We start from the raw sequence: 53,808 nt of genomic DNA, 5'->3' as shown, positions 1-53,808 counted from the left end.
TCCGCAGAAGCAGCAACAAAACCCGTGTAGATTTCACCGTTTGGCTGCAGGTAGCGCAAAGCAAACTCGTAGAAGCAGCTTGGTACCGCGAACTCACCATCGCTGAATTTTACTCTTGCGTCATCGGCCAAAGTCGATGATTGCTCAAGTAGCACTTCCGGAGAGCCTTTGATCTCGCCACCTGAGGTGTTAAGCGCAAAGCCAGCATCTTTTAGTTTCTGGTTTACCTGTTCAATGGTGTCGAACTGAGCCAGGTGATTAACGAATTATCGAGGACACCCACTCTAACCCTTCATATTCTGAGATGGGTGTCTTGGTAATTTTTAAGGTGGGTGTCTTGGTAATTTTACCGCGATGAACCAAAAAAAAGCCCCTAATGGGGCTTTCTGTCATGCTCTATATCACAGCATAAATTAACGAGCGTTGGTGCTCTCAAAGATCTTATCCGCAGAAGCAGCAACAAAACCCGTGTAGATTTCACCGTTTGGCTGCAGGTAGCGCAAAGCAAACTCGTAGAAGCAGCTTGGTACCGCGAACTCACCATCGCTGAATTTTACTCTTGCGTCATCGGCCAAAGTCGATGATTGCTCAAGTAGCACTTCCGGAGAGCCTTTGATCTCGCCACCTGAGGTGTTAAGCGCAAAGCCAGCATCTTTTAGTTTCTGGTTTACCTGTTCAATGGTGTCGAACTGAGCCAGGTGATTAATGCTCACGGTGAAGTGATTAGCACGGTAGCCCCAGGCCGCCATCCAGGCTGCATACTCGCTCTCGGCAAGCAGTGCCTTGTAGGTTTCATGGCTTACCTGCCAGTGAGTGCCCGAGTACAAGAAGTTATCTGCGGTCACGGCATTTTCGTCGATTTGCTCGACCATCTCATGAACGACTTTTTGTAGCTCTGGTGAACACTGTTCAACTAATAGCTCAGAGATAAACACCTTAGGTTGAGTTGGATCTTCATGTTCGAAGTGCTTAGCGTACAGCTTTTTCGCTTCGAAGTGATACTCACCACACTCTTTGTAACCCACGGCTAAAAAATGGGCGGCTAGTTTCTCTAAACCTACTTTAGGCAGGTTGAAGGTACGCAGGGCAATATGATCGTTGATCACATCATCTTGCTGCGTTGAACCTAATAGCTCGTGAACCTTTACCGCTGAAGGCGTTACTTCAAGGTAGTTGTCCCACAGCTTTTCAAATAATGTATTTACATCGTTATGCATGTTTTTTCCTTAACGCATGTGCGCGTGAATTATTCTCAATTAAAGCATTAAGCCCGGCGCTAATTTTTCTGGTAACGTGCTTTTCGGTGCTTCCACAGAAGCCACAGGGTAAGCACAGTAATCTGCTGCATAGTAGGCACTCGCACGGTGGTTACCACTGGCGCCGATACCACCAAATGGAGCGGCACTTGAGGCCCCTGTGATTGGACGGTTCCAGTTAACAATACCGGCGCGAATGCGCTTTAAGAAATAGTCATAGTCGGTTTGTGAGTCGCCAAGCAGACCCGCAGACAGACCGAATGAGGTGTTGTTGGCCTCATCAATGGCCGCATCGAAATCACTGTAGCGATACACTTTTAACAGTGGGCCAAAGTGCTCTTCATCGGCCATAGTGATGTTAGATACATCAACAATACCTGGGCTGACAAAGCCGGTGTTCTCATCAAGGTGCTTCATTTCCAGCAATGAAGTTGCACCTTGGGCTACCAGCTGCTCGTAGGCAGAGCGCATGCCCGCCGCCGCTTTTTTGCTGATCATGGCGCCCATAAATGGTTGCTCTTCGGCAAAGCTGTCGCCAATTTGGATGTTTTTAGTCACGGCAATTAAGCGCTCAAGAATGGCATCGCCTTGTTCACCTTGCTCGATAAACAGACGACGAGCACAGGTACAGCGCTGGCCAGAGGTAATAAAGGCAGACTGCACAATATCATGCACCGTGGCGTCAATGTCGCTTACGCCTTTAATAATAAGCGGGTTATTGCCGCCCATTTCCAGCGCTAAAATCTTGCCCGGATGACCGCCAAACTGCTGATGTAGCAAGTGGCCGGTTTGCGAGCTGCCAGTGAAAAACAGGCCGTCGATATCCTGATGTGACGCCAACGCCTTACCCGTTTCTATCTCACCTTGAACCAGGTTAATCACACCCGCAGGCAGGCCGGCTTTCAGCCATAATTCAAGCGTGTGCTGTGCAACCTTAGGAGTCAGTTCAGAAGGTTTAAACACCACTGTATTGCCCGCAAGAATAGCCGGTACAATATGGCCATTTGGCAGGTGGCCCGGGAAGTTATAAGGGCCGAATACCGCAACCACACCATGAGGCTTGTGGCGGATAAAGGCCTGAGCGCCAGGCATGGGGTTTTCAACCGTACCGGTACGCTCGTTATAAGCCTTAATTGAGATAGCAATCTTGCCTGCCATAGCACCCACTTCGGTGCGTGTTTCCCACAGTGGCTTGCCGGTTTCTTCGGCTATGGTGGTCGCTAACTCTTCGCTGTTTGCTTTAAGCTGCTCGACAAAACGCTCTAATAGCGCGATACGCTCACTAAGCTCGGTTTGTGCCCAGTCGAATTGCGCCGCACGGGCGCTTTTTACCGCTGCGTCTACCTGCTCGGCACTGGCGCCTTGGCCTTGCCAGATCTCGGTATTGTTACTTGGGTTGATGGATGAAAACGCCGGGCCTTGGCCCGCAACCCATTGGTTATTAATTAATTGCACTTGCATAGCCATTCCTTAACGACTAGAGAGCGCGAAAAAGCGCACTGAATCACCCTGGGACACCCCAAGTGCTTGTGCGGTTTGCGCATTTAAATAAAGTTGATGTTTGATATCGCAATACTGTACGGCATCGCTAAATATAGCCCTGAACTCGCTGACCTTGTCATTACATATTGCCCAGGTGATCCCTTGCGGTCGCAAGTCTTCTTTGATCAATACCGGACACACCTTGGATTGGCGCACCGTGGCTATATTGCCTAGCTTGGCTTCTACCGTTGGGCCCGCATCGAACAGATCAACATAGCCGCGGTGCTCAAAGCCTTCGCGCTGCAATAAGCGCAGGGCAGGGGCTGTGTTTTCATGCACTTCACCGATCACGGCTTGTGCTTGCGGGCTTAACAGGCTGACATAAATCGGATACTTCGGCATCAGCTCACTGATAAAGGTTTTATCCCCTAAGCCCACCAGGTGATCCGCCTGAGGAAACTCAATGGAGAAAAAGTGCTGCTGTAGCCATTGCCAAAACGGCGAATGCCCTTGCTCGTCGCTCACCCCGCGCATCTCGGCGATTATGGTGTCGCTAAAGCGGTCACTGTGCTCGGCCATAAATAAGAAGCGAATTCGCGATAGAAAACGCCCAGTTAAGCCTTTGCGGTGTTCTTCGCGCAAAAACAGCGTACAAATTTCCGAGCAACCAGTGTAATCGTTACACATAGACAGGATTTCAACCGAGTTGTAAACACCTAGGTTGGGGCTGTGATGCACCGAGGTTGACAGCCGATAGTGGTATAAGGGTACAGACATGCCCACCGCAGCTTCAATGCCCGTGGTGCCAACTATCTGGCCGCTGTAGGTATCTTCTAACACGAACAAATAGCCTTCATCCCCAGGGCCATTGACCTGCTTGTTGAAGCTGGCCTCGGCACGGGCGATTTTAGCCTGTAACTGCTCATCATCCACGGGCAGGGAGGTAAAGCCGTGTCCTGACTCGGTGGCAATTTGTTTTAAGGCGGCGAAATCATCGCCGCGTATAGGTCGTAAAACTAGCATAAAATTAGTCGTCGCCAGTTACTGTTATTTAGCAGCAACAACCTGAGCAACCGCTTGTTCAAAGCGCGCCAGACCTTCTTTGATATCCGCTTCTGGAATAACAAGAGAAGGAGTAAAGCGCACCACATCCATGCCAGCGACTAGGCTCATTAGGCCGTTGTCCATAGCGGCATTAAGGAAATCACGGGCGCGACCCTTGTACTCTTCGTTCAGTACTGCACCTAGCAATAGGCCCTGACCGCGTACTTCACTGAATACCTTGTATTTGTCGTTGATGGCAGCCAAGCCGTCGCGGAACAATTGCTCACGTACTTTAACGCCTTCGAGCACTTCTGGGGTGTTTACTGTATCGAATGCGGCTTCAGCAACGGCACAAGCCAGCGGGTTACCGCCGTAGGTAGAGCCGTGTGTACCTGGCTTTAGGTGCTCTGCGATATCGGTAGTGGTCAGCATGGCGCCGATAGGGAAACCACCGCCCAAGGCTTTTGCAGTGCTTAGGATATCAGGTGTTACCCCCAGACCCTGGTATGCGTACAGGTGACCTAAGCGGCCAACACCGGTTTGTACTTCATCGAAAATAAGCAGGGCATTGTGCTTATCGCACAACTCACGCACGCCTTTTACGAAATCTGCTTCAGGGGCAATGATGCCGCCTTCACCTTGTAGCGGTTCCATCATCACTGCGCAGGTGTTGTCATCGATAAGTGATTTGAATGCTTCCAGGTCGTTGTAATCACAGTGCACGATATCGGCTGGTTTAGGACCGAAGCCGTCAGAGTAAGCAGCTTGGCCACCTACGGTTACGGTGAAGAAGGTACGGCCGTGGAAGCCCTTGTTAAAGGCGATGATCTTAGATTTTTGTGCGCCGAATTTATCCAGTGCCCAGCGACGAGCCAGTTTTAGCGCCGCTTCGTTCGCTTCGGCACCTGAGTTGGCGAAATACACTTTTTCGGCAAAGGTGGCATCGGTTAGCTTTTTAGCCAGGCGCAGAGCCGGCTCATTGGTCATCACATTAGCCAGGTGCCAGATTTTCTCGCCTTGCTCTTTTAAGGCGCTAACTAGAGCTGGATGACAGTGGCCTAAACAGTTAACGGCGATACCACCGGCAAAGTCGATAAACTCGTTACCTTGCTGATCCCATACGCGAGAGCCTTCGCCTTTAACCGGGATAACCTCAGACGGGTTGTAGTTAGGTACCATTACTTCATTAAATAGTTCGCGGTTTACTTGCATGACACACCTTTAAAATGAGAGAGCGGCTCGAAAATAGATGGCCGCTAATTATAGTCAATTATTATGGTCCTTATATTGACTAGTTAAGCATTAAATTTGCAGTGTCATATTGATAAATTTGCGTATAATCTCTATCAAAATGACGAAACAGGCAGCCATAATGATAAATCAACAAGATGAAAAACTCCTGGCCATGCTTAGAACCAATGCCCGTGCCAGCATCTCAGATCTCGCCCGCGCCTTGGATTTATCGCGCTCTACGGTGCAAAGCAGGATGCAAAAACTTGAGGAAAATGGGGTAATTAAGGGGTATAGCGTGGAGTATGGCGATGCCTATTTGTCGTCCATGGTGTCCGCCCATGTGTCTATCAAGGTCAAACAAAAGCTCACCACTAAAACCAATATCGAGCTCAAATATATTGATGCTATTACCGAGCTTTATGCCATCAGTGGTGAATACGACCTTATCGCCCTGGTGCAGGCGCAAAGTTTGGAAAAACTGAGTCACCTGCTTGATGATATCGGCAATCTTGATGGGGTAGAGCGCACCACCTCCTCGGTGATTTTAGAGACCAAGTTCAAGCGTTAATGGCGCTTGAGAGTTAGCTCACCGTCAATATGCAGATCCCTTTGTGGGAAGGCGATCACCACATTATGGGCGGCAAACTTAGCGCAAATAGCAAAACGAATATCGCTTTTTACCTTGCGTACACTGGCCTCGGCCTCGGCGTTAACCCAGAACACCGCATCGAATATCAAGGCGCTGTCACCAAAGTCGGCAAAAATCACCGAGGGTGCCGGGGTTTGCAGCACCGCTTCTGTTTCACTTAGTATTTCATTGAGCAATTTGGCGACTAGAACGACATCGCTGCCATAGGCCACACCGAGCCGTACATGGGTTCTGGCCATGGTGTCTATCAGGGTCCAGTTGGTCACCGTATTTTCAAGTAGCTGGCTGTTGGGCACCAGCATGTGCACGCCGTCGCTGCGGCGAATGCGGGTAGAGCGGGTATTAATGGTTTCCACCACGCCCTTGGCATCACCCACCTCCAAAAAGTCGCCGATGCGTATGGGGCGCTCCCAAATCAGAATCCAGCCGCTGATAAAGTTATTAATGATATTCTGGGCGCCAAAACCCACGCCAATGGCCACCGCACCTGAGACAAAGGCGAAGGCGGTCAGGGGAATATTGAGCACTTCCAAGGTGGTAAAGACGATGATAACAATGCACAGCACCAGGTAGATGCGTTTAAACAGCAGTGCCGCATCCGGGCCTATGCGCTTATTGATGATCTTCTTATGCAGCAGCTTGCCGATATAACGCACCAAAACCCACACCACCAGGATAATAAGCGGAATTTGGATCAGCTTGGCCAAGGTAAAGTCCGAGCCACCGTAACTAAAGACTACGGTCTCTAGCGCTTGTGTAAGTTTTTCGAAAAAAGGGCTATTTAACAAAGTCGTCTCCTTTTATTCTGTCTGTTCCATAGGCTCGAGCTTTTGCTCATCGAGCTTAAATATATAAATGTTGCGGCCTATGCCTTTAAACTCTTCGTCGGCTATTACCACAGTGTTGTTATCATAAAAGGTCACTGCCTCTTTTTGCGTCACTATGCCAAGGTTTACTTTTTGTACCTCGCCGGAGAAAAAATTATCTCCCTGCCAGTTTTTAAACAGCCAAAGATCCGTGGAGTCGAGCAGCGCCAGCGTGGTGCGATCCGGGCTCATGGCCGCCGAGGTCACCCAGCAGAGTTTTTCCGCCGTGGTGCAGGTTTTAAAGGAGCCAATAAATTCCGCCTCGTAATTGTCGGCATGATTGCCGATGCGATAGAGATTGGTTTTACCATCGAAAGGCTGGGTACGGTTTTTGGTAAATAAGTAAAGCTTATGCTTGTACTCGACAAAAGCCTCTAAATCGAAGTTTTTCCGATCTGGCGTCAGCGGCTCTTCCCACAGTTCTTTGTAGGTGAATTTAATGATCTCCGCAAAGGCTTCACCGGATTTGATATCTATGGGGTTTTCAATTTTATAAATGGTCAACCAGCGACGGTTATGTTCGTTATTGCCAAAATCCCCTAAAAAGAAGTGACCAAATTCGTTTTGCGTCATATCTTCCCAGTCGATGTTTTTGGCATTGGTGACTTCGATACGCTGTTGCACCTGACCCTGCTCATCGACCTGATATAAATACGGGCCGTCGCCGCCGTCGTTTATGGCCCACAAGCGTCCACGCTTATCGAATTCGATGCCGGAGACTTCTCTTAATTGCGGATCCAGGGTCACAAACTTGTGCTGATAAAGATAATAAATCAGGTACGAGGCAATCACCCCCGTAACCAGAACGGAGATAATGCTGAGAAAAACGAACGACTTTTTAAGCATAACAACACCAGAAGAATCAACGCCCTATAGTATAACAACAGGGGGATGGATATGCTTGTGGGTAAATACAAAAAAAACGCGACCGGGTGGCCGCGTTTTGTAAATTTAGCTGTTTAGCCCAGGAGCTAGACGTTATTTGACGTTGCCATCAACTAGGCCACGACGCTTAAGTAGTGCGTCTGTGGTTGGTTGTTGACCACGGAACTCAATGTAGCTTTGCATCAAGTCGCGGCTGTTACCACGAGATAGCACTTCTTTACGGTAGTGATCGCCATTTTTACGGTTTAGACCACCTTCGTTTTGCATATGGGCGAAGGAGTCGGCCGCAAATACTTCGGTCCACAGGTAGGCGTAGTAACCCGCGCTGTAACCACCGGCGAAGATATGGCTGAAGTAACAGCTCTTATAACGCGGAGGAGCCGGGTAGTAATCGATGCCGTGACGGGCTAGAGCATTTTTCTCAAAAGCGGCCACATCATCAATTTTGGTACCTGGGGCGATTGAGTGCCATTCCATATCAAGCAGGGCGGCTGCAAGATATTCTGTGGTATCGAAACCTTGGTTAAAGGTATGTGATTCCAATAGCTTATTTAACAGCTTTTGAGGAATTGGCTCACCTGTTTGGTAATGCTTGGCATAGTTGGCCAACACGCTAGGCTCGATATTCCAGTCTTCGTTCGCCTGTGATGGGAACTCAACGAAGTCGCGCGCCGTTGCTGTACCTGCCAATGACGGGTATTTCACGTCAGAGAACAGGCCGTGAATTGCGTGACCGAATTCATGGAACATGGTGGTTACTTCAGAGAAGGTCATTAGCGTAGGCTGGCCTTCGGCAGGCTTAGGAATATTCTGCGCATTGTAAATAACCGGCTTGGTGCCTTGCAGGTGGTTTTGACTTACATAAGCACTCATCCAAGCACCGCCACGCTTGCCTTCACGAGCATAAGGGTCAAGGTAGAATAGACCGATAGAGCTGCCGTCTTCGTTGAATACTTCCCATACGAACACGTCTTCATGATAGGTAGGTAAGTCGTTACGCTCTTTCATGGTGATGCCGTATAGCTTGTTCATGGCGAAGAACAAACCATCGTTGATCACTGTATTCATTTCAAAATACGGTTTAACCAGGCTGGCATCGATATCGTACAGTTCGGCACGTACCTTAGCGCCATAGTAAGCCCAATCCCACGGCTGTAGTTCAAAGTCTTTACCGTCTTTCTTAATCGCTGCTTGAATTAGCTCAGCTTCTTGCTTGGCCTTGGCCACGGCTTTTGGTGCCAGGTCGTCAAGCATGGTGAACACGGCTTCAGGTGTTTTTGCCATGCGGTCGTCAAGCTGATAATGCGCCCAAGATTCAAAGCCAAGTAGCTGCGCCTTTTCAGAGCGTAGTTGTGCTTCTTCGATGGCGATTGGGCCATTGGTTTTTTGCGCACGCTCAGACGATGTACGCCATACTTTTTCACGTAGCTCACGGTTTTCAAGGCTGGAAAGGATAGGCTGGCGCGTGGTGTTCACTAGGGTGATCATATAGCCTTCTTTGCCGGCTTTTTCCGCTGCAGATTTAAGGCTGGCGATCTCATCTTCGCTTAGGCCCGCAAGTTCAGCCTTGTCGCTCACCAAAATGGTGTCTTCTTTAAAGGACTTCATGATGTTTTGCGAGAACTGAGTGCTTAGCTTAGAAAGCTCACCGTTGATTTCACGCATGCGCTGCTTTTGCTCTTCGTTTAGCTTGGCACCGGCGCGTACAAATTGCTTGTAATAGTAATCAACCAGACGCTGATCTTCTTTTGATAGTGCGTCTTTAGCGTCGTACACAGCGGCAACGCGATCAAACAGGGCCTTGTTTAGGAAAATATTATCGCGGTGCTCGGCGAAAATAGGTGCCATCTTGGTGTTGATACGCTGATATTCGTCATCAGAGATTAGGCCAGACAGGTTAGAAAACGCCGCGCGGGTGCGCTTTAAAATAGTGCCCGATTGCTCCATGGCTACTAGGGTGTTTTCAAATGTAGGCGCATCTGGGTTGTTGGCAATGGCATCGATTTCAATGCGCTGCTCTTTAATACCGGCATCGAAAGCCGGCTCGTATAACTCGGTGCCAATTTTATCAAATTCCGGCGCCATATAAGGCAATGGGCTTTTACTTAGGAACAGGTTTTCTTGAGCTACTTGCTGTGTTACCGGAGCTTTAGCCGCGGCTTGAGTTTGGTTGTTGCTAGGTTGCTCGCTACAGGCGGCCAATAATGTTGTCGCGCTCAGGGCGGCAGCAATAACGGATAAACGCATTGTTTACTCCAAATGTTGTTAAGGTTGTATTGTTATGGTGCGCTGGTACAGCAGTGCATGGCGTTAGGCGATAAATCGCGATTATGGCCAGGTTATGCCCGCAGTAATGCCAGTGTCAGCGGCGTGAGGAAACAGCTAAGGGAGCATAGTTTCAGAAGCATAGCTTCAAAGGCGCCGACATCCATGCACTAAAACATCCACATTACTGCGGATAAGGTCCAACAACAAGTAACTTGGCCGCATTTACGGGCATTTTATCGTAAATACCTTGGCTCTATGTCACTTTTTAGTTCTTTTAAAGGCAACTTTGCGCAAGGTTAGGCATGAGTTGAGGTTAAATTGGTGGTTTTATGCACGGCAAGACGCCACTTAATTTAACTACTGAATAGGCATAAGCCTATGTTAGCCTTAGTTATATTAGATAATGGCATCGGAGTTAGCCGTGTTTGCATCGAGTTTATTTCAATCCTCCGGGCCCTATCATGCCCTGGTGGGCGAGGGACGCCGCCCTGATTTGGATATCCTCAGGGGGATTGCCATTTTGGGGATCTTCTTTCTTAATGCCCCGTATTTTATCGACTTTGCCAATGGCTATGTGCCACCGCTGCCGCTCTCTGAGGGCGATGCAATACTGACCCGATTTGCAGATATCGCGCTGGAAGGGCGTTTTCGTGGTCTGTTCCTGGTGTTATTCGCTTTAGGATTAGTGATCCAATGGCAGCGCTGTTATGAGCATGAAGCGCCCATCCCTAAATTACAGCGCCGCTTAACGGTGCTGCTGGGTTTTGGCTTTGTCCATTGCCTGTTGTTTTGGGCCGGCGATATTCTTATTGGTTATGCCATTGCCGGTTTGCTGGCCTTGCCCATGCTGGCTAATCCTAGTTCTAAACTCACTCTAAAGGGCATTGCATTTTTGGCCTTTGGCAGTACCCTGCTGTTGGTGCTGGGCGCTTTGACAAATGAACCGCAAGTGCAGTTTAACGATCCTCACTATCAGGCTTTTTTAGCCCAGTTCGATGGCAACTTCTGGCGCACTCGTGAAGCTAACGCCAGTAATGGTGCCTTGATGCTGTTGGCATTAATGCTGGGGATTCTTTGGCAGCAACTGGGTATGGTGCTGTTAACCGTCGCCGCTTGGCGCAGCGGCGCTTTGGTAAGACCTTGGCCGCTGACACATAGCTTGGCGCTCATTGCAGCTCTACTTGGCTGCGCCTATTTAAGTTCGCGGCAATGGTATGACGCCAGCGCTTTTAACGATTTACTGGCCCTGGTTGCCAGCTCTTTTAGTGGTTTTTGCACCGCGCTGATTGTGGTGCACCTCTTGTATCGTTGGTCATTTACCGAGAATGTTTTTACTCGGGCGCTGGCCAGTGTTGGGAAAATGTCCTTGAGCTGTTATTTAAGCCAGTCGCTGTTTATGCTGGTGTTGATCCACTTTTTTGGAAGCGAAATAGTGAGTGAGTTTCAGTTGCAGGATTATTTGCTGTTGTCCGCCTTAGTGAGCGTGATCAGTCTGGTAATTTGCCCCCTGTATCTGCGCGTTTTCAAGCTAGGTCCTGCGGAGTGGCTGTGGCGGCACTGGTATAGCGACAAGAATAAAAATACTAGGGTCTGTTGACCTTTGTTGTTTGTTTCTGCAGCAGTTTGTAGCGGATTTATACAAGGCGGCACATGTGTAGTGTAGTTATTCTACATAAACATGTAACAACACAGTAGAAATGCGCTGTAAGCGCTGCCCTATGGGTTCATCTAAACGCATCCTGCTCTGTGTTGCTCGCTATGTACATAGGCGAGCAAGACCGAAGCAATGCTTCGCAGCTTAGCGAGGTGAGTGCATGGATGCACGATGTAACCAAGCTTCATGGATGAATTATGCCTTATAGGTTCGTGCTAAATTCATCAGAATGCGTTTAGATTGAACATAAAGTAAACCGCAAAGATAAACAGACCCTAATTAATATGGCAAGGAAGGCCAGCCATACGGTGTAATACCAATTCACTTAAATAGCTAATCATTCTAGCGGGCTAAATATCATGCTAACTGTGTTGGAATTTTTCTATGTAGAATAACTACATAAGAAAAATTCCGCCTTGTTATCACATTACCTGAGGCTATAGAGCGCATTGATACCGAGCAATTAAGCGCTTCGGTAGGTGGTCACTTCTTAATGAAGCCCTGGGCTATGGTGGTGATTTACGACCATGAACATCTGGCTGAGTCACAGCAGCTTGAGCGTCATATACGCTTTAAATTGGCCATAGCTGATAAAACCAATGTGGCGCAAATTAAACCCCTGGTCGAGGCGAGCAATTGGCAGCATGTAAATTTTGAGGATTTTAGCCGCAGCGAGCATAAGGAACTAAAAAGCTACCCCTTTGCCGTACAAAGCCTGCTTGAGCGCTACTTTAAAGCGGATTTTTAGCGGTGAGTCGATTACAATAGGGGCAATAACAGCTAGATTGAAGTAAACATGAGCCAAGCTACCCGCCTTAATAAATACATTAGTGAAACCGGTTTTTGCTCGCGCCGTGAGGCCGATGCGCTGATCGCCGCAGGACGTGTAACCGTTAACGGCCGCCAGCCGCAAATGGGCGATAAGGTCAGTGATGCCGATGATATCTTGGTGGATGGCAAAGTGCTTAAAGCCAAGCCCAAGCTGGTTTATCTTGCCTACCATAAACCCGTGGGAGTGACCTGCACCACAGAGCGTAAGATCAAAAGTAATATTATCAGCGCCATTAATTATCCCGAGCGTATTTTCCCCATTGGCCGCTTGGACAGACCCTCGGAAGGCTTGATCTTTTTGACTAACGAGGGCGACATAGTCAATAAGATTTTGCGCTCGGGCAACAATCATGAAAAAGAATATGAGGTAGTGGTCGACAAGCCGCTGAATAAGCGTTTTGTTGAGCGTATGGGGCAGGGCATTCCCATTCTTGGCACTGTCACTAAAAAGTGTAAGGTGGAGCAAACCGGCACTCAGAGTTTTCGTATTATCCTCACCCAGGGCCTGAACAGACAAATTCGCCGTATGTGCGAGTACCTGGGTTATGAGGTAACCAAGCTTAAGCGCACCCGCATAATGAATGTCACCCTTAAGGGCCTTAAGCCCGGCCAATGGCGTCACCTAAGCGAAAGCGAAATGGCCACAATCAATGCCATGATCGCCGACTCGGGTAAAACCGCTGAGCATTCACAGCCAGCTGCAAGTGTTCAACAACAGCCAAAGCAGGACGTAAGAGCCGAGTCAGAGCAAAGACCAGCACGACAACGTCAAACACAACCAAGACAAGAGCAATCACGACAAGATCAGCGTCGAGAGGGAGAAAAAGCCCCGCGAGCTAATTCGCCAAGAAGCCATAAGCCCTATGGCAAATCGCCCAGCAAACCTAATGGTAAGCCATCTGGCAAGCCTGTAAATGGCGGCAAAGCCAATCAAGGCGGTGCGGGCTCGGCGCCGAAAAAGCGCCGTGTGGGCGGCACGCTCAGTTTAAAGAAATAAGATCACTGAGGAGATAAGCATGAAATCTTGGCTCGTTCCCTTATTTTTATTATTGCTTAGCGCCTGCTCCGAGCCGGCGCGACTCGAGCTAAACAGCGATGCCAAGGTGTTGGCCTTTGGTGACAGTCTCACCGTGTCGGTGGGGGCTAAACACAGCAGCTATCCTGAGCAATTGGCGCAGCTTACCGGTTTAGAAGTGATAGCCAGTGGCGTCTCCGGTGAGCAAACTCATCAGGGCCTGGCTCGCCTTGGTGATACCCTGGCCACACATCAACCTAGGGTGTTGGTTTTGCTCGAAGGCGGCAATGATTTTCTGCGTAATAAACAGCCGCATTCGGTTAAAAGTAACCTGGCGGCCATGATTGAACTGGCACATCAGCAGGGGATAGAGGTGATCTTGGTGGCGGTGCCGCAAAAGTCGCTCTTCCTGAGTGATGCGCCCCTGTACCAGGAATTGGCCGAGCAGTACCAGGTAGCCCTGGTTGCCGATACCCTCAGTGACTTACTCGGTGACAGCCAGTATAAGTCGGACCAAATTCACCTTAATGATAAAGGGTATCGGCTGTTGGCCGAGGCCGTTGCTGAGCAAATCAAAGTTGTTAATTAGGTTGTCGCCCACCTAATTTGCCAATAGGTTTCGATAAATCTCCAGTGTCTTATCAACACCTTGCTGTACATTAAACTTTTCAATAACGCGCTTTTTCGCCTCAACACCAAATTTGCTACACAGAGCGCGATCTTTATACAGGGTCATAATGGCATCGGCCAAGGCTTGCGGCTCCGACGGCGGTACAACGATCCCGGTAATGCCATCAGCTACCAGTTCGGCATTGCCGCCGGTATCCGAAACTATCGCTGGCACGCCATAGGAATTGGCTTCTAACACGGCGCGGCATAGGCCTTCGCGCTTGGTTGTTGGCAATACCACAGCATCACAGGTTGCCGCCACTTCGGGTGCATCCTCACGATAGCCTAGAGCATGGACTCTTTGCGGTTTACCACTTCGTTTTATCATCTCTTGAATCGCTTGCGATTCAGGGTCGGCACCCACTAGTAGTACATCTAGGTTGCAATCTTCGGGCAGTAATTGAACTGCATCCATTAAAACATGCAATCCTTTTCTTGGTCTTAGGTTGGCGACCAGAGATATCTTAAAACTGCCGTCATGCAATGGCAGGCCGCTGAGATCCGCAGGAGCATTTTGGTACCAAGACTGGTCATGGCCCTTATAAACCGTGATCGCTTTGTCTTTATTTCCCCATATATGCTGCTGTAAATCTTCGGTCACCGCATTGGCAACACAGATAATTTTATCCAGTCGCGGGTGAAGCATGGTGAGGTAAACAGTCGGATCCCAACGTGAGACGTTGCCCGTTTGACCGCGATAGGCAATTACCTTGGCCTTAGTGCCAATGGCTGCTGTGGCGCCATTACTACAGGCAATATTGTTAAACAAATGCAATATATCAATATCGTTAGCCTTGATATATTCCCTGATCAACTTGATGGTCTGTAAAGATACTTTTTTATCTAAAGCGTTGGTTATGACCTTGATCCCGTGCTGTTCAAAGTAAGGGATCAAGGTTGAGCCAGGGTTGCACAAAACCGTTACATCAACTGCGCCACTGTGGTGCAGGCCTATTATTTGTGACGCTTCAGGGCGAATAGGATTAATGTTTTTTCGATTGTGGTGTGTAACCGCTAACAGTTTTATTTTTTTCATATAAATAAAAGTAATTTATTTAATTTAGGTTTAAATCTTATAACGTCAATTAAACAAATAAAATTAATTGGCTTAATGTCTGAATTATATAGCTCTTATGGAACAAGAACACCTGTTTACTACAAGAATATTTTGTATTTTTTGTACAGATGCTGGCCGGGAAAGGCCATTGTCGCAGGGCTGAGCCAGCCCGAAGACTGGCTCTTTTGTGTTTAGCGCTTATGGCTATGGATGCCAAAGAACTTGCAATACAACACGGGGATCACTATCAGTGTGAGTATGGTGGCAAAACCAAGGCCGAACATTATGGTCACCGCCATGGACTTGAAGAACACATCAAATAGTAAAGGTATCATGCCCAAAATGGTGGTGATCGCCGCCATGGCTACAGGGCGCACCCTGGAAACGCCGGAGTCAAACACCGCCTGATAAGGGTCTTTGCCCGAGGCCAACTCTAAATTTATCTGATCGAGCAGCACTATACCGTTTTTAATCAGCATGCCAGACAGGCTTAATAACCCCAGCAGAGCCATAAAACCGAAAGAGGCGTTCATGCTCAGCAATCCGGCACTGACCCCAACTATGGCAAGTGGCACAGTGGCCCAAATAACCAGGGGTTTGCGCACCGAGTTAAATAATAAAACTGTGATCACAAACATGGCTAAATAGCCCAGCGGCAAGGAGCCGAACACGGCGCTGCGGGCGTCGTTGGCGGACTCAAATTCGCCGCCCCATTGCAGCTCATAACCTTTTGGCAGGTGGATGCCTTCTATCTCACCACGAATACGGGTAAAGAGTTTGGCTGGTGTTTCATCGCCAAGGAGATCATGATCCGCCATTACCGTCAGGGTGCGTTTGCGATCGCGGCGCATGATTAACGGGTCTTCCCAGTGCACCACAAAGTCGTCCACCACCTGAGTCACGGGCACAAATACCCGCAGCACTGGGCTGTATATTTGCAAATCGTGCAGGCTTTCCACATTAAGGCGTTCCTCCGCTGGGCTGCGGGCAATAATTGGCAATAGTTGAGTGCCATCGCGATACAGGCCCACGGTTTTACCGCTGACACTGGTCAGCAGCAATTGGTCGAGATCGCTTTTACTAATGCCCAGGCGTCGCGCCTTTTGCTCGTTCAGGATAGGGCGGATCAACTTGGAGCGCTGGCGCCAGTCATCACGAATATGGAAGGCACCGCCATCCGCCGCCAGTATCTTCTTGGCTTGCTCGCCAAGTTGGCGCAGCACCACGGGGTCGGGCCCAGAAAAGCGCGCCTCGATTTTAGCATCGGTGGAGGGGCCTATTTCCATGCGTTTAAGCTTGAGCTTGGCATCGGTAATATGCGCCTGCTCATAAGCACGTACCTTGTCTATCATGGTGAGTACCGCATCACGGTCACGCACCCGCACGATTAACTGAGCAAACGCCGGGTATTGTTTTTCCGGCGCATAGGTAAGCATAAAGCGCGGCGCGCCCTGACCTATGGTGCTGGTCACCTCACTTACCAATTCATCGCTGCGCAGGAAATGCTCAAGCTTGGCCACCCCTTCGCTTGTGGTGCGAATATCGGCGCCCTGATAGTGCCAGTAATCGATATAAAACATGGGTGTATTCGAGGCTGGGAAGAAGGACTGCTTAACCGATTTAAAGCCCACCAGCGCCGCCACTAGCATCAGTAACATCAAGATAATAGTGGTTTTGCCGTAATGCATGGCGCGGCTAAGCACAAACTTATAGGCGCTAAAGAGCGCACCTTGATAAGGATCATCGGTGCTCTTAGCAGCACTCGTATCGTCACTAGGTTTTTGCTTAAACATCATATCGGCGAAAAACGGCGTTAGGGTAATGGCGGTCACCCAGCTAAGCAGCAAGGAGATAAACAAGACCCAAAACAGGCTGCCGGCAAACTCGCCGCTGGCATCCGAGCTCAGACCGATAGGCGCAAAGGCGGTAATGGCGATTATGGTGGCGCCAAGCAGGGGCCACTTGGTTTGATCGACTATGTTAACCGCCGCCTGCAACTTGGTCTGTCCGCGTTTAAGGTTAATCAGAATGCCTTCGGTGATCACTATGGCGTTGTCGACCAGCATCCCCAGGGCAATGATCAAGGCGCCAAGGGAAATACGTTGCAGGTTAATGTCGAACAGGGCCATAAAAATAAAGGTGCCGAGTACGGTAAGCAGCAAGATGCCACCGATCAGCAGGCCGCTTTTTACGCCCATAAACACCAGCAGCACCACTATGACTATGGCCACAGCTTCAAACAGGCTGAGAATAAAGCTTGATACTGAGCTTTCAACCTCTGCTGGTTGATTGTATATGGCATCGATTTCCATGCCGTGTGGACGCTGGTATTCCAGGGTTTGCAGATGTTGGTCAATACGCGTACCCACATCGACCACATTGACACCACTGGTAAAAGAAAGGCCAATAAGCAGCGCCTGTTTCTCGTTGTAACGCACTATATGGCTGGGCACTTCGGCATATTCGCGGTACACCCGGGCGACATCGCCAAGATAAATAAGCTCACTGGCGCCTGGGCTGGAGATAAGCAGGTGCTCAAGCTCGGCCACATCATCGAATTCGCCGGTGGGGTGCAGACGAATAGACTCACCATCAACCATAACGCGGCCAGCATTGGAAACGGTATTTTGCGCTTGTAATAGGGAGTAAATATGATTGGGGCTAAGTCCAAGCTGGGCCAGTTTATGGGTCGACATCTCGACTATTACCTGGCTTTGCTGCTCGCCGGCAACCGTTACCTTGCCCACGCCTTCCACCAACACCAGCTCACGCTTTAAGAAGTCGACATAGTCTTTAAGCTCGTCATAGGAATAGCCATCGCCAGTTAAGGCCAAGGTTACGCCGTAGACATCGCCAAAATCATCTATCACCTTGCTGGGATACACACCCGGTGGCATGGATGAGGATAAGTCATTGATCTTTCTGCGTAGCTCATCCCAAATCTGTTTAAGGTCTTTTTTGCGGTAGGTGCTTTTCATCTCCACAGTGATCTGGCTTTTGCCATTGGAGGAAATGGAGGTCACATAATCCACATAGGGCAGCTCTTGAATCGCATTCTCTATGGGGTAGGTGACCTCTTCTTCCACCTGACGCGGAGAAGCGCCGGGGTAAGCGGTGATCACCATGGCTTTTTTCAGGGTGAATTCCGGGTCTTCCAATTGCCCCAGAGATAAATAGGAAAAGATGCCGCCAAGCAGCAAAAACAGCGCAAACATCCAACTGATAACTTTGCGCTCGATGGCTAGTGCAACCAGGTTCATTTACAGCCCTCGCTCTTTTTGCCAAGGGCGTACCTGCATGCCTTCTTGCAGATAGTGCACGCCTGCAGCGACTACCTGCTCACCGGATGCAATGCCAGAGCGAATTTCTATGCCGTCGCGGTGCAATTGTCCGACCACCACCGCGCGTTTATGCACCTGTGCGGTTTCGCTGTTGTAAACCCAGACATAACTGTTGTCCTCGGCTTCCTGCTCAGGGTCTGAGAACACCGCCTCAACGGGCAGTTTATGCCAGGCTTTCACTTCTTTGGTTACCTTGCTGACATCGATATACACTTGCCCCGTCATGCCCGCCAGCAGGTTAAAGTCTGTTGGCACCGGCAAGGAGAACACCACCTTGTAGGTAAGGGTGGCAGGATCGGCTTGAGTATTGTATTCCTTGATGCTCAGTTGATAGGATTTATCGGGGAAGCCATCAAAAATCACCGTTGGCTGATAGAGAGTGTCTTTATTGACCCGGGCAACCAGCTTTTCCGGCACCTGAATTTCCACATCCATCAGATCCCGAGTTTCCAGGCGTAAAATATTCTGTTTAGCCTGAATGTTTTCAAAGTTTTTTACGAACACCTTGGCCACTGTGCCGGCAAAGGGCGCCCTTAACTCGGAATTCTCTAAATTGGTTTTGGCAATATTAAAGGCCGACTCGGCCACACGGGCATTGGCCACGGCCTGATCCAGCTCGGCGCGGCTGGTAATATTTTTGTCGAACAAGGCCTGCACCCGCTCTAATTGCGAGGTCGCCAGGTCGTAGCGGGCCTTGCGCTCATCGTATTGCAGTTGGAAGTCTTGCGGGTCCAGCTTGGCCAGCAACTCACCTTTTTGCACCTGTTGACCAGCCAATACAGGAAACTCTAACAGCTCGCCATTGACGCGAAAAGCCAGATAAGAGCCCTGGTGTGCCACTACCTCAGCGGGGAAACTGCGCATCATGCTTTCATCGCTGTGACCTACAGTAAGTAGTTTAACTGGACGCACAGGCGCGGGTTGCTTGCTTTGCTCGGCCGGCTCGCTACAGCCAACAAGTGCTGCGCTAAGGGCAAGCAGGGTGAAAGAAAGGATACGCCGCATAAATTTTAGACTCCCATTATGATCTTAATGATTGAAATTGTGGCCATTATTGCTACATAGATTACTGCAGGATAAGATAAAATTAAAATTATAAATATCTTTGAACAAGATTAGATTTATTTATGAAGTTAGCATGGCTCCAGGTTTTAGACGTACTCTCACGCAGTCGCTCATTAAGCGAGGCGGCACAGCAATTACATAAAACCCAACCGGCATTGACCATGACGGTTAAAAAAATTGAAGAAGCGGTGGGATTTGCCGTGGTTGACAGAAGCGGTTACAGGTTTTCCCTGACCGAGCAGGGGCAGGCTTATTGTCGCCGCGCCCAATACCTGTTGCGGGATTTACAGGAGCTCGGCGCATTTGGCAGTGAGCTGGCCAATGGCAATGAACCCTTGCTTCGTTTGAGCTACGATCAGGTCTGTGTTGGTAAGGAGCTCAGCGCCATACTTAAAGCCTGTTACCATGAGTTTCCCCATACAGATTTTGCCATAGACAGTGGTAAGCGTTTCAGTGCCCTGGAGCAGGTCAACAGCGGTCAATCGGACTTAGGTATTGGCCCCTGGTATGATATTTTCCATGCCACCGGCGATTTGGAAAGTATCCAAGTGGGAGAAATTCAGGTGGGACTGGTGGCCTCGCCACAGCTTATCGGCGAGCCGTGTCTGAGCTATAAAGAATTACAGCAATACCCTTGCGTCGCCATGTATGAAAGCGGTATGCCCTTTGAACATGGGCGCATGCCGTTTTTAAATCAGGTTGCCAAACTTAAGGTTGATGATATTTTTGCGCTGCGCTCGCTCTTGCTTAACGGTGCAGGGTGGGCGCTAATGTGCTTGGATTTATGCCGTCAGGAAATTGATTCAGGGCAATTACAGGTGCTGACGCTCAGTGACAGGGAGCACTCCTTTAGGGCGCAAATTCGCGCCTTTCGACGTCACTCGGCGCATCATGGCCCAGTGGCACGCAGCCTGTGGCAAGGTTTGGAGGCCATAGCCCGTGGATAAAAAAACCATGATCTATCAGGTGGTGGCTGCTATTCCCAAGGGTAAAGTATGCAGCTATGGTGAGGTAGCGAAAATGGCTGGCTTGCCCGGTTATGCCCGCTTTGTGGGTCATACGCTAAAGACGCTGCCGCCGGGTTCAAGCATTCCCTGGCACCGTGTGCTCAATAGTCAGGGTAAAATTTCCTTCCCCGAAGGCAGCGATGGTTTAGTGCGCCAACAACAAGCGCTGTTGGCCGAAGGTGTACTGGTTACTAATGGCAAGGTGAGTATGACCAAGTTCGCTTGGAAGCTATAATCCCTAGGGTCTGTTTATCTTTGCGGTTTACTTTATGTTCAATCTAAACGCATTCTGATGAATATAATCACTGATTTATGTCGTCAAATTCATCCATGAAGCTTGGTTACATCGCGCATCCATGCGCTCACCTCGCTAAGCTGCGAAGCATTGCTTCGGTCTTGCTCGCCTATGTTCATAGCGAGTAACACAGAGCAGGATGCGTTTAGATGAACCCGTAGGGCAGCGCTTGTAGCGCATTTCTACTGTGTTGTTACATGTTTATGTAGAAAAACTACACCACACATGTGCCGCCTTGTATAAATACACTACAAACGGCTGCAGAAACAAACAACAAAGGTCAACAGACCCTAAATCACATACAAGTAAATAGCGAGAAAATGGCACAGGCAGGCGGCAAGTACAAAAATATGCCAAATCGCGTGGCTGTATTGGCGATGCTTGGCGCTATAAAATACCGTGCCCAGACTAAAAATTACCCCGCCCAGTACCAGCAACCAAAGCGCCGGTCCTGGTAAGGCCAGATACAGCGGGTAGACAAAGGCCAGCGCTATCCAGCCCATGATCAAGTAAGTGGCCAGTGACACCCGAGGGCGCGGCACCTTGGCGCAGAGCTTAAAGATCACTCCAAATAATGCCAAACCCCAAATACACAACATTCCCGCCCAGGCCCAATAGCCACCCAGCGCCACCAGTAAAAAAGGCGTATAGGTTCCGGCAATTAATAGGTAAATGGCGCTGTGATCCAGCTTTTTTAAAATTGCCTTAATGCTGCTGCGACTGATGGCGTGATAGCAGGTGGAACTGACAAACATCAACAATAAGCTAGCGCCGTAAATGGCCGAGGAGATGGTTGCCGTGGTGCTTTCACTGATCATCAACATGGCCACCAGTGCGCCCAAGGCTAATAGGGCGCCAAGTCCATGACTAAGCCAGTTAATTTTTTCTTCTGCCGCTGAGTAGCTGCTTATTTGCATAGGGCTCACTTTGTTTTTGTTTGCTGGACTCGATGGGTGCAAGCCAGACTATAACTATTGAGCGTACACTTGTACACCGAAAATTTATTGCAAATTCGCTGTGGTTAAAAACACAAATTCACCTGTTAAAAAAGCTATTTTTTAGTCAAACCTTTTTATTTAAATTTTAAGCAAATTAAGGTGTGTAAATTTAAATCCAGTAAAAACAATAAGATAAAAAATATTTTTACCTTGGCACAACCTTTGAAATAGATATTGCGACTAACTTAATGACACGTTAACAGGCACACAACAGGACAACCATTATGAACACATTTACTAAAGCAGCAATCCTAGCAGCAAGTTTAACCCTAAGTATGGGCGCTCATGCCAACAGCTTAACCGACGATATCGAGCGTGCGGTTAAAGAGGCGGCTAACGAGGCATTTTCAACCTTGGTTAGCTCTCAAAAAGCGGCGCTGCGCGAAGCCACTAAAGCCTTGTTTGAAAGCAATGTACAAGAGCAGCAAAGCCAAGGCGATGATAAAGCTCAAGCGCAATCTGAAGCGACAAAAAAAGGTGGTGACCATGACGCTTAATTTGGCACTGTTAGGCTTGATGTTATTGCCCGTCGCCAGCTTATTTGGCACTTACCAGGGCTTAAGCTTCTGTCGTCATCTCGGTTGGTGGGCTAAGTAGTACCTACCACCGAGCCCTTTTTGGTAACTCCTTTGTGTCTTCTATAGGCCAGCCCCTTTGCATCTTGGCCGAGCACAATTATAGTCAAACCAAGCCTTACTTATCTCCTTTCTAAACTTCCTACTTATTGATTATCAACAATAAATATGGACATTTTTGTCTATAGTCTTTGCTCAATCTGGGCTTCTCCCCCATACTGATAAGTATCTAAAAATAAAGTGATCCATTGCTCGTCGGTGGGCGTATTGGTCGCTATCAAGAGTTTTATTGAGATAGCAGATGGCCTTGCAAATTGCGTCCAATGTCCCGAATCGGCGGCAATACTCACTGCTTTCCCACAAGGTGGAAGAAAGCCATGGTGAAGGACAAAACATGATGTCGTCAACCGAGCATCTTAGCGATGCCTTGGTCAAGGTAGCTGTTGAGCGTGACAAAGCCGCGTTTGCCAGCTTGTTTAAGTATTTTGCACCCAAGATTAAGCGCTTCGGCTTAAAACAGTTTAATAATGAGGCGTCGGCCATGGAATTGGTGCAAGACACCATGACCGCGGTGTGGCGTAAGGCGCACTTGTACCATCCAGAAAAGGGCGCGGCGACCACCTGGGTCTATACCGTTATGCGTAATGCGTCGTTCGATGCTTTGCGTAAGATGCGCAGTAACAAGGAAGATAACCTCAGTGAAGACATTTGGCCGACTTTGCAAAGCCCCGAGCCAGCTGAATTCGATGATCACCTCGAAACTCAGCTGTTGCTTAAACATGTGGACAAACTGCCGCTGGCGCAGCGCGAAGTGGTAAAGGGGATTTATTTTCAAGAGCTCTCTCAAGAGCAAATGGCACAGCAGCTAGGCGTCCCCTTGGGTACTGTGAAATCACGGTTACGATTGGCTTTAGCTAAGCTTAGAACTTTCCTTGGAGCGGAGCATGATTAAGTATCATCCCAACTCAGAATTACTCCTGCAATATGTGCAAGGAGCACTGCCGGCTTCCATTAGCGTGGCGATTGCTTCGCACCTGGAGCTCTGTACTCACTGCGCCGAATACACTGCCACTGTTGAGGGGCAATGTGCTCACAGTGCCTTTGCCGAAGAAGCTATGGAAGACATGTCGCTGGTGGAGGTTAAAGAGTGCGATGAGGAGCTCGGAGATGAGTTCGCTAACATGATGGCCGACATCACCGCCGACGACCTGCGCGATGATTTTAGTATCGCCAGCTCCAAGGAGCTACGCTTTGGCGACAAAACCATCACCTTGCCGCGGGCCTTAAGCCATATCGGCATGGGTCGCTTTATGCAAGCGGGCAAACTGGCGCGCTCGCGCCTGGAACTGGACGAGGGCAGCATGCGCACCAGCCTGTTGTACATCGCTCCAGGCGGCACCATTCCTGAGCATACCCACACCGGGTTTGAGCTGACCTTGCTGCTAGATGGCAGTTTTAGCGACGAGCTGGGCACCTATGAGGCCGGCGATTTTATGTGGCTTGATCACCGACATCAGCACACTCCGTACACAGAGGAGGGTTGTTTGTGTCTGGCGGTGGTGAACAGTGCGCTGCACTTCAATAAGGGCCTGAGTAAATTATTGAATCCTATTGGTGAGCTGATCTACTAATGAACCAAGACATTAAAATTGGCATCAGTGCCTGTTTAAGCGGCGAAAAGGTACGCTTCGATAGCGGCCACAAACGTTCTAACTTTTGTATGGATGAGCTGGCCAGGCATGTTCAATACGTGCCTTTTTGTCCCGAGGTTGCCATCGGACTGCCCATCCCCAGACCCACGATCAGGCAGGTGCGTAAAGGAGACGTCATCACAGTGTGTCGTCCCGATGGTACGGGTGATGTGGGCGATAAACTGACCGAGTACGGTCAGCGTATCGGCGAGAAATATGGCTCTGAGCTCGACGGTTTTATCTTTTGTGCCAAAAGTCCGAGCTGCGGCATGGAGCGCATTAAGGTGTTTAACGAAGAGGGAACCGGCAATACCGCCGAGGGCGTAGGCTTTTTTGCTGCCCAAATAATGGAAGCAAACCCCTTACTGCCCTGTGAGGAAAATGGCCGCCTTAATGATATGCACCTGCGTGAAAATTTCGTTATGCGCGTTTATGTGTATCACAGCTGGCGTCAATTGTGCCGCGAGCCCTTGAGCGTGCACCGGCTCACCCGCTTTCACGGCATGCACAAGTATTTATTGATGAGTCACAATTACCAGGCCTATCGGGATTTGGGCCGACTGCTTGGGCATCATCAAGGTGAAGGGCTGGAGTCCATCGCCGAGCAATACATCAGTGGATTGATGGCGGCGTTGAAAAAGCCGGCCAGTCGCAAGGCGCACACCAACACCCTGATGCACTTGCAGGGTTACTTTAAGCGTCATCTCAGTAAGGGAGAAAAAGAAGAGCTGCGTGCTGCCATCGAGGATTATCGCCAAGGCTTGGTTCCCTTGTATGTGCCACTGACGCTATTGAAACACCAGCTTAACGTGCATCCCAACCCCTATTTGGCGCAGCAGGTGTACTTCAACCCTCACCCCAACGATTTAAAACTAAGATACGGGATCTAATGACACCTCTTTTTTGGTTTAGGCGCGATTTGCGCCTATTTAGTAACGAAGCACTGATAGCCGCTCTCGAACAAGGTGCCGAGCATGCGGTTTTTTTTGTCACCGAACAGCAATGGCAAGCGCACGATATGGCACCCATACAGCGTGATTTATTGCTGCGTCGGGTCGATTACCTGGGGCAGCAACTGAGCGACTATGGCGTGCAACTGCATGTATTGGCCGTCCCCACGTTTGCCGAGGTGCCATCGGCGTTAATGGGTTTATGTAACAAGCTCGGCTGCAATAGCGTGTATGTCAATCGCGAGTATGAAGTGAATGAGCGCGCAAGAGACAAGGCTTGTGTTGAAGTCGCGGCGCAGGCGAAAGTGGCATTTCACTTGTTTGATGGCGATGTGATTGCCCCGCCGGGCACGGTCACGACGCAAAATAATGAGATGTTTAAGGTGTTCACGCCCTTTAAACGCCAATGGTTACGGCAGTACGAATGCACTCAGTTTAGCTTACCCCCTTGGCCTCGCGCTAAGACTCAAGGCCAATGGCAGCGACCCGAGTGCTTAACCGGGGATGGCAGCTCGCACAAGTGGCCGGTGGACGATGAGGCGCTTGGTGGAGTCGTCGAACGTTTTATCGCTGAGAAGTTACCACACTATGGCGAGGACAGGGATTTCCCCGCCATCAAAGGCACCTCCGGACTGAGTCCCTATTTAGCCCTGGGCATAGTGGGCATCAAGCAAATGTTGGTGCAACTGCAATCACGGCATCCGGATATTCTGCAAAGCGCCAAAAGTAATTTGTTTAGCTGGGTGAACGAGCTAATTTGGCGTGAGTTTTACCGTCATTTATTGGTCGCCTTCCCACAGCTCTGTAAGCATAAAAATTTCAACACCAAGTATGACGCACTGCAATGGCAGGATGATGACGCCGGCTTCAAGGCCTGGTGTGAGGGCCGAACAGGTTATCCCCTGGTTGATGCGGCGATGCGCCAGTTGCTGCGTACCGGCTGGATGCACAATCGCTTGCGCATGGTGGTGGCCAGCTTTTTAACCAAGCATTTGTTAGTCGACTGGCGTCGCGGTGAGGCCTTTTTTATGCGTCATCTCATCGATGGCGACTTGGCGTCCAACAACGGCGGCTGGCAATGGGCGGCAAGCACCGGCTGCGACGCGCAGCCTTACTTTCGTATTTTTAACCCCATAACCCAAAGCAAACGCTTTGATCCGGACGGCGAGTTTATTCGTAACTATCTACCAGAGCTAGAAAAGGTGCCGACTAAGGAGATCCATTTCCCGCACCAGTATATGGCAAAAGTGGGAGGGATTGATTACTGGCCGGCAATCGTCGATCACCAAAGTGCACGTGCGCGTGCGCTAGCAAGGTTTAAGGTTGAGCATGAGTAAGCGCATTGCCGATTTCATCGCCATGTACCAGCGTCTGGATAAAGATAACCTGGCGTTACTCGATACGATTTATCATCAGGATATTCATTTTATCGACCCGCTCCATGAGCTGCATGGCCGCGACCAATTACATCAATACTTCGCCAATCTGTACGCCAATATCAAGGACTGCAGCTTTAGTATCAGCGACAGCTTTGAATGCGAAGAGCAGGCTTTTTTGTATTGGACCATGGCCTTTAGCCATCCCCGTATAAACGGTGGGCGCGAGGTGTTGGTAAATGGTCATAGCCTGCTGCGATTTGAAGGTGTGCAAGTGATTATGCATCGCGACTACTTTGATGTCGGCCAGTTGCTTTATCGCAACCTGCCGGTGATAGGTGGGTTGATTAAGTTTATCGAAAAGCGAGCGAGCGGCGTATGAAGATATTGATCACCGGCGCTACCTCGGGAATTGGCGAAAGGCTAGCGCTTTTGTATGCCAAGGAACATCAGGTTTATGCCTGTGGTCGCAACGCCGAGGCACTGCAAGGTTTGGGCGAGCATGAATCGATTATACCGCTGCGTTTCGATGTTACGGACTTGGCGCAAATCACCGCGGCCACGGCAGAGATAGATGACCTGGATTTGGTGGTGCTCAATGCCGGGGTATGTGAATACATAGACGATGCCCGACATTTTGACAGCGCCCTATTTGAGCGGGTGATCCGCGGCAACTTGCTGAGCCTAGGTTATTGTTTGGAGGCGCTGCTGCCCAAGATTAAATCCGGTGGTCAACTGGCCATCGTCTCTTCCAGTGTGACCTACTTGCCCATTACCCGCTCCGAGGCTTACGGCGCCGCCAAGGCCGGGGTCACCTATTTAGCTCGCACTTTGGCCGTTGATTTACCAGATATTGATGTAAGTGTGGTCCACCCTGGGTTTGTACATACGCCCTTAACGGCCAAAAACGACTTCGCCATGCCCATGGCTATTAGCTCCGAGGATGCGGCTAAGCGCATTGTTCGCGGCCTGCACAAGCGCCAGGCTGAAATTCATTTCCCCAAACGATTTACCCTAATTTTGAAAGCGCTGCGGGTGTTACCGCAGTCGCTGTGGTTACGAATAGCAAAAGGAATGGTACGGTGAAAAATATCGCCATCATCGGCAGTGGTATTGCCGGTTTAACCAGCGCCCACTTGTTGGCCAAAAAACACCAGGTAAAGGTGTTCGAAAAAAATAACTACATAGGCGGACACACGGCCACGGTGGATATCACCCTAGATGGTCAAACGCTGGCCGTTGATACCGGGTTTATTGTCTTTAACGACCGCACCTACCCAAAATTTGAAAAGCTGCTGGCTTCGATAGGCATTGGCCGGAAGCCGACACAAATGAGCTTTAGTGTGCATCATTGCGAGAGCGGCTTTGAATACAATGGCCATACCCCGAGCACCTTGTTTGCCCAGCGCCGTAATCTGTTGCGCCCCAAGTTCTGGCATTTGTTATGGCAAATAGTGCGCTTTAATCGTATTTGTAAGGCCATGTATAAGTCGGGCGATTTTCAAGGTGGAGATACTCTAGGGCAGTTTTTGGACCGCCACGGCTTTAATGATTTCTTTCGCCAGCACTATATTTTGCCGATGGGGGCGGCAATTTGGTCCACTTCACTGAAGCAGATGAATGATTTTGCTATCGACTTCTTCGTACGTTTCTTTTACCACCACGGCTTGTTGGATGTCACTAACCGACCCCAGTGGTACGTGATCCCAGGGGGCTCCCGCGAGTATATAGCGCCTTTAACCGAGTCTTTTAAAGAGCGGATAGAGTTGTGTGCCCATATAGACAGGGTAGAGCGTAATGAACAGGGAGTAGTCATTCACCTTAATGATGGCCGTAGCGAGCACTTTGATGCCGTGGTGTTTGCCTGTCATTCGGATCAGGCACTCGCCTTACTTGATGATGCCAGCGAGGCCGAGCAGCAGGTGCTCGGCGCTATACCCTATACCGCTAACTCAGTGGTTCTGCACACCGACGGCTCCTTGTTGCCAAAACGCCGTGCGGCCTGGGCCAGTTGGAATTACCGCCTAGACAATAATGTCGATAGAGCCGCGGTGGTGACCTATAATATGAATATTCTTCAAGGGCTTAGCTCTGAGCAACCCCTGTGTGTCACCCTCAATGGTGATGAGGTTATCGCCGAGGAACATATACTCCGACGCTTTACCTACCACCACCCGGTGTTTAATCAACAGAGTTTGCGTGCTCAGCAACGTCGTGACGAGATCAATGGTAAACAGCACACGTATTTTTGCGGTGCCTATTGGTATAACGGCTTTCATGAAGACGGCGTGCGCAGCGCCGTGGATGTGGCCAAAGCACTAGGAGTCGAATTTGACTAGCGCGCTGGCGTTTGATACGACCGAAATAACGCAGCAGGCTTTGTGGCAAAGCGCCATTATGCTGGGCGATATCCGCCATCGGCGCTTTGAGCCCAAGTCTCATCATTTTCATTATCCGCTCTATATGATGTGGGTCGACCTCGCTCACCCAGAGCAACTGGACGGCGTTCATCCTCTACTGGGCACAGGCAGAGCTAAGTTACTGCGCTTTAAGCAAAGTGATTATGTGCCATTGCAAGAAGGGGACGTAGCCACTCGGGCAATTAAACAACTGCATACGCTAGATAGCAGTATCGAGGTTGAAACCGTGTTTTTGCTTGGACAGTTGCGTTGTTTTGGGGTGTATTTTTCGCCAGCCAATTTCTATTTTTTTCAACGGCGTGGCGCCAGTGGATTTACCCATATGATGGCAGAGGTCAGCAATACGCCCTGGAACGAGCGCCATTATTATTTAGTTGATCTACGGACTAAAGTGAACTTTAAGAAACGCTTTCACGTATCTCCTTTTATGAATCTGGATATGCATTATCACTGGGTGGTTAAAGTGCTACCCAAATCCTTGCTTATCCATATTGAGAACAAGCGCCAGGAAACCCTGTTGTTCGATGCCACCCTGCGCCTGCAACGCCGAACCTTGGAAAAACAGGCGGTGAGTGATCTGCTCAAGCGATTTCCCGCGATGAGCCTGAGCATAGTCAAAGGGATTTACTGGCAAGCAGTTAAACTATTTTTGAAACGTGTGCCTTTTTACGCTCACCCTGGGAAAGAATGATGGATAGAGTTACCGAGGTAAAAATAAATTCAAATGTAAGCTGGAAAACCAAATTGGCCAAGCGTTTGGTGTTTGCCGCGTTCAATACGCTGGAACACGGCTGTATTGAGATTCATGAGCGTGGCGAGCCGGTGCATGCTTTTGGTGATAAGTCAGCGCAGCCTAAAGTTGTGGTCAAGGTTGTTGACGCCAAGATGTATCAGGCGTTCGCATTTTCCGGCAGCATAGGCGCGGCGGAGTCCTACATTGAAGGTCACTGGGAATGTGACAATCTCACCAAACTCATTGAAATATTTGTATTAAACCAGGCACAGCTGGACGCTTTTGAGCGTCGCTTTTCGCTGCTGAGCGGACTTGCGTATCGCCTTAAACATTTGCGTAACCGTAACTCCAGTGCCGGCTCAAAACGTAATATCGTCGCCCATTACGATTTAGGCAACGAGTTGTACGAGTCCTTTTTAAGTAATGAAATGCTGTACTCCTGTGCGGTTTATCCGCACAAGGAAGCGAGCCTGGAGCAGGCACAACAACATAAACTCAAGCTCATTTGCGAGCGTGCGCAGCTCAAAGATGGCGACACAGTCATAGAGATTGGTACCGGATGGGGCGCCTTTGCCATTTATGCCGCGAGTCATTATGACGTGCATGTTACCACTACTACCATCTCCGAAGAGCAGCACGATTATGTGGCGAATAAGATTAAAACCCTGGGCCTTGAAGACAAGATCACCTTGCTGAAACAGGACTACCGTTTACTCGATGGGCAGTACGACAAGCTGGTGTCCATCGAGATGATCGAAGCCGTGGGTCATCAATACCTCGGTGGTTTCTTCGCTAAATGTAACAGCCTGCTTAAGCCCGAGGGTGCCATGCTGCTTCAAGCCATCACCATTAAGGATCAGCGGTATCATACTTACGTCAAGCAGACCGACTTTATCCAGCAGTATATTTTCCCCGGTGGTTGCCTGGTCAGCATTGATGAGATGAGTCGCCATTTGCGCCAAGGCACCGAGTTGGTGATGCATGAACTGCACGATATTGGTTTGCATTATGCTCGCACCCTGGCCGATTGGCGTGAGCGCTTCGATAAAGCCTGGCCACAACTGCAGGGGGCAAAATTTAATGCCCAATTTTACCGTCTCTGGCACTACTACCTGGGCTATTGTGAAGGCGCATTTCGGCAACGGGCCATCAGCACTGTGCACCTAGTTGCGCGCAAGCAAGGGTTTAAAACCAATGACGCGGCGCTGGCTTTGCATTACTAACTTTTTATTGTTTCAAACTTGCTGGTGGGCTGCTTTTTATGCCCAGCAGCGGGCGCTGCCGGTTATGGTACTGTGTCTGCTTATCATGTTGTGGCTGTCATCAGAACGTCGCCGCGACTTCTATTTATGCATCACCCTGGTGCTGGCCTTTGTATGTGAGGCACTGGCCCAGCGGTTTGGGCTGCTGCAATTTGCCGACGCCACAGTTCCGGTCTGGCTTTTGTTACTGTGGCTGGCACTGATCCTTACCATCAATCATTCTTTGGCCTTTATTAAGCGCCTGCCTTGGTGGCAATGCTTGCTGCTTTGCTGGCTCTGTGCCCCGTCCAGTTATATTACCGCCGCGCACTTTGAGATCTTTGCTTTAGGAGTGTCCTGGTGGCAGTTCTATCTTCTTTATGGTGGCCTCTGGGCCGTTACTTTTACCCTTATGATAGTGATCAATCGGCACCTTAAACACGTAGTGACACATACGAGTTGATAAGGAGCACCGTTATGAATGCTTGGAAAAGTGCAATCCTGTTTGTGGCCTTTGTGCTCGCGCTTCCGGCCACGGCGACCACAGATAAGTGGCAGGGTGTGGGTGAGGGCGTAATGCGCTACCTGTTTTGGGATATCTACCACGCCGAGCTGGCGACAAATACCGGTGATTATCGCCAGGGGCAGCACCCCATGCGTTTATCACTGACCTATTTGCGAGATATCGAAGGTGACGAGATCACCAAAGCCACCTTTGACCAATGGCGTAAGCTCGATAGACCCGAGTATGTGCGGACCTACAAAGCGCTACTCAAAGGCTTATGGCCTGATGTTTGCTCGGGCGATACGCTAAGCTTTGTGACCGATGCCAACGGCCAGGGAACCTTTTACTTCAATGGTGAGTTATTGCAGCGGGTTGACGACCCAGCGTTTAGTGAGGCTTTCACCGCTATTTGGTTATCGCCAAAAACCACAGAGCCGGCGCTTAGGGCGCAACTGTTAGGAGGTCGCCCATGAGACATTTATTGATGGTGCCGCTGCTCATGCTGCTTTTGTCATGCAGCGTTAGCGTAGAGGATTATGAAGGCATAGAGCCGCAATTCGACTTTAAGCGCTTTTTTAACGGCGAGTTGGTGGCCTATGGCATAGTCCAGGACTACAGCGGTATGGTCACCCGGCGTTTCAAAGTCGATATGCAGGGCTCATGGGAAGGCAATAAGGGCATTCTTGATGAGCAGTTTTATTACTTGGGTGGAGAGCAAGATGGAGAACAAAGCACCCGGGTCTGGTATCTGGAACTGGGCGAAAACGGAAAGGTCTTTGGCCGCGCCGATGATGTGGTGGGACAGGCCGAAGGGAAAGTGGTCGGTAATGCCTTGCACTGGCAATATAGTTTGCGTATCCCCTATGGCGATGACACCATCACGGTAGCCCTTGATGACTGGATGTTTCTTGTCACCGAAACAAGGTTGATCAACCGTACCGCAATTGATAAGTTTGGAGTCGAAGTTGGCGAAATCACGCTAGTTATCGAAAAACGTTAACAAATAGCCCATTTTTATGAAGTTTTTTCTCAAAAATGTGTGGTTTGCAGTTGCCAAGTCAATAAAAATACTTAAATATAGGTCTTGCTAAGGCAAAAAAAATAACGAATAGGAATCAAACAATGAACAAAGCTCAATTAGTCGAAAAAATCGCCAACGATGCTGAAATCTCAAAAGCAGCGGCGAGCCGTGCGCTAGATGCATTCACTGGTGCAGTAACTGACTCTTTGAAAGACGGTAACTCTGTTGCGCTAGTTGGTTTCGGTACTTTCACTGTAAAAGAGCGTGCAGCTCGTACAGGCCGCAACCCGCAAACAGGCGCGGAAATCCAAATCGCGGCTGCGAACATTCCTAGCTTCAAGCCAGGTAAAGGTCTAAAAGATTCAGTTAATTCTTAATAGTAAAGAATACTGTTGAAAAAGGGCGCTAACGCCCTTTTTTTATGCCTGTTTTTTGGCAAAACAGCTCTTTCTGTGAGCTGTTACAAAAGCTCAAACTCGAGGGCTGCTGAGAGCGAATTGCTGACGATCACTATACTTCTGAGTTTTATTTATATTTTTTCAAAGCAGTCATTAAGCTAACTCACTTCTGTCCAAAACAAGCTAGAAAATTTTGCTCAAAGGGCTAACAACACCGTTTGCGCCTTGCTGTAAAACATGAGTATAAATCTGAGTGGTTTTAACGTCTGAATGACCTAACTGAGCTTGCACAGTTCTTATATCCGCCCCACTTTGTAACAAGTGTGTCGCAAAAGAATGGCGAAAGGTATGAGGCGTTATAAGCTTAGTAATATTGGTCTGCTTAAGCGCCTTTTTTACCGCCTTTCTAACACAAGTATGATGAAAATGATGACGCCGTACCTCGCCTGTCTCAGGGTCTGCACTTAATTTAAATGAAGGAAACAAATACTGCCAAGCAAGTGATTTATTGGCGCTAGGATATTTACGAGCTAACGCATTTGGCATCCAAACACCAGCATATTGTTCATTTTGTAGATCTAACTTTAAATACTCTTCCACCTGCATAATTTGATTCCTAAGTAATGGGATCAGCTCTGTAGCTAGTGTAACAATTCGATGCTTGTTGCCTTTTCCATTCCATACCTGAATACATTTATAGTCAAAGTCAATGTCCTTTGCCCTAAGTTGCACAGCTTCCATAACCCGCAAACCACTGCCGTACATTAACCCTGCGATGAGGTAATATCTTTTGGATAAATGACTCATCAGTTGTTTTACTTCATCTGGTGTCATCACCACAGGCAATTTGGACTGTTTTTTAGACCGAACAAAGTCCAAATTTAACGAAAGTTCATTCTTAATGATGTGTTTGTATAGAAAGACTAATGCATTCAATGCTGTTGCTTGAGTCCGGGGTGATACATTTCCTTGGAGTACTATATGATCCAAATAATTAGTCACCTCGCTATCTCCCATTGAGGCCGGGTGACGCTTACCATGAAAATGAATATAAGAACTTATCCATTTTAAATAGGTTTCAACAGTTCTAAGCGAATAATGCCGACTTAACATGTAATCAGCAATGGAGTTCAAAAACGGTGAACGTGTTTTCATAAAATCGCCCTCAAATACTGTAAATATATACAGTTATAGTGGAGTTTCCCCCATATTCAAGAAAATGCGCAAATTGCGCACTTTTATCTTGCTCAAAAAATTAACAACATAAATTTCTGATAACGCTGGCAACTAGTTATCAACTTTGTTAAAACTAACTCATTCAGAAAAGTGCGCGATTGCAAATCAGAAATATGCGCGATTTGCGCACTATTAAATTGTTAGCCATATAAAAAGTATCGATACACTCAATACATCAATTTATTTATAAACTATTAATAATTATTAAAGGAATAAAATGTCATTAGCTCTAGGTAAGGTCGATAAATATTTTTGTGATAAGGGCTTTGGTTTTGTTAAACCTGTGCTCATGAGTAATGAAAGTGTTGATTCTATCTTTTTTCATATTTCGGTGATTAAAAACAAATCATTTGCGAATAAATTGAAGTCCGATGATCTTGAGGAGTCATACTACTTTTGGTTTAATTTTAGACGAGGCCCAAAAGGGTTTGAGGTTACGAATACTATTAGAGAAAGTGATATTGTAAATGAAACAAGTGATTCTACAGAACTCACCTCTAAAATAGAGTTATACTGGCTTGATATCACTAATAGTATGCCTGATTGGGTTAAATTAGCATCAACCTCATTAGGCTTGGATGTTGAATATTTAAACCTACAGCGAAATATAAAGAAAGAAGAAATAAAAAAACTCAAAATCATTGAAGAACAGAATGAATTTAAAAAGCTGAGCACGGTTCCAAAAGAGGAATATGAAAGCTTGGAAACTGTCTGTTCTGAGTTGCGCAGTGAACTTAGAGTCATTAAAAATAAACTAGCTGACGTTACGTATGAATACAAACAAGCTAAAGATAAATGGGAGTGTGCACTTGATGACCCATCTATTTTTGAGTTTGAGTTATTAGTTAAAGAAATAGAGGGCCTTGATGTTAAATTGACTAAATCCCATGAGGTTTCACGTTATATTGTTGATAACCGCTTAGGCGATAAATATCAGAATTTAGCAGGGGTATTAGAAATGGAAAGTGACTCAAGCCAATGGAAGTTTGATGGTGGTATTGATCCAAAATACTATAAAGAACTTTGTCGAAGGTTAGGCTTATCTAACAAAAATACTTTCTCGCGGGTTCGTAAATTTGTTGCATACAAGGATATCTAATAAATATGGCTAACAAGTTGCTCAAATTCGTTCCGGGCGCAAAAAGCGCGCCCTCCACCGGACAGTCTACGCTGCGCTTCGGCTGCCGTTTAGCAAGGCGTTAGGCGGCAAGGACCGTTCAATGATTGTCCGCGAAATATTAGACTTCTTGTATACCTACGTACTCACTGCATGGTACTTCTACGCTGCACTGGTCGTTATAGTTCTAGCCATTGCTGTTCTGACGAGGCGTACTAAGCCGTCAATTGCGTCAAGCATTCCCGTTCTCGGAGATCATGTTAGTACTGTTCCATTCTTTATTGCAGATATCTGGCAAGGCCTCGCAAAAGGCCATGGCTTAGTGGCCCTGCATCAAGAAGCTATCAGACTTGAGGTCCAAATCGTTGACTCATTAACCGGACTAATAAAATTTAGGCATCAGATTGTGGAAGTTCCAATCAGAGATGTCGCATCGATTGCCATTAGATCCTACTTGTTTGGAACCTACACACTGCTTTGGTTGCAGGGAACGAGGATGGATACTTTCCAAAGCTTTCCAAGGTTGCGTGGCGGGCGATGCAGACTGCGAATCGCGCGTCGCGACCGACAGAACTGCGCAGCCTTCGTAGAGCACTTCGCAACCGTCAAGGCGTCTGGGCAAGTGGTGGCTGCCGCCTAACAAGTCGGCTTAACTCGAGCGTTATATTTGCAATCAGAATCGAGGATAAGTTTTGAATCAAAGGGAATTGAATGATGCATTAATTCAAGCTGCTGACTGTGACTTCGAATCAGCTAAAAAATTGCTTGAAGCTGGAGCAAATCCAAATGGAATGCCCTTGATTATGGCAATCCAGTGTGGGGCAGAAGACATTGTTTCCCTATTCATAAAAGCTGGTGTTGATTTGAATTCTAGTTATTCGGATACAACTCCTCTAATCAGAGCTGTCACCGCTGGCTATCCAAATATAGTAAAGTTGCTTGTTGTTAATGGAGCTAAACCTAATTTAAAAGATAACAATGGAAAAACAGCGAAACAAAGGCTAGCTGAATGCTCCATACCTCGTTTAAATGAACAAAACAAAAAATTAATTGCTGAGTACCTCAATAGTGCAAAGCAAATATAACAAGGCCATAATGGCAATTGGACGCAAAAGCTTGGCTTGCGCTCCATATGGCGGTGTTATATGCCTAAGGAAATCGATGAGTAATCAGGAAGACATTTGCGCCAAATTCAATGCGGAATATTCGCCGTGTAATGGTACTGATAAATTAGGCATTGCCCTTGAAACTATTGGCAAACTTCCTGTAAACGGTTTTAGGCAAGTAGCGGAAAATGGAACCTGTGGTTGGTATATTTGGTGCGGTGAAGAATGGAGCGATGATCCAGACTTTTTCAAACCATTACACGTAAGTCATATTAATAATTACCTTTCTCACATAGAACCTTATTTGGCATTGCCTTCAGGGTATAGGTTTCTAATTGCTGACGGTTACGAGGATGTGTGGCAAGATTTGGAGTTAATCGGCATATAATAAGCCACTGAAGCGGGACTCGTAACAGTTGGCTCTTTTTCGCTTCGCTCACAGTATGGCACGCATCACGTCACACCTTAACCCGGCGTTAAATGTATTGCCCATGTTTTGACTCAAACGTAAGCCGCAACCAATAGTAAGAACAGATGATTTTGATCTGAAATATGATCAAAAGTCAGGTCAATTGGAACTCATTTATAAAAACATTGAGTTCTATTTCCCTGGGTCTGAAGTCGTTCTTCCTAAAGCCAAAGATCTTGATGTCTATTTATCATGGATAGATAAACATCAAGAGCATATCGACAATGAAGTTCAGGAAATGACTTGTGGTTGGGATGATGCCTTTGTAGTTCCCTCAAAAAGTCATGTTGCTTGCATAACGGTTGAGTCACAGCAAAGTATTGCAGTAATGATTCTTGGTGACGAAATTTTGGGTGACTTGGGCTACGACATTTGGTTTGAAAACGAGCATATAGTTAATGAAGGTTTTGCAGACTAAAACATTGACCTTCCCCTGAAACTCTAGACAGCTAGCAAGGCAATTAGCGGTGGGGCGTTACTACCGTCCGAAAATGACACAGAGCTGACCTTAAAAACAGCCCCCTAGCACAGTTTAAGTATGAAACTTTATATCTCCTCGACATTGGCCATAGAAAGCGGTACAGAACGTACCGCTTCGATTTTTACTTACCCTTTTAGTGCCTTATCGCCGCGGCCTAAGCCGATGGCGCCGGAGCGCACCATTTCGATGATATCGGTTTCATGGCGCAGGGTGTCGAGGAAGGACTCCAGCTTTTCCGTGCTTGCAGCCAGTTGTAATGAATAACTGATGCGGCCCATATCTAGGATGGCGCCACCAAAAACATCCACAACCCGGGTCACCGCGGCGCGGGTTTTTTCGTCCTGGGCTATCACCTTGACCAAAAGCAGCTCGCGCTCGATATGACTTTGCTCGGTTAAGTCTATCACCTTAAGCACATCGACCAGTTTATTCACCTGTTTAAGGATCTGCTCCAGCATCCGATCGCCCCCTTGCGTGGTGATGGTGATGCGTGAGAGCGAGGGATCGTCCGTGGTGCCTACCGCCAGACTGTCGATATTATAGGCGCGTTGGGAAAACAGGCCGACGATGCGCGATAAGGAGCCGGGTTCGTTTTCTAGTAAGATGGAAAGTATACGACGCATTATGCTTTTACTCCTTTTTTCAGCCACATATCATCAACGGCACCGAGTTTAATCTGCATTGGGTAAACATGTTCAAGCTCATCGACGCGCACATCGAGAAACACCAGGCGATCAGTAATGCTCATCATTTTTGCGATGGCGGCATCGAGTTCATCGGGGTGATCGACGCGAATACCTACATGGCCATAGCTTTCGGCAAGCTTGACGAAATCCGGTAAGGACTCCATATAAGAAGACGAGTGGCGGCCGCTATAGAGCATGTCTTGCCACTGCCTGACCATGCCTAAGGAGCGGTTGTTTAAGGAGACGATTTTCACCGCCAGATTATATTGCAAGCAGGTGGACAGCTCCTGGATATTCATTTGAATAGAACCATCGCCAGTTACGCAAATTGATTCCTGGTCGCGAAATGCAAGCTTCACGCCCATGGCCGCCGGTAAGCCAAAGCCCATGGTGCCCAAACCGCCTGAGTTGATCCATTGACGCGGCTTTTTAAAGGGGTAGTACTGGGCGGCAAACATCTGGTGTTGGCCCACATCAGAGCTGATATAGGCATCACCATTGGTGGCCTGGTAGAGCTTTTCGATCACGGTTTGCGGTTTAATTTTTTCTTCACCCGGGCTGTAGCTCAAACACTTTTGCTCGCGCCAGCGATTGATTTGTCGCCACCAGTCTTCCTGGGCATGGCGGTCAATGCTTTGCCCCGACTTGGCTATGGCGCTCAAAAGCTGCGGCAACACCATGTCTAGACTGCCGACCACGGGAATATGGGCACTGATGGTTTTGGAAATAGAGGTAGGGTCGACATCCACATGCACTATGGTGGCGTTAGGGCAAAACTTTTGCACATTATTGGTAACACGATCATCAAATCGGGCGCCCAGGGCCAGAATCACATCGGCATTGGCCATGGCCTTATTGGCTTCTAAGGTGCCGTGCATGCCCAGCATGCCGATAAAGTTCGGGTGCTCGCCGCTTAGTGCGCCAAGGCCCATCAGGGTGTTGGTGCAAGGGGCGTTAAGGGTTTCTACCAGCTCGGTTAGTTGTTCGCTGGTGTTGGAGAGGATCACCCCGCCACCTGAGTAAATCACCAGTCTTTGTGCCGTTAGCAAAGCCTCGACTGCTTTCTTAATTTGTTTTGGGTGTCCTTTTTTACTGGGGTTATAGGTGCGAATGGCTACTTCTTTGGGTATTACAAAGTCAAACTTGGTCGCCGGGTTAAGTATATCCTTGGGGAGCTCGACTACGACTGGGCCGGGGCGGCCGCTGCTGGCAATATAAAAGGCCTTGGCAAGCAGGGTGGGGATCTCCTCGGCGCTGCGGCAGTTAAAGCTGTGTTTCACTATGGGGCGAGAGCAACCAACAATATCGGTTTCTTGGAAGGCATCATCGCCAATAAGATTAGTGGGTACCTGGCCTGAGATCACCACCATGGGGATGGAGTCCATATAAGCGGTGGCGATACCGGTAACACAGTTGGTGGCACCTGGGCCCGAGGTGGCCAGTACCACGCCTACCTTACCCGTGGCGCGGGCATAGCCATCGGCCATATGGGTGGCTGCCTGTTCATGGCGTACCAAAATATGCTCAATATCGTTTTGCTCGAATAACGCATCGTAAAGATCCAGCACCGAGCCGCCGGGGTAACCAAAAATATAGTTAACATCCAACTCCTTCAGCGCCCTGACAACCAGCTCACCGCCGTTGTATTGTTGTTTACTCATCCTCATTCCTCAAAAAAAAACCCCCGCGTAATGGCAGGGGTTGTTTAGCCTAATCGTTGGCTCGCGCCTACCCCGCAGTCTGGTTAAAGACCACCACGAGTAGAACCACGAGAACCAACATAAATGACATAGTATTACCTAGATATAAATTAAAGGTGACCTAGGGTCTGTTGACCTTTGTTGTTTGTTTCTGCAGCAGTTTGTAGTGAATTTATACAAGGCGGCACATGTGTGGTGTAGTTATTCTACATGAACATGTAACAACACAGTAGAAATGCGCTACAAACGCTGCCCTGCGGGTTCATCTAAACGCATCCTGCTCTGTGTTACTCGCTATGAACATAGAATGACTATGCATCATAACGAGCGTCGTGATCAGAATGCGTTTAGATTGAACATAAAGTAAACCGCAAAGATAAACAGACCCTAGTTATTGTTAGTTTTTTGGACAACTTATGTCAACCCTGAGGTATGGGTTTTTGGATAAAATATTCTTATAGTGAATATTAATTTGTCTTTTGGGGTTATTTCTTGCTTTTTGTGCCGATTTTGGAACAAAAAAAGCCAGCTGATGCTGGCTTAGATATTTTATGTTGAATGCCGGGTTAGAGGCGTTCGATCACGGCAGCTGTGAAGTCTGTGGTGCCATGCTCGCCACCTAGGTCGCGCGTGGTACGGTCACCTGATTTGATCACATCGGCCACGGCCGCACGAATGCGCTCTGCCGTGTCACCCATTTCAAGGTATTCAAGCATTTGAATAGATGCGAGGATCACAGATGTTGGGTTGGCCAGGTTTTTACCGGCGATATCCGGCGCACTGCCGTGAACTGCTTCGAAAATAGCGGCATTTTCACCGATATTGGCACCCGGTGCCATACCCAAACCACCGACTAGACCGGCACATAGATCAGAGAGGATGTCGCCAAACAGGTTGGTTGTTACTATTACGTCGAACTCTTCCGGGTTCATAACCAGCTTCATACAGGCGGCATCTACTATCATCTCAGCCGACTCGATATCCGGGTAACGCGCCGCCACTTCGCGGGCGACCTTTAAAAACAGGCCAGACGTTGATTTAAGGATGTTAGCCTTGTGTACCGCGGTTACTTTTTTACGGCCTTCACGAATAGCAAGCTCATAGGCGAAAGTAATTATTTTCTCGGCACCTTCGCGGGTGATTTTTGACATGGCTTCTGCTTCGTTACCATCGTCTGAAACTACCTGACCAAGACCTGAGTACATGCCCTGAGTGTTTTCACGTACCGTGATGATATCGATATCATCGTAACGGGCTTTGGTGCCGGCAAATGATTTAACCGGGCGCACATTGGCATACAGGTTAAACTGCTTACGCAGGGTGACGTTAATGGAGGTAAAACCTTCACCAACCGGGGTGGTCAATGGGCCTTTTAGGGTGATCTTGTTGCGTTCAATGGCTTCGAGTGTCTCTGGCGGTAATAGCTCACCGGTTTTTTCTAATGCGGCCAGACCAGCGTCCACAAATTCGTAGTCAAAGTCACAACCGGCGGCGTTTAGAATTTCCAGAGCTGAATCAATAATGCTGGGACCTATGCCATCGCCTTTGATGACAGTAATGGTTTGCTTAGCCATTTAACAATTTCCTTAAAACTGATAGAGTCCGACACCCATAGCATAGTCGCACAAAGCTGTTGTGGGTAATTAGAAGCTGATGAGGGTGGCGGAAATTTACGTGAGAATTCAGGGCGATTTATAGCAGTTAAGCCCCTAATTTTCCAGCATATGGCATTTATATATATGTTATTTCCATTATAAATAAGATGAATTGTACTGGGTGCTACGGCCACTTTTCAGTTATTTTAATTGCTAGTTATAGGCGCTCAGCTTGCATTGCTGCTGTTTAGGATTGTAAGTCGACCTTGTCATAAGCCAGCTCGGCCTGTTGTCCCCAAACAAGTAGCTTTTTGTTTTTAAATAATAGCCCAGTGCACTCGTCTTTGGTGGTAATGCCATCGGCTTTAACATGCTGGGTGCGATAAAACACTATTTGGTAGATATCCTCGCCGCGGCGCTTTACAAAGGTAAGATCTGGGGTGCCCAAGGTGGCTAGCACTTCTTCGATATGCATAGGCGAGGTGGAGTCGAGCTTAGCGATAAAACGCTTGTTATAGGCTTCGCGGTCTTGCCACACCATGGAGCCGGGGTCGTCCTTATACAGGCTCATCACCAAGGTGGCTATTGCCGCATAGACGCCGATACCGAGAATTATGTATTTTAAGACCTTGGTCCACATCAGTTTGTTACCTTTTGAGCCGAACAGCTGTGCTCAGTATACCTAGTTCATTTTGGCAATGCTAAATTTGCGATGTATGTAGCGTAATTTGTGGCGCATCCGCGCTTAGACGTAATTGCTTTAAGGATATACCCAAATCTATGTCGGTACGCAGTGAAACCAGGGCCAAAGCGCGTACATAGTCTGGCAAATGCCGAGCTAAAAGCTGCTGAACCTTACCATCGGGCTCAGTGTTTAGGGCATCGGCGACGCTGGGATATTGGCTTAGCAGTGCCTGCGCCGACTTAGCACCTATGCCGCTGACTCCGGGAATATCATTGGTTTTATCGCCCACTAGGGCGAAATACTGCCACAGTCGCGCGGCATCAATACCGTATTTTTGTTGCACCTCGGCGGCGTTGCGCTCAGCCTGGGTAAAGTAGTCGAACACCATGACCCCCTGTTCAATAAGCGGCAGGTAGCCCTTATCGGTGGACACTATCACCACCTTAATACCTTGTTTGTTGGCCTTGGCGGCCAAGGTAGCGAGGACATCGTCCGCCTCTTCGTTAACGGCGCGCACCACGGCAATTTGCTGGGCATTAATGGCATTGATAAAGCGCGGCAGCTGTTTGCTCAATGCCTCGGGCATGGGTTTACGAGAGGCCTTGTAAGCAGAGAAAAACTCATAGCGCCAACTGCTGTCGCCGTCAAAGGCAGCGAGCGCGTACTGGGGCTTGTGCTGGGCCTTTAGTTTGCCCAATGCTCGCTCCACACGGGTAATGGCCTGCTCTATGGCTTGTTCACTTTGAGCACCGTATTGGCTTTCACATACGGCATATATGCGCCGAATCAGGTTCAGCGCATCGATCAGTAATAATTGCATATGGCGTTAGGGCCTAAGTCTGAATGGTGTAGCAGGGGATATAGGCGGTGCCGGGCAGCTTCATACGACCCTGAGTGACAAAGGCGCTAAGCAGGGCATCCATTTTCCCCATCAGCTCGGGATCGCCACATAGCTCGAACACCCCATGCTGGCCTATGGCGCGAATACCTTCGTCCTTGACGTTACCTGCTACTATGCCGGAGAAGGCGCGGCGCAGATTTGCTGCCAACAGTTGTTTGGGTTGGTCTAGGTGCAAATTCAATGCTGCCATATTGTCATGGTTAGGCACAAAGGGTGCTTGAAACTCGGGGTCGATGCGTAGCGTCCAATTAAAATAATAGGCATCCCCATGCTGGCGGCGATAGTCGCGCACATCCTGCATGCTTTGTTTTATCTTGCGCGCGACAAGAGCAGGGTCGTCGATGATAACCTCGAATTTTTCCAATGCCTCTGGGCCTAAGGTATCGCCGACAAAGGTGACGATTTCATCGAAATAGGCGCGGCTTTCTTTTGGTCCGGTGAGGATCACCGGCAGCTGTTGTTTGTCGTTATCCGGATGCAGCAAGATACCAAGCAAATAAAGCAGCTCTTCGGCGGTACCGGCGCCGCCGGGGAAAATAATAATGGCGTGTGCCACGCGCACAAAGGCCTCAAGGCGCTTTTCGATATCCGGCAGGATCACCAGTTCATTGACGATAGGATTGGGCGGCTCGGCGGCGATAATACTCGGCTCGGTCAGCCCTAAATAGCGGGGCTTGGCGAAACGTTGTTTGGCATGGCCTATGGTGGCGCCCTTCATTGGCCCCTTCATGGCGCCCGGGCCACAACCGGTGCAAATATTCAGGCCACGCAGACCGAGCTGATAACCCACTTCCTTGGTGTAATGGTATTCGACTTCGTTAATGGAATGGCCGCCCCAGCACACCACCATGTTAGGGTCGGTGTTTACTTCTAAGGCGTTGGCATTGCGCAGCATATCAAAGACCATGTGCGTGATGGTTCTGGGATCGGCTTCGTGCATAGTGTGATGTCTTTGACAAATAAACAAAATATCACGAATAACAGAAAAAATATGTTCGTGAATACCGCGAATAATCTCACCGTCGACAAACGCCGTCTGCGGTGGGTTGGCTAATTCTATTTTAATGCCGCGCTCGCGCACTACCAAACTGATATTAAAATCTTTATAGCTGTCATAAATCTCGGCGCTGGAGTCGGTATGACTGCCAACGTTAAGCACCGCCAGCGCACAGTTGCGAAACAACCGATAGCGGTCGGTGGTTGATTGTTCCAGTAAATCTACTTCCAATTGCGAAAGTAAGTTGAGTACCCCGGTTGGGTTGAGCTGTATCTTCATAGCCTACTCCTTTACTTAAACTTGGCTATTGCTTGACCACTAAACGATCGCGGCCGGCGTGTTTGGCTTCGTACAAGGCCTGATCGGCACGGTCGAAAGCACTAAGAGCGGTGTCATTGGCTTTGACCTGAGTGGCACCGATAGAGATGGTGATCTGCACCTGTTTATCTTTAAATTTAAAGGGGATGCTTTTTACGCTGGTACGTAGTTTTTCCAACGGTCGCACTACATTTTCCAAATCGACATTGGGCATCACCAAGACAAATTCTTCACCGCCGTAGCGGGCGATAAAGTCGCTGCTGCGAATGGCTTTTTTCATTGCCGAGGCGAGCACCAGCAAGGTCTTATCGCCGGCGCTATGGCCATAGGTATCATTTATGAGCTTAAAGTGGTCGACATCAATAACTACTAAACACAGGGGAGCGGCATTGAGTTGGCATTGCTTGAACTCCAAATCAAAGCGCTCATCAAAGGCAAGACGATTGGGAAGTTTAGTGAGTCCATCCTGCATATTCATCAGGCGTTGGCGCTCAAGAGAAGCCTCATATTGTTGCACTTGCTGCTCTAGGTCCTGCATTCGCGACTGCATGGATTGCAGGCCCTGATGCAGGGTATCGCGATGCTCGGCTTCGAGCTGCTCTTTATTAAGCAATTGCGCGGTTAAGTTAGCCAGGCGCGATTCCACCGTGTTTTTAAGCTCGGCGATATTGGTAGCCAATTCGGTGTGCTGGCTTAACTGGTTGATATTTTCGTCAATTTGCTGATAAACGGCGGAGATTTTACTATCGAGTTGACGTGATTTATCCACCGTATTGGTGAGCAGTTGTTGTAATTCGCCGAGGCTTTGATTGAGTGCTGCGAGGAAGTGCTGCGCCGATCTGCGCTCGCGACTCAAGCTGGTGATAATAATACGGGTAAGCTCAATACTGGCGCTTAATAACTGCTCGAACTCGGTTGCGGCATTAATGTTGTGCTTGAGGGTACGCATTTGCTCAGCAAACTCGCCTTGGACACTTATCTCAACGCTTAGCTGTGTCAGCTCAGCGGCAAAATGAGCAACTACTTGGGGACAGGCGTCGCCCTGTGCGGTATTACAGGCATTGAGCACTTCGTCATAGATGTAGATCAGACGTGCGAATACCGGAATAAAATCCAGCGGCGTTTGCACATCTTGCAAATGCTTGTTGAGCAAGTCTCTTAGGGTGCGACGCGATTCGCCGGGCAAGCCCTTGCGCTGTTGTAAATTGACTCCGGCCTGGTTAACACAGCTATACAACTGACGTAGCTGTGACTCAAGGTTGGCTTCATGGCGGGCGAGCAGGGTGGTGAGCTCGTTAATAATGGGCCCGAGTTCCTGAAAATTGCCACCTTGGCTTAATTGCTTACGAAAACTGGCCAAGCGATTATCCAGCTCAAGATCAATGCCTTTGCAGACGAGTGATAACTTCGCGATAAATTGCGCAAGTGTCGCGACCTGCTCCTGTCGCGTCACTTCTATGGTCTGTCGTTGCGAAATGGCTGAAAGCAACTTTTTTCTTAAAGTTTCAAGCTGTTCCGACACGCCCTGTTGTCCCTTTTCGTTATTATTATTTCCAGTGTACAACATAATTATTGCAAATACTGATTAAGTATCAGTTTTTTGTCGAAAAATTAAGGAGTAAGGATTTGGTTTGAGTTTGTGTTGGGAGCAAGGTATTCGAATGAATCGCAGAGCTCTGTGGTAGTTGAACGCAAAGTTTTGTGACGATACCTGTGCTTTGTTAGGCTGCGCGCAAACTAACAAAACAACAGGTGTGCAGTGAAAAAAATCCTAGTTGCGGCTATGCTGCTGGTTTCCTCGGCGGCAAAGGCCGCGACCTATTATCAAATTTCCATCGACCAAGGGGCTCATCACCTGGGAGACGTCAGTGTCAGCTTTGCCAAAACTGGGCAAAGTTATATAGATGCCAAGTTCCCGGCCTGGCGCACCGGACGTTATGACATACTCAATCTGGCCAACGGCGTGCGTTATTTCAATGCCGCCGACGCTCAGGGCAATGCGCTGCAATGGCAAAAGATTGATAAAAGCACCTGGCGTATCTTTTTAAACGAGCCCACCGCCGTGACTTTGAATTATCAGGTCTATGCTAATGAATTGGGTTTGCGCGCCCGTCATATCGATGACACCCATGCGTTTATTGATGCCTCTGGCTTTTTTATGTACAGCGAGGCGACGCGCAATGACCCTGTGACTGTACAACTGGAAGTACCTGAGGGCTGGCGCTCGGTTTCGGGAATGAGCAAGGGCAAGAATCAGCATGAGTTTGTCGCAGCCAATTTCGATGTGTTGGTGGACTCGCCGATTGAGACGGGTATTAACGAATTGCATAGCTTCAAGGTTGATAACCGCGACTATGAGCTGGTTATTTGGGGTGAAGGCAATTACGACAGCGCGAAGATGGTGGCGGATCTTAAAACCCTGGTGCAAACCGGTCATGTGGTGTGGGATGACTACCCCTATGAGCGTTATGTGTTTATGGTTCATGCTACATCGGGTGCGCGTGGCGCCACTGAGCATCTTAACTCCACCATAATTCAGCGCCACCGTGATAAGTTTGCCAAGCGTGAAGACTATTTGGGCTTTATTGCCACCGCTGCCCATGAGTTTATCCATACCTGGAATGTTAAAGCCTATCGCCCTGAAGGCATGGTGCCTTATGACTATGTCGCGCCGAATTACACGCGCTTATTATGGTTAGCGGAAGGCTCCACCAGTTATTTGGAAGATCATCTTTTACTACGCTCGGGCTTAATGACCAAGAAAGAGTTTTTTAAAGACTTGGGTAAGCGCATTAACACTCACCTTAAAACGCCGGGGCGTGAGGTGCAAAGCGCTGCCCATACCAGCTTTGATAAGTGGATTAATCAAGGTGGCGATCATGGTCGCAACTACAGCACCAATATTTATTCTGAAGGCTCTTTGCTGTCTATGGCTTTGGACCTTAAGCTGCTGAGTGATTCAAACGGCCAGGTGAGTTACCGCGATGTACACCGCCTGCTCTATAACAGGCATAAATTGCCCAAGGGTTTTAATGAGCAAGACGTGATTGCCATCCTGAACGAGCTGAGCGCTCAGGATTACACCGACTGGTGGGCCGACAATGTGGACGCGCCCATGAATTTAGACTTTGATGCCTTGTTAAATAAAGTCGGCCTTGAGCGCGTTTATCCGGAAGATGCTAAACCGATTGCCTCGCTGGATGTAAATATAAGCACCGACAAGGGTTTGTTGAGGCTTGAGCATGTACGCCGTGGCGGCGCAAGTTGGCAGGCTGGATTGACTGCGGGCGATCTAATTGTTGCCATTGACGGTCGCCGCATAAGTACCGACCTAGCTACCACCTTAAGTGCGTACAGTGCGGGTGATAAGGTGTCGGTCAGCTTCTTCCGTCGCGACCGTTTACAACAAGTGAGCCTTACCCTAGGGCAGGACTATGATAAGGGTGCCAAAGTTCAGCCGGTAAAAGCACCTACGCCGCAGCAACTAGCTTTATTTAAAGCCTGGATGGGCGTTGAATTAGGCGACTAATTACACAGATAATTACGCAGACACCCACCTTAATATTTACCTAGACACCCACCTTAAAGGTTGTTTTAGAGTGGGTGTCTAGGTTATTTCAAATGCAGCTTAGTTGAGGTGTCAACATAGAGCACCGACATCTAGAGTTATTCCTTTAAAACGCACTTAGGCGGTGGTTATTTACCTAGACACCCACCTTAAATGTTGTTTTAGAATGGGTGTCTTAGTTATTTTCTAATACCAAGACTACGTGCTGCCTCAGCAATTTTGTAATTTTGTTCTGTAATTAGACTAACAGCGTCCAGTTTGAATTTTTTTGAATAGCTTTTTCGCGTTTTCATATACACTCCAGTTGAGATAATTATCCCTTAACTGGCTGTGTGAATCTATTGGAGCACGTCATGGTGGTAATCACTGACCTCAGTTAAAGCGCTCCTTATCTTAGGAGTGCTTTTTTTAGTGCTGTTCACCACCCAGGTTTATTAGCGCCATGGCGCTTCCCTATGACGGGCATCAAATGGGCGTTGCGCTAGATTTTACCTCGCTTGGCTGGGGGCGATAATGGTGTAAATAGCAGCCACAGACATAAACAACAATCGAGGTGGCTACCATTAATTCAAGCTGGGCCAAGGATGTCACCCAACCAATTCCTCTTGCTTGCCAGCCAGTGACTGTCATCCAATCCGCGACTTTAAACAGCGCTGTGGCACCTATTACAAGCGGAAAGGTAAAGGCTGCGTAACCTGGGCTAAAGGGCAGGCGAAGGAGCTTAAAAAATGCCAGATACACCACGGATGTCATCAGTACCGCCAAGGTGAGCAACACACCTATCACCAGCGGCGAAGGACTGTGAACCAAGGAAAGATAACCGGCCAGTGACAGACTCGCAGGCGCTGCCAGCACGGCCAGGGTGGGCTTGGCGGCATCGGCAACCTGCTCATTAAAGAGCAAGCGGTAGAGCATAAGCGGCAGCATCAGGGCATACATGGCCATACCAAAAATCAGTAAAGCTTCGGCTATAGGGCGCAGTGTGCCGCCGGGAAAGGTGACGTCAGCAACAATAATGCCGATGGGCGGGATAAACCAGCTTGGCACCATGTGCTCAAGTTGAAAGTCGCTTAAACGGTGGTACGCAAACAGTGCGAAGAACACGCAGTGCAACAGCACGGCCGCTAGCCAGAGTCCTTGAGCGAGTACGGGGGAGAGCGCGCCTAAGGCGTTCGATACCACCATGGTGGCCATAGTAAAGGTGGGTAACACGCTCCCTGTCACCGGATGACGCAAGTCTTCCCGCAAGGTAAGGGGATGAGTGAGAAACTTGGCCAGTACCAGCAGCAATAACGCCGTTGCAATTAAGGCCCCCGAGGCTTGCGCCAGGCCGTTCAAAGCGGCGGCGTTTTCCCAACACCAGCCCAACGAGGCTATTCCCAGGGCTAACCCTGACAAGGGAGTCGGTACCTTGGTTAACCGGGACTGTCGTTTACTTATGGTCATGCTTTCCCCTTTGCGTGTTTATTCCATCGGCGAGTCGCGCGATTTGGGCACTAGTGTAAGGGGAAATGTTGGTTTAATATATTTTAAAATATTGAGCATATCTTTAAGTAAAACTGAATAGAGGCGTCATGAATATTGCATTACGACAATTGCGGGTGTTTGTGGCCGTGGCTCAGGAGCTCAGCATCACCAGCGCCGCCGACAAGCTATGTTTATCTAAGCCGGCGGTGAGCATGGCGCTGAGTGAACTTGAGAAGCAACTGGGACAGCAGCTTTTTGATCGTCACAATAACCGCTTACTGATCAATGAGCAGGGGCGGCGTTTGTTGCCCCTTGCGGATGAATTGCTGGCGCGCAGTCAGGATATTGAGCATTTGTTTAGTCAGCAGGGTGCAGTTACCGGCAAGTTAAACATCGGTGCCAGTGATACCCTAGGCAATCAGGTAGCACCGTTTTTATTGCGAGATTTTCGTGCCACGTCGGGTCATCTCGAGCAGACCTTGTATATCGCCAATACCGCGCAGATATGCCAGAGGTTGTGTGAGTTTGAGCTCGATGTCGGCCTGGTAGAGGGCAGGGTTCACCATGGTGAGCTCCATAGCATTCCCTGGCTGGGCGACGAGATGGTGGTGGCCTGTCATCCGCAGCATCCGCTGGCGCAGTTGTCGGCGCCCACATTCGCGGATCTGGAGCAGCAGCAGTGGTTGTTGCGTGAGCCCGGTTCAGGTACCCGGGAATACTTTCTAAATCACCTTGGCGCCCGGTTAAGTCAGTGGCAACTGGCGTTTGAGCTCAATAGCACCTCGGCCATTATTAACAGCACCGCCGCCGGGCTCGGCATTACCTGTTTGTCACGCCGCGCCTTGAGCCAGGCAGAGCAGTTAAAGCGGGTGAGCATATTGAACTTGCCAATCACACTTACACGGGATTATTGGCTGTTATACCATAAAGAAAAATATCAAAGCCCGTTACTTAAGCAGTTTATGCGCTTTTGTGAGAATTGGTCCGGAGAGTAAAAAATAATTGAGTTGGTAGCGAGCTAATCTGATGCAAGCAAACGGGTGAAATTATAACAACAGGAAACACCATGGATTATTTGCAAATCAATAAGGCCGCCTGGGATAAAAGAACTCAGGTGCATGTAGCGTCTGAATATTACGGTGTTGAGGCTTTTAAAAATGGCCGCTGTTCCCTTAATCCCATTGAACGCAGGTAGGTGATGTGACCGGTAAGTCTCTGCTTCAACTGCAATGTCACTTTGGTCAGGATACCCTGTCCTGAGCACGCCTGGGCGCAAAGTTGACCGGTGTCGATTTATCCTCTAAAGCCATTGCCCAGGCCAACGCCTTGAAGCATGCCTTAGGGCTGGACGCTCAGTTTATCGAAGCGGATATCTATCGCTTTGGTCAGGAAAATACCCAGCAGCACGATCTAGTGTTTACCTCCTACAGCACCATTTGCTGGTTACCAGATTTAACTCTGTGAGCCCAGACCATAGCCGGTGCCCGGTCGTGGTTATCAGAAATTACATAACGGCCAGCAAGTGCTTTTGGTGTATGGGGTCAAGGCTCGTAAAATTGCGGAATAAAATCTAGAACATCATAGCTGCTGTGAACTTCAACAAAAAAGCCGAAGACTGACTTCGGCTTTTTTCTGCTGTGCATTTAGGCGTTATTTGTTTACCTTGCCGATATCGTACGACGTCATCCAAGGGGTTTTGCGCGACAGCGACTTGCCGGTATGGATGGACACAGACGGAGTCTCATCGTCTTTTACAAAGGTGGTGCGCAGCGAGTTTTCAGACTCTTTTTGTTGCTCATACCAGCCTTCGCCCAGGCATTGGCGGGTAAAATCCGATGCTTTTTGGTGGATTGCCAGAGCTGCGTCTTTATCCGCGTAGGTTTGCTGACAGCTATAGGCATAGGTGCGCTCGTGCAGGGCGCTGATCTGGCAGCTCTCGCCAACTAGGTGGTAACGGGATTGCCAGCTGTCGATAAACTTCGACTGGGTGCGTGCCATTTTCAAACCATCAAACTGATTGTCATAGGCCGACATAAGTGCCTGAATTTTATCGCAAGATGAAAGGTTATCGACATAGGTTTGTTGCTGTTTTTGCGCTGGACTGGCGCAGCCGGCGAGGAGAATAACGGCCGCTAATGCTGGGTAAATTGCTTTCATGGCAAACAGGTCCTTATTTGTAGTGGTCTAAGCATACAAAATCTCTGGGCGGTGTGGCAATGTAAAACACCCAGAGAGTGAATAATTGCCCACCTAAACAGCTATTTACTTATAAGTGCAGCTTTTTTGGGGCGCTGACCCGACTAATGCCGAGACTGCAACCGCGCCACCACATCCCCTAAGGACAATCCCTGGCGTTGCAGCAACACAATTAAGTGATACAGGAGATCGGCGGCTTCATCGGTGAGCTCATTATTGTCGTTTTTCATCGCCGCCAAGGCAACCTCAACCCCTTCTTCGCCTACCTTCTGGCAACTGCGGCTAAGCTCCTTGGCAAACAGCGACGCCGTGTAGCTTGTTTGTGGATCCGCATCCTTACGGTCGATGATGATTTGCTCCAGCTCGGCTAAAAAGCCCAAACTCGGCTTGGCGTCACCAAAGCAACTTTGGGTGCCCAGGTGGCAGGTGGGGCCTTGAGGATAGGCCATGATCAGAATCGAGTCCTGATCGCAGTCGGTGTAGATGGCTTCAACCTGTAAAAAGTGGCCGGAACTTTCGCCCTTGGTCCACAGGCGCTGCTTGGAACGTGAGTAAAAGGTGACTTTTTTCTGCTCCAGGGTGTGGGTAAGCGCCGCCTGATCCATAAATCCCTGCATGAGAATTTGCCCGGTAATAAAGTCCTGCACTAGGGCGGGGATCAAAGGGCACTTGGCAAAATTCACATCGCTTACATTGCTAATATCTATTCGCATAATCGAGTCGCTATCTTGTTATCGGCTAGGTGTTGTTTTAATTCGTTAATATTTATCAAGTTCTTATGAAATACACTGGCGGCCAGGGCGCCATCAACCTGGGCCTTTTTAAAAACCTCACTGAAGTCGCTGATTTTTCCAGCGCCGCCGGAGGCAATCAAGGGCACATGGCAGATATCCCGTACTTTGGTTAATTGTTCAATGTCGTAGCCTTTGCGCACACCATCTTGGTTCATGCAGTTTAGTACGATTTCGCCGGCGCCGAGAGCTTGCACTTGCTCAACCCATTCCAGAGTATTGTAGCGGGTGCGCGATGAACTGTTGGGATCGCCGGTAAGCTGATACACCAGGTATTCACCGCTTTGGGCATCAAAAAAGCTGTCGATGCCGACGACCACGCATTGTTTGCCAAATTCGTCGTGTAACTCGCGAATAAGCTCGGGACGGGCAATGGCCGGGCTATTGATACTGATTTTATCGGCGCCACTTTCAAGCACCCGCGCCGCATCGGCGACGGACTTGATGCCACCGGCAACGCAAAACGGGATATCGATATTGCGGGCTATATGCTCGACCCAGTTGACATCAAGTAGGCGTTTTTCCACACTGGCGCTGATTTCATAAAACACCAGCTCATCGGCGCCGGCATCGCTATAGGCCTTGGCCAGCTCAAGAATATCGCCGACGATTTCATGGCCTTTGAACTGAACGCCCTTAACGACCTGACCGTCTTTAACATCCAAACAGGGGATTATGCGCTTTGATAACATACTAATGCCTCCTCAACCGTAAAGGCGCCATCAAGCAGGGATTTGCCCAAGATCACCCCTTGGGTGCCAATTTCTTTTAAGCGACGAATATCCGCCAACGAGCTGACACCACCGGAGGCCTGAATGCGTAGATTGGGGTTATGCGCTTGCAGTTGCTCGTACAAAGTAAAGGAAGGGCCGCTCATGGTGCCGTCTTTGCTGATGTCGGTGCATAAAAAGTCTTTCACCCCCATCTCAGCGTAAAAATCGATAAGCTCAAACAAGGAGACATCACCACTTTCCAACCAGCCATGGGTGGCGGGCATCCAGCCCTTTTCGGTGTTATTCACATCCAGGGCAATGACAAATTTCGGTGCACCGTATTGATTTATCCAGCTTGCCACTTCTTGTTGGTTATTGACCGCTTTTGAGCCAATCACCACCTGTGCGGCGCCAGCTGTGAGCCACTGCTCAACGTCATCGCCACTGCGAATGCCGCCGCCGACCTGATAGCCGACGCTGAGCGCCTTGGTGGCGGCCTGAATTTGTCGCCATTGCTTCTTGCTTGGATCTCGCGCCCCTTCTAAATCAACCAAGTGCAGCTTTTGTGCGCCCTGTTGTTGGTATTCCATTAGCCGATCGGCCAGGTCAAAGGGATAGAACTGGGCGGTGTCGTATTTGCCCTGAAATAAACGCACGATTTGTTGTTGTAATACATCTAATGCTGGAATAATCATAATGCGTCCTTAAAGCCGCCAGTCGATAAAATTTTGTAGTAAGCGCGCACCCACTTTGGCACTGCGCTCCGGGTGAAATTGCATCCCGGCATAGTTGTCCTGGGCGACCATGGCCGAAAACGTTTGGCCGTATTCGCTGGTAGCCAAGGTCGCCTGGTTACAACCATGAGCGAAGCTGTGAACAAAGTACACCTGATCGTCATCCTGAACCCCCTTGGTCAGCGGGTGCGTTTTGGTGATCTTTAGGGTATTCCAGCCCATGTGCGGGGCGCTTAAATTCCCCACCTCAAGCTCGTCGACGGCGCCGGGAATGATGCCTAAACAGGGGGTGTCGCCCTCGGCCGTGTGCTCGCACTGTAACTGCATGCCCAAACAAATGCCCAGTAACGGCCTTTGGTATTCCCTAATGGCTTCTTGCCAGCCGCCGTTAATCAGGCGCGCCATGGCCACCTTGGCATGGCCCACTCCCGGTAATACGGCACGCTCATAGCCCCTTAGTTGCTCAGCGTCGGTGATCACATCAACCTGAGTATGTAAACGCTCAAAGGCAAAGCGCACCGAA

General features: G+C 48.8%; 53 protein-coding genes and 2 pseudogenes (1 of these 55 cut by a window edge). 28 read left to right on the top strand and 27 right to left on the bottom strand.

Translation table 11 applies throughout. The annotated features are described in order from the left end of the window. The 5 genes and pseudogenes from WCN91_RS10575 to WCN91_RS10555 all read right to left on the bottom strand — a co-directional run. Positions 1-263: pseudogene (locus WCN91_RS10575) on the bottom strand (2-oxoadipate dioxygenase/decarboxylase family protein); the annotation flags it as partial. A 150-nt stretch (positions 264-413) separates the two neighbouring features. After that, positions 414-1,217, bottom strand: a complete 804-nt coding sequence (locus WCN91_RS10570; protein WP_342678841.1) for a DUF1338 domain-containing protein — start codon at positions 1,215-1,217, stop codon at positions 414-416. Positions 1,218-1,256: 39 nt separating this feature from the next. Beyond that, entirely contained in the window at positions 1,257-2,717 is a 1,461-nt protein-coding gene (gene astD / locus WCN91_RS10565; protein WP_342678839.1) for a succinylglutamate-semialdehyde dehydrogenase, read from the bottom strand. 9 nt (positions 2,718-2,726) lie between these two features. After that, entirely contained in the window at positions 2,727-3,761 is a 1,035-nt protein-coding gene (gene astA / locus WCN91_RS10560) for an arginine N-succinyltransferase (protein ID WP_342678837.1), read from the bottom strand. Positions 3,762-3,785: 24 nt separating this feature from the next. Further along, positions 3,786-4,994, bottom strand: a complete 1,209-nt coding sequence (locus tag WCN91_RS10555; protein ID WP_342678835.1) for an aspartate aminotransferase family protein — start codon at positions 4,992-4,994, stop codon at positions 3,786-3,788. A 160-nt stretch (positions 4,995-5,154) separates the two neighbouring features. Between WCN91_RS10555 and WCN91_RS10550 the strand changes: the two genes are divergently transcribed. Then, positions 5,155-5,583 (top strand): Lrp/AsnC family transcriptional regulator, encoded by a 429-nt coding sequence (locus WCN91_RS10550; protein WP_342678833.1) that lies wholly within the window; start codon positions 5,155-5,157, stop codon positions 5,581-5,583. Here WCN91_RS10550 and WCN91_RS10545 read toward each other — a convergent pair. The 3 genes from WCN91_RS10545 to WCN91_RS10535 form a co-directional block, all read right to left on the bottom strand. Beyond that, on the bottom strand, positions 5,580-6,452 hold the full coding sequence (locus WCN91_RS10545) for a mechanosensitive ion channel family protein (protein ID WP_342678831.1): 873 nt from the start codon (positions 6,450-6,452) through the stop codon (positions 5,580-5,582). The genes WCN91_RS10550 and WCN91_RS10545 overlap by 4 nt on opposite strands. Before the next feature lie 12 nt (positions 6,453-6,464). Beyond that, complete coding sequence (locus WCN91_RS10540; RefSeq protein WP_342678829.1) at positions 6,465-7,376, bottom strand: hypothetical protein; 912 nt, start codon at positions 7,374-7,376, stop codon at positions 6,465-6,467. Between the two features lie 132 nt (positions 7,377-7,508). Beyond that, entirely contained in the window at positions 7,509-9,662 is a 2,154-nt protein-coding gene (locus WCN91_RS10535) for a M3 family metallopeptidase (RefSeq protein WP_342678827.1), read from the bottom strand. Between the two features lie 442 nt (positions 9,663-10,104). On the opposite strand from WCN91_RS10535, the gene WCN91_RS10530 reads away from it, so the two are divergent. The 4 genes from WCN91_RS10530 (at position 10,105) to WCN91_RS10515 (ending at position 13,772) form a co-directional block, all read left to right on the top strand. Next, entirely contained in the window at positions 10,105-11,280 is a 1,176-nt protein-coding gene (locus WCN91_RS10530) for a DUF418 domain-containing protein (RefSeq protein ID WP_342678825.1), read from the top strand. A gap of 550 nt (positions 11,281-11,830) precedes the next feature. Next, positions 11,831-12,085, top strand: a complete 255-nt coding sequence (locus WCN91_RS10525) for a hypothetical protein (protein ID WP_342678823.1) — start codon at positions 11,831-11,833, stop codon at positions 12,083-12,085. Positions 12,086-12,133: 48 nt separating this feature from the next. Further along, positions 12,134-13,165, top strand: a complete 1,032-nt coding sequence (rluF, locus tag WCN91_RS10520) for a 23S rRNA pseudouridine(2604) synthase RluF (RefSeq protein ID WP_342678821.1) — start codon at positions 12,134-12,136, stop codon at positions 13,163-13,165. A 19-nt stretch (positions 13,166-13,184) separates the two neighbouring features. Continuing rightward, complete coding sequence (locus WCN91_RS10515) at positions 13,185-13,772, top strand: GDSL-type esterase/lipase family protein (protein ID WP_342678819.1); 588 nt, start codon at positions 13,185-13,187, stop codon at positions 13,770-13,772. A 12-nt stretch (positions 13,773-13,784) separates the two neighbouring features. Here the strand turns inward: WCN91_RS10515 and WCN91_RS10510 are convergent, their stop codons facing one another. The 3 genes from WCN91_RS10510 to WCN91_RS10500 all read right to left on the bottom strand — a co-directional run bounded on the left by WCN91_RS10510 (position 13,785) and on the right by WCN91_RS10500 (position 19,255). Next, complete coding sequence (locus WCN91_RS10510; protein WP_342678817.1) at positions 13,785-14,888, bottom strand: glycosyltransferase; 1,104 nt, start codon at positions 14,886-14,888, stop codon at positions 13,785-13,787. A 212-nt stretch (positions 14,889-15,100) separates the two neighbouring features. After that, positions 15,101-18,169, bottom strand: a complete 3,069-nt coding sequence (locus tag WCN91_RS10505; RefSeq protein WP_342678815.1) for an efflux RND transporter permease subunit — start codon at positions 18,167-18,169, stop codon at positions 15,101-15,103. Beyond that, positions 18,170-19,255 (bottom strand): efflux RND transporter periplasmic adaptor subunit, encoded by a 1,086-nt coding sequence (locus WCN91_RS10500; RefSeq protein WP_342678813.1) that lies wholly within the window; start codon positions 19,253-19,255, stop codon positions 18,170-18,172. Between the two features lie 122 nt (positions 19,256-19,377). On the opposite strand from WCN91_RS10500, the gene WCN91_RS10495 reads away from it, so the two are divergent. Both WCN91_RS10495 and WCN91_RS10490 read left to right on the top strand, forming a co-directional pair. After that, positions 19,378-20,262, top strand: coding sequence for a LysR family transcriptional regulator (locus WCN91_RS10495; RefSeq protein ID WP_342678812.1), 885 nt, complete (start codon positions 19,378-19,380; stop codon positions 20,260-20,262). Between the two features lie 7 nt (positions 20,263-20,269). Then, on the top strand, positions 20,270-20,557 hold the full coding sequence (locus WCN91_RS10490) for an MGMT family protein (RefSeq protein WP_342678850.1): 288 nt from the start codon (positions 20,270-20,272) through the stop codon (positions 20,555-20,557). Positions 20,558-20,907: 350 nt separating this feature from the next. Here WCN91_RS10490 and trhA read toward each other — a convergent pair whose 3' ends face one another. Continuing rightward, positions 20,908-21,534 (bottom strand): PAQR family membrane homeostasis protein TrhA, encoded by a 627-nt coding sequence (gene trhA, locus WCN91_RS10485; protein WP_342678810.1) that lies wholly within the window; start codon positions 21,532-21,534, stop codon positions 20,908-20,910. 305 nt (positions 21,535-21,839) lie between these two features. On the opposite strand from trhA, the gene WCN91_RS10480 reads away from it, so the two are divergent. The 14 genes from WCN91_RS10480 to WCN91_RS10415 all read left to right on the top strand — a co-directional run bounded on the left by WCN91_RS10480 (position 21,840) and on the right by WCN91_RS10415 (position 32,504). Continuing rightward, entirely contained in the window at positions 21,840-22,112 is a 273-nt protein-coding gene (locus WCN91_RS10480) for a hypothetical protein (protein ID WP_342678807.1), read from the top strand. Between the two features lie 472 nt (positions 22,113-22,584). Next, positions 22,585-23,142: a sigma-70 family RNA polymerase sigma factor gene (locus WCN91_RS10475; RefSeq protein WP_342678849.1), complete on the top strand. Its 558-nt coding sequence runs from the start codon at positions 22,585-22,587 to the stop codon at positions 23,140-23,142. After that, positions 23,135-23,821 (top strand): ChrR family anti-sigma-E factor, encoded by a 687-nt coding sequence (locus tag WCN91_RS10470; RefSeq protein ID WP_342678805.1) that lies wholly within the window; start codon positions 23,135-23,137, stop codon positions 23,819-23,821. Before WCN91_RS10475 ends, WCN91_RS10470 begins: the two co-directional genes overlap by 8 nt. After that, entirely contained in the window at positions 23,821-24,771 is a 951-nt protein-coding gene (locus WCN91_RS10465; protein WP_342678803.1) for a YbgA family protein, read from the top strand. The genes WCN91_RS10470 and WCN91_RS10465 overlap by 1 nt, the downstream gene beginning before the upstream one ends. Beyond that, complete coding sequence (gene phrB, locus WCN91_RS10460) at positions 24,771-26,168, top strand: deoxyribodipyrimidine photo-lyase (RefSeq protein WP_342678801.1); 1,398 nt, start codon at positions 24,771-24,773, stop codon at positions 26,166-26,168. Before WCN91_RS10465 ends, phrB begins: the two co-directional genes overlap by 1 nt. After that, positions 26,161-26,589: a nuclear transport factor 2 family protein gene (locus WCN91_RS10455; RefSeq protein WP_342678799.1), complete on the top strand. Its 429-nt coding sequence runs from the start codon at positions 26,161-26,163 to the stop codon at positions 26,587-26,589. Before phrB ends, WCN91_RS10455 begins: the two co-directional genes overlap by 8 nt. Continuing rightward, the gene (locus WCN91_RS10450; protein WP_342678797.1) at positions 26,586-27,293 is read left to right on the top strand and encodes an SDR family NAD(P)-dependent oxidoreductase; all 708 of its coding nucleotides are present in this window, start codon (positions 26,586-26,588) and stop codon (positions 27,291-27,293) included. The genes WCN91_RS10455 and WCN91_RS10450 overlap by 4 nt, the downstream gene beginning before the upstream one ends. Beyond that, positions 27,290-28,546: an NAD(P)/FAD-dependent oxidoreductase gene (locus WCN91_RS10445; protein WP_342678795.1), complete on the top strand. Its 1,257-nt coding sequence runs from the start codon at positions 27,290-27,292 to the stop codon at positions 28,544-28,546. Before WCN91_RS10450 ends, WCN91_RS10445 begins: the two co-directional genes overlap by 4 nt. Before the next feature lie 58 nt (positions 28,547-28,604). Continuing rightward, positions 28,605-29,318 carry a DUF1365 domain-containing protein gene (locus tag WCN91_RS10440; protein ID WP_342678848.1) on the top strand — a complete coding sequence of 238 codons (714 nt, stop codon included), beginning with the start codon at positions 28,605-28,607 and terminating at the stop codon, positions 29,316-29,318. Further along, positions 29,318-30,583 carry a class I SAM-dependent methyltransferase gene (locus WCN91_RS10435; RefSeq protein ID WP_342678793.1) on the top strand — a complete coding sequence of 422 codons (1,266 nt, stop codon included), beginning with the start codon at positions 29,318-29,320 and terminating at the stop codon, positions 30,581-30,583. Before WCN91_RS10440 ends, WCN91_RS10435 begins: the two co-directional genes overlap by 1 nt. Beyond that, positions 30,555-31,064: a DUF2878 domain-containing protein gene (locus tag WCN91_RS10430; protein WP_342678791.1), complete on the top strand. Its 510-nt coding sequence runs from the start codon at positions 30,555-30,557 to the stop codon at positions 31,062-31,064. The genes WCN91_RS10435 and WCN91_RS10430 overlap by 29 nt, the downstream gene beginning before the upstream one ends. A 14-nt stretch (positions 31,065-31,078) precedes the next feature. After that, positions 31,079-31,579, top strand: coding sequence for a chalcone isomerase family protein (locus tag WCN91_RS10425; RefSeq protein WP_342678789.1), 501 nt, complete (start codon positions 31,079-31,081; stop codon positions 31,577-31,579). Further along, positions 31,576-32,106 (top strand): DUF3833 domain-containing protein, encoded by a 531-nt coding sequence (locus WCN91_RS10420; protein ID WP_342678787.1) that lies wholly within the window; start codon positions 31,576-31,578, stop codon positions 32,104-32,106. Before WCN91_RS10425 ends, WCN91_RS10420 begins: the two co-directional genes overlap by 4 nt. 122 nt (positions 32,107-32,228) lie before the next feature. Beyond that, a complete protein-coding gene (locus WCN91_RS10415; RefSeq protein WP_105201414.1) occupies positions 32,229-32,504 on the top strand; it encodes an HU family DNA-binding protein in 276 nt (91 codons plus the stop codon). A 204-nt stretch (positions 32,505-32,708) separates the two neighbouring features. Here WCN91_RS10415 and WCN91_RS10410 read toward each other — a convergent pair whose 3' ends face one another. Continuing rightward, positions 32,709-33,680 carry an integron integrase gene (locus WCN91_RS10410; protein WP_342678784.1) on the bottom strand — a complete coding sequence of 324 codons (972 nt, stop codon included), beginning with the start codon at positions 33,678-33,680 and terminating at the stop codon, positions 32,709-32,711. A gap of 298 nt (positions 33,681-33,978) precedes the next feature. On the opposite strand from WCN91_RS10410, the gene WCN91_RS10405 reads away from it, so the two are divergent. The 4 genes from WCN91_RS10405 to WCN91_RS10390 all read left to right on the top strand — a co-directional run bounded on the left by WCN91_RS10405 (position 33,979) and on the right by WCN91_RS10390 (position 36,871). Next, positions 33,979-34,860 carry a cold-shock protein gene (locus WCN91_RS10405; RefSeq protein WP_342678782.1) on the top strand — a complete coding sequence of 294 codons (882 nt, stop codon included), beginning with the start codon at positions 33,979-33,981 and terminating at the stop codon, positions 34,858-34,860. Positions 34,861-35,570: 710 nt separating this feature from the next. After that, on the top strand, positions 35,571-35,963 hold the full coding sequence (locus tag WCN91_RS10400; protein WP_342678780.1) for an ankyrin repeat domain-containing protein: 393 nt from the start codon (positions 35,571-35,573) through the stop codon (positions 35,961-35,963). Between the two features lie 76 nt (positions 35,964-36,039). Beyond that, on the top strand, positions 36,040-36,372 hold the full coding sequence (locus WCN91_RS10395) for an immunity protein Imm33 domain-containing protein (RefSeq protein WP_342678777.1): 333 nt from the start codon (positions 36,040-36,042) through the stop codon (positions 36,370-36,372). Positions 36,373-36,556: 184 nt separating this feature from the next. Then, complete coding sequence (locus WCN91_RS10390) at positions 36,557-36,871, top strand: hypothetical protein (protein WP_342678775.1); 315 nt, start codon at positions 36,557-36,559, stop codon at positions 36,869-36,871. Between the two features lie 188 nt (positions 36,872-37,059). Here the strand turns inward: WCN91_RS10390 and ilvN are convergent, their stop codons facing one another. From ilvN to WCN91_RS10355, 7 genes are all read right to left on the bottom strand, one after another. After that, entirely contained in the window at positions 37,060-37,557 is a 498-nt protein-coding gene (gene ilvN / locus WCN91_RS10385) for an acetolactate synthase small subunit (protein WP_342678773.1), read from the bottom strand. Then, positions 37,557-39,281: an acetolactate synthase 3 large subunit gene (locus WCN91_RS10380; RefSeq protein WP_342678771.1), complete on the bottom strand. Its 1,725-nt coding sequence runs from the start codon at positions 39,279-39,281 to the stop codon at positions 37,557-37,559. The genes ilvN and WCN91_RS10380 overlap by 1 nt, the downstream gene beginning before the upstream one ends. Positions 39,282-39,886: 605 nt before the next feature. Beyond that, positions 39,887-40,894: an isocitrate dehydrogenase gene (locus WCN91_RS10375; protein WP_342678769.1), complete on the bottom strand. Its 1,008-nt coding sequence runs from the start codon at positions 40,892-40,894 to the stop codon at positions 39,887-39,889. 268 nt (positions 40,895-41,162) lie between these two features. Continuing rightward, the gene (locus WCN91_RS10370; protein WP_105201407.1) at positions 41,163-41,555 is read right to left on the bottom strand and encodes a DUF3192 domain-containing protein; all 393 of its coding nucleotides are present in this window, start codon (positions 41,553-41,555) and stop codon (positions 41,163-41,165) included. A 61-nt stretch (positions 41,556-41,616) separates the two neighbouring features. Beyond that, positions 41,617-42,420, bottom strand: a complete 804-nt coding sequence (locus WCN91_RS10365; RefSeq protein ID WP_342678766.1) for a 5'-3' exonuclease H3TH domain-containing protein — start codon at positions 42,418-42,420, stop codon at positions 41,617-41,619. 13 nt (positions 42,421-42,433) lie between these two features. After that, positions 42,434-43,777, bottom strand: coding sequence for a nucleotide 5'-monophosphate nucleosidase PpnN (gene ppnN, locus WCN91_RS10360; protein WP_342678764.1), 1,344 nt, complete (start codon positions 43,775-43,777; stop codon positions 42,434-42,436). A gap of 25 nt (positions 43,778-43,802) precedes the next feature. Beyond that, the gene (locus WCN91_RS10355; protein WP_342678761.1) at positions 43,803-45,383 is read right to left on the bottom strand and encodes a GGDEF domain-containing protein; all 1,581 of its coding nucleotides are present in this window, start codon (positions 45,381-45,383) and stop codon (positions 43,803-43,805) included. A gap of 192 nt (positions 45,384-45,575) precedes the next feature. On the opposite strand from WCN91_RS10355, the gene WCN91_RS10350 reads away from it, so the two are divergent. After that, on the top strand, positions 45,576-47,345 hold the full coding sequence (locus tag WCN91_RS10350; protein WP_342678759.1) for a M61 family metallopeptidase: 1,770 nt from the start codon (positions 45,576-45,578) through the stop codon (positions 47,343-47,345). Positions 47,346-47,572: 227 nt separating this feature from the next. On the opposite strand, the pseudogene WCN91_RS10345 reads toward WCN91_RS10350, so the two are convergent. Both WCN91_RS10345 and WCN91_RS10340 read right to left on the bottom strand, forming a co-directional pair. Continuing rightward, positions 47,573-47,677: pseudogene (locus WCN91_RS10345) on the bottom strand (transposase); the annotation flags it as partial. 172 nt (positions 47,678-47,849) lie between these two features. After that, positions 47,850-48,830 carry a TDT family transporter gene (locus WCN91_RS10340; RefSeq protein WP_342678757.1) on the bottom strand — a complete coding sequence of 327 codons (981 nt, stop codon included), beginning with the start codon at positions 48,828-48,830 and terminating at the stop codon, positions 47,850-47,852. Between the two features lie 128 nt (positions 48,831-48,958). Here WCN91_RS10340 and WCN91_RS10335 point away from each other — a divergent pair, with 128 nt between their 5' ends. Then, positions 48,959-49,846 carry a LysR substrate-binding domain-containing protein gene (locus tag WCN91_RS10335; protein WP_342678755.1) on the top strand — a complete coding sequence of 296 codons (888 nt, stop codon included), beginning with the start codon at positions 48,959-48,961 and terminating at the stop codon, positions 49,844-49,846. Positions 49,847-50,129: 283 nt separating this feature from the next. Next, positions 50,130-50,315: a class I SAM-dependent methyltransferase gene (locus WCN91_RS10330; protein ID WP_342678753.1), complete on the top strand. Its 186-nt coding sequence runs from the start codon at positions 50,130-50,132 to the stop codon at positions 50,313-50,315. A gap of 186 nt (positions 50,316-50,501) precedes the next feature. Here WCN91_RS10330 and WCN91_RS10325 read toward each other — a convergent pair whose 3' ends face one another. From WCN91_RS10325 to hisH, 5 genes are all read right to left on the bottom strand, one after another. Further along, positions 50,502-51,008: a hypothetical protein gene (locus WCN91_RS10325; RefSeq protein ID WP_342678751.1), complete on the bottom strand. Its 507-nt coding sequence runs from the start codon at positions 51,006-51,008 to the stop codon at positions 50,502-50,504. A 143-nt stretch (positions 51,009-51,151) separates the two neighbouring features. Beyond that, a complete protein-coding gene (hisIE, locus tag WCN91_RS10320) occupies positions 51,152-51,760 on the bottom strand; it encodes a bifunctional phosphoribosyl-AMP cyclohydrolase/phosphoribosyl-ATP diphosphatase HisIE (RefSeq protein WP_342678749.1) in 609 nt (202 codons plus the stop codon). Then, positions 51,751-52,530, bottom strand: a complete 780-nt coding sequence (gene hisF, locus WCN91_RS10315) for an imidazole glycerol phosphate synthase subunit HisF (RefSeq protein ID WP_342678747.1) — start codon at positions 52,528-52,530, stop codon at positions 51,751-51,753. The genes hisIE and hisF overlap by 10 nt, the downstream gene beginning before the upstream one ends. After that, positions 52,512-53,246 carry a 1-(5-phosphoribosyl)-5-[(5-phosphoribosylamino)methylideneamino] imidazole-4-carboxamide isomerase gene (locus tag WCN91_RS10310; RefSeq protein WP_342678745.1) on the bottom strand — a complete coding sequence of 245 codons (735 nt, stop codon included), beginning with the start codon at positions 53,244-53,246 and terminating at the stop codon, positions 52,512-52,514. The genes hisF and WCN91_RS10310 overlap by 19 nt, the downstream gene beginning before the upstream one ends. Positions 53,247-53,255: 9 nt before the next feature. Then, positions 53,256-53,808 carry the 3' portion of an imidazole glycerol phosphate synthase subunit HisH gene (gene hisH, locus WCN91_RS10305; RefSeq protein WP_342678743.1) on the bottom strand. 38 nt of this gene lie beyond the right edge of the window, so the window shows 553 of its 591 coding nt (coding positions 39-591); its start codon lies off the right edge, out of view; it ends in the stop codon at positions 53,256-53,258.

It is taken from the genome of Pseudoalteromonas qingdaonensis, from assembly GCF_038739665.1.
Classification (GTDB): domain Bacteria; phylum Pseudomonadota; class Gammaproteobacteria; order Enterobacterales; family Alteromonadaceae; genus Pseudoalteromonas; species Pseudoalteromonas qingdaonensis.
This window is presented reverse-complemented; position numbering and strand designations above follow the sequence as displayed.

Bases quoted from the DNA above. Each gene is read 5' to 3' on its own strand.
- WCN91_RS10310 (WP_342678745.1), bottom strand. From the start codon at position 53,246: ATGATTATTCCAGCATTAGATGTATTACAACAACAAATCGTGCGTTTA.
- WCN91_RS10365 (WP_342678766.1), bottom strand. From the start codon at position 42,420: ATGCAATTATTACTGATCGATGCGCTGAACCTGATTCGGCGCATATAT.
- WCN91_RS10470 (WP_342678805.1), top strand. From the start codon at position 23,135: ATGATTAAGTATCATCCCAACTCAGAATTACTCCTGCAATATGTGCAA.
- WCN91_RS10375 (WP_342678769.1), bottom strand. From the start codon at position 40,894: ATGGCTAAGCAAACCATTACTGTCATCAAAGGCGATGGCATAGGTCCC.
- trhA (WP_342678810.1), bottom strand. From the start codon at position 21,534: ATGCAAATAAGCAGCTACTCAGCGGCAGAAGAAAAAATTAACTGGCTT.
- WCN91_RS10465 (WP_342678803.1), top strand. From the start codon at position 23,821: ATGAACCAAGACATTAAAATTGGCATCAGTGCCTGTTTAAGCGGCGAA.
- astD (WP_342678839.1), bottom strand. From the start codon at position 2,717: ATGCAAGTGCAATTAATTAATAACCAATGGGTTGCGGGCCAAGGCCCG.
- WCN91_RS10440 (WP_342678848.1), top strand. From the start codon at position 28,605: ATGCTGGGCGATATCCGCCATCGGCGCTTTGAGCCCAAGTCTCATCAT.
- hisF (WP_342678747.1), bottom strand. From the start codon at position 52,530: ATGTTATCAAAGCGCATAATCCCCTGTTTGGATGTTAAAGACGGTCAG.
- WCN91_RS10450 (WP_342678797.1), top strand. From the start codon at position 26,586: ATGAAGATATTGATCACCGGCGCTACCTCGGGAATTGGCGAAAGGCTA.
- WCN91_RS10420 (WP_342678787.1), top strand. From the start codon at position 31,576: ATGAGACATTTATTGATGGTGCCGCTGCTCATGCTGCTTTTGTCATGC.
- ilvN (WP_342678773.1), bottom strand. From the start codon at position 37,557: ATGCGTCGTATACTTTCCATCTTACTAGAAAACGAACCCGGCTCCTTA.
- WCN91_RS10325 (WP_342678751.1), bottom strand. From the start codon at position 51,008: ATGAAAGCAATTTACCCAGCATTAGCGGCCGTTATTCTCCTCGCCGGC.
- WCN91_RS10525 (WP_342678823.1), top strand. From the start codon at position 11,831: ATGAAGCCCTGGGCTATGGTGGTGATTTACGACCATGAACATCTGGCT.
- WCN91_RS10340 (WP_342678757.1), bottom strand. From the start codon at position 48,830: ATGACCATAAGTAAACGACAGTCCCGGTTAACCAAGGTACCGACTCCC.
- WCN91_RS10480 (WP_342678807.1), top strand. From the start codon at position 21,840: ATGAACACATTTACTAAAGCAGCAATCCTAGCAGCAAGTTTAACCCTA.
- WCN91_RS10555 (WP_342678835.1), bottom strand. From the start codon at position 4,994: ATGCAAGTAAACCGCGAACTATTTAATGAAGTAATGGTACCTAACTAC.
- WCN91_RS10550 (WP_342678833.1), top strand. From the start codon at position 5,155: ATGATAAATCAACAAGATGAAAAACTCCTGGCCATGCTTAGAACCAAT.
- WCN91_RS10475 (WP_342678849.1), top strand. From the start codon at position 22,585: ATGATGTCGTCAACCGAGCATCTTAGCGATGCCTTGGTCAAGGTAGCT.
- WCN91_RS10495 (WP_342678812.1), top strand. From the start codon at position 19,378: ATGAAGTTAGCATGGCTCCAGGTTTTAGACGTACTCTCACGCAGTCGC.
- hisIE (WP_342678749.1), bottom strand. From the start codon at position 51,760: ATGCGAATAGATATTAGCAATGTAAGCGATGTGAATTTTGCCAAGTGC.
- WCN91_RS10455 (WP_342678799.1), top strand. From the start codon at position 26,161: ATGAGTAAGCGCATTGCCGATTTCATCGCCATGTACCAGCGTCTGGAT.
- ppnN (WP_342678764.1), bottom strand. From the start codon at position 43,777: ATGAAGATACAGCTCAACCCAACCGGGGTACTCAACTTACTTTCGCAA.
- rluF (WP_342678821.1), top strand. From the start codon at position 12,134: ATGAGCCAAGCTACCCGCCTTAATAAATACATTAGTGAAACCGGTTTT.
- WCN91_RS10425 (WP_342678789.1), top strand. From the start codon at position 31,079: ATGAATGCTTGGAAAAGTGCAATCCTGTTTGTGGCCTTTGTGCTCGCG.
- phrB (WP_342678801.1), top strand. From the start codon at position 24,771: ATGACACCTCTTTTTTGGTTTAGGCGCGATTTGCGCCTATTTAGTAAC.
- WCN91_RS10505 (WP_342678815.1), bottom strand. From the start codon at position 18,169: ATGAACCTGGTTGCACTAGCCATCGAGCGCAAAGTTATCAGTTGGATG.
- WCN91_RS10535 (WP_342678827.1), bottom strand. From the start codon at position 9,662: ATGCGTTTATCCGTTATTGCTGCCGCCCTGAGCGCGACAACATTATTG.
- WCN91_RS10370 (WP_105201407.1), bottom strand. From the start codon at position 41,555: ATGTGGACCAAGGTCTTAAAATACATAATTCTCGGTATCGGCGTCTAT.
- WCN91_RS10395 (WP_342678777.1), top strand. From the start codon at position 36,040: ATGAGTAATCAGGAAGACATTTGCGCCAAATTCAATGCGGAATATTCG.
- WCN91_RS10490 (WP_342678850.1), top strand. From the start codon at position 20,270: ATGATCTATCAGGTGGTGGCTGCTATTCCCAAGGGTAAAGTATGCAGC.
- WCN91_RS10510 (WP_342678817.1), bottom strand. From the start codon at position 14,888: ATGAAAAAAATAAAACTGTTAGCGGTTACACACCACAATCGAAAAAAC.
- WCN91_RS10570 (WP_342678841.1), bottom strand. From the start codon at position 1,217: ATGCATAACGATGTAAATACATTATTTGAAAAGCTGTGGGACAACTAC.
- WCN91_RS10335 (WP_342678755.1), top strand. From the start codon at position 48,959: ATGAATATTGCATTACGACAATTGCGGGTGTTTGTGGCCGTGGCTCAG.
- WCN91_RS10405 (WP_342678782.1), top strand. From the start codon at position 33,979: ATGTCATTAGCTCTAGGTAAGGTCGATAAATATTTTTGTGATAAGGGC.
- WCN91_RS10500 (WP_342678813.1), bottom strand. From the start codon at position 19,255: ATGCGGCGTATCCTTTCTTTCACCCTGCTTGCCCTTAGCGCAGCACTT.
- WCN91_RS10410 (WP_342678784.1), bottom strand. From the start codon at position 33,680: ATGAAAACACGTTCACCGTTTTTGAACTCCATTGCTGATTACATGTTA.
- WCN91_RS10430 (WP_342678791.1), top strand. From the start codon at position 30,555: ATGACGCGGCGCTGGCTTTGCATTACTAACTTTTTATTGTTTCAAACT.
- WCN91_RS10540 (WP_342678829.1), bottom strand. From the start codon at position 7,376: ATGCTTAAAAAGTCGTTCGTTTTTCTCAGCATTATCTCCGTTCTGGTT.
- astA (WP_342678837.1), bottom strand. From the start codon at position 3,761: ATGCTAGTTTTACGACCTATACGCGGCGATGATTTCGCCGCCTTAAAA.
- WCN91_RS10515 (WP_342678819.1), top strand. From the start codon at position 13,185: ATGAAATCTTGGCTCGTTCCCTTATTTTTATTATTGCTTAGCGCCTGC.
- WCN91_RS10435 (WP_342678793.1), top strand. From the start codon at position 29,318: ATGGATAGAGTTACCGAGGTAAAAATAAATTCAAATGTAAGCTGGAAA.
- WCN91_RS10415 (WP_105201414.1), top strand. From the start codon at position 32,229: ATGAACAAAGCTCAATTAGTCGAAAAAATCGCCAACGATGCTGAAATC.
- WCN91_RS10355 (WP_342678761.1), bottom strand. From the start codon at position 45,383: ATGTTGTACACTGGAAATAATAATAACGAAAAGGGACAACAGGGCGTG.
- WCN91_RS10380 (WP_342678771.1), bottom strand. From the start codon at position 39,281: ATGAGTAAACAACAATACAACGGCGGTGAGCTGGTTGTCAGGGCGCTG.